The sequence below is a fragment of the Flavobacterium quisquiliarum genome (genome assembly GCF_019308285.1).
GTDB classification, from domain to species: domain Bacteria; phylum Bacteroidota; class Bacteroidia; order Flavobacteriales; family Flavobacteriaceae; genus Flavobacterium; species Flavobacterium quisquiliarum.
Genome location: NZ_WWEM01000038.1, coordinates 173,015 through 230,685 on the forward strand (window position 1 = coordinate 173,015; position 57,671 = coordinate 230,685).

Annotated in this window: 41 protein-coding genes (2 of these 41 running past the window's edge); 21 read left to right on the forward strand and 20 right to left on the reverse strand. The window is 34.5% G+C overall.

Features of this window, described 5'->3' with window-relative positions; translation table 11 throughout:
• The 11 genes from hemA to GSY47_RS21630 all read left to right on the forward strand — a co-directional run.
• A protein-coding gene (gene hemA / locus GSY47_RS21580) for a glutamyl-tRNA reductase (protein ID WP_179003822.1) crosses the window boundary here: on the forward strand, positions 1-888 show its 3' portion. 363 nt of this gene lie to the left of the window's left edge; the window shows 888 of its 1,251 coding nt (coding positions 364-1,251); its start codon lies off the left edge, out of view; its stop codon occupies positions 886-888.
• Between the two features lie 104 nt (positions 889-992).
• Positions 993-1,916, forward strand: coding sequence for a hydroxymethylbilane synthase (gene hemC, locus GSY47_RS21585; RefSeq protein WP_179003823.1), 924 nt, complete (start codon positions 993-995; stop codon positions 1,914-1,916).
• Complete coding sequence (locus tag GSY47_RS21590) at positions 1,916-2,581, forward strand: uroporphyrinogen-III synthase (protein ID WP_179003824.1); 666 nt, start codon at positions 1,916-1,918, stop codon at positions 2,579-2,581. Before hemC ends, GSY47_RS21590 begins: the two co-directional genes overlap by 1 nt.
• A gap of 51 nt (positions 2,582-2,632) precedes the next feature.
• The gene (gene hemE, locus GSY47_RS21595; protein ID WP_179003825.1) at positions 2,633-3,658 is read left to right on the forward strand and encodes a uroporphyrinogen decarboxylase; all 1,026 of its coding nucleotides are present in this window, start codon (positions 2,633-2,635) and stop codon (positions 3,656-3,658) included.
• A 111-nt stretch (positions 3,659-3,769) separates the two neighbouring features.
• Positions 3,770-4,321 carry a transposase gene (locus tag GSY47_RS21600; protein ID WP_179003826.1) on the forward strand — a complete coding sequence of 184 codons (552 nt, stop codon included), beginning with the start codon at positions 3,770-3,772 and terminating at the stop codon, positions 4,319-4,321.
• A gap of 119 nt (positions 4,322-4,440) precedes the next feature.
• On the forward strand, positions 4,441-5,127 hold the full coding sequence (locus GSY47_RS21605) for a hypothetical protein (RefSeq protein WP_179003827.1): 687 nt from the start codon (positions 4,441-4,443) through the stop codon (positions 5,125-5,127).
• 6 nt (positions 5,128-5,133) lie between these two features.
• A complete protein-coding gene (locus tag GSY47_RS21610) occupies positions 5,134-5,517 on the forward strand; it encodes a hypothetical protein (RefSeq protein ID WP_179003828.1) in 384 nt (127 codons plus the stop codon).
• Positions 5,514-6,059 carry a GNAT family N-acetyltransferase gene (locus GSY47_RS21615; protein WP_179003829.1) on the forward strand — a complete coding sequence of 182 codons (546 nt, stop codon included), beginning with the start codon at positions 5,514-5,516 and terminating at the stop codon, positions 6,057-6,059. Before GSY47_RS21610 ends, GSY47_RS21615 begins: the two co-directional genes overlap by 4 nt.
• Positions 6,056-6,958: an oxygen-dependent coproporphyrinogen oxidase gene (gene hemF, locus GSY47_RS21620; RefSeq protein WP_179003830.1), complete on the forward strand. Its 903-nt coding sequence runs from the start codon at positions 6,056-6,058 to the stop codon at positions 6,956-6,958. Before GSY47_RS21615 ends, hemF begins: the two co-directional genes overlap by 4 nt.
• 158 nt (positions 6,959-7,116) lie before the next feature.
• Complete coding sequence (locus GSY47_RS21625; RefSeq protein WP_179003831.1) at positions 7,117-8,055, forward strand: DUF4421 family protein; 939 nt, start codon at positions 7,117-7,119, stop codon at positions 8,053-8,055.
• A gap of 87 nt (positions 8,056-8,142) precedes the next feature.
• The gene (locus tag GSY47_RS21630) at positions 8,143-9,030 is read left to right on the forward strand and encodes a fructose bisphosphate aldolase (RefSeq protein WP_179003868.1); all 888 of its coding nucleotides are present in this window, start codon (positions 8,143-8,145) and stop codon (positions 9,028-9,030) included.
• Positions 9,031-9,289: 259 nt separating this feature from the next.
• Here GSY47_RS21630 and GSY47_RS21635 read toward each other — a convergent pair whose 3' ends face one another.
• On the reverse strand, positions 9,290-11,089 hold the full coding sequence (locus GSY47_RS21635) for a hypothetical protein (protein WP_179003832.1): 1,800 nt from the start codon (positions 11,087-11,089) through the stop codon (positions 9,290-9,292).
• A gap of 3 nt (positions 11,090-11,092) precedes the next feature.
• A complete protein-coding gene (locus GSY47_RS21640; RefSeq protein ID WP_179003833.1) occupies positions 11,093-11,725 on the reverse strand; it encodes a hypothetical protein in 633 nt (210 codons plus the stop codon).
• A gap of 241 nt (positions 11,726-11,966) precedes the next feature.
• Between GSY47_RS21640 and hemB the strand changes: the two genes are divergently transcribed.
• A complete protein-coding gene (hemB, locus tag GSY47_RS21645; RefSeq protein ID WP_109191138.1) occupies positions 11,967-12,962 on the forward strand; it encodes a porphobilinogen synthase in 996 nt (331 codons plus the stop codon).
• Between the two features lies 1 nt (position 12,963).
• Entirely contained in the window at positions 12,964-13,362 is a 399-nt protein-coding gene (locus GSY47_RS21650; protein ID WP_179003834.1) for a c-type cytochrome, read from the forward strand.
• 274 nt (positions 13,363-13,636) lie between these two features.
• On the opposite strand, the gene GSY47_RS21655 is transcribed toward GSY47_RS21650, so the two are convergent.
• Entirely contained in the window at positions 13,637-15,697 is a 2,061-nt protein-coding gene (locus tag GSY47_RS21655) for a M13 family metallopeptidase (RefSeq protein ID WP_179003835.1), read from the reverse strand.
• 167 nt (positions 15,698-15,864) lie between these two features.
• The gene (locus GSY47_RS21660) at positions 15,865-17,922 is read right to left on the reverse strand and encodes a M13 family metallopeptidase (RefSeq protein ID WP_179003836.1); all 2,058 of its coding nucleotides are present in this window, start codon (positions 17,920-17,922) and stop codon (positions 15,865-15,867) included.
• 228 nt (positions 17,923-18,150) lie between these two features.
• Between GSY47_RS21660 and GSY47_RS21665 the strand changes: the two genes are divergently transcribed.
• From GSY47_RS21665 to GSY47_RS21685, 5 genes are all read left to right on the forward strand, one after another.
• Positions 18,151-18,816 (forward strand): SCO family protein, encoded by a 666-nt coding sequence (locus tag GSY47_RS21665; RefSeq protein WP_179003837.1) that lies wholly within the window; start codon positions 18,151-18,153, stop codon positions 18,814-18,816.
• Between the two features lie 104 nt (positions 18,817-18,920).
• Positions 18,921-19,160, forward strand: coding sequence for a FeoA family protein (locus tag GSY47_RS21670; RefSeq protein WP_179003838.1), 240 nt, complete (start codon positions 18,921-18,923; stop codon positions 19,158-19,160).
• On the forward strand, positions 19,160-21,259 hold the full coding sequence (gene feoB / locus GSY47_RS21675) for a ferrous iron transport protein B (protein ID WP_179003839.1): 2,100 nt from the start codon (positions 19,160-19,162) through the stop codon (positions 21,257-21,259). Before GSY47_RS21670 ends, feoB begins: the two co-directional genes overlap by 1 nt.
• 6 nt (positions 21,260-21,265) lie before the next feature.
• Positions 21,266-21,391 (forward strand): FeoB-associated Cys-rich membrane protein, encoded by a 126-nt coding sequence (locus tag GSY47_RS21680; protein WP_179003840.1) that lies wholly within the window; start codon positions 21,266-21,268, stop codon positions 21,389-21,391.
• Between the two features lie 630 nt (positions 21,392-22,021).
• Positions 22,022-22,978 (forward strand): alpha/beta fold hydrolase, encoded by a 957-nt coding sequence (locus tag GSY47_RS21685; protein ID WP_179003841.1) that lies wholly within the window; start codon positions 22,022-22,024, stop codon positions 22,976-22,978.
• A 51-nt stretch (positions 22,979-23,029) separates the two neighbouring features.
• Here GSY47_RS21685 and GSY47_RS21690 read toward each other — a convergent pair whose 3' ends face one another.
• The 3 genes from GSY47_RS21690 to GSY47_RS21700 all read right to left on the reverse strand — a co-directional run bounded on the left by GSY47_RS21690 (position 23,030) and on the right by GSY47_RS21700 (position 25,625).
• Positions 23,030-23,683 carry an HD domain-containing protein gene (locus tag GSY47_RS21690; RefSeq protein ID WP_179003842.1) on the reverse strand — a complete coding sequence of 218 codons (654 nt, stop codon included), beginning with the start codon at positions 23,681-23,683 and terminating at the stop codon, positions 23,030-23,032.
• 158 nt (positions 23,684-23,841) lie between these two features.
• Positions 23,842-24,834 carry an acyl-ACP desaturase gene (locus GSY47_RS21695; protein ID WP_179003843.1) on the reverse strand — a complete coding sequence of 331 codons (993 nt, stop codon included), beginning with the start codon at positions 24,832-24,834 and terminating at the stop codon, positions 23,842-23,844.
• Positions 24,835-24,878: 44 nt separating this feature from the next.
• On the reverse strand, positions 24,879-25,625 hold the full coding sequence (locus tag GSY47_RS21700; protein ID WP_179003844.1) for a lysophospholipid acyltransferase family protein: 747 nt from the start codon (positions 25,623-25,625) through the stop codon (positions 24,879-24,881).
• 125 nt (positions 25,626-25,750) lie between these two features.
• Between GSY47_RS21700 and rnpA the strand changes: the two genes are divergently transcribed.
• The 3 genes from rnpA (at position 25,751) to GSY47_RS21715 (ending at position 28,708) form a co-directional block, all read left to right on the forward strand.
• Positions 25,751-26,155: a ribonuclease P protein component gene (rnpA, locus tag GSY47_RS21705; RefSeq protein WP_179003845.1), complete on the forward strand. Its 405-nt coding sequence runs from the start codon at positions 25,751-25,753 to the stop codon at positions 26,153-26,155.
• Between the two features lie 70 nt (positions 26,156-26,225).
• Positions 26,226-27,068 (forward strand): DUF4349 domain-containing protein, encoded by an 843-nt coding sequence (locus GSY47_RS21710; RefSeq protein ID WP_179003846.1) that lies wholly within the window; start codon positions 26,226-26,228, stop codon positions 27,066-27,068.
• Between the two features lie 2 nt (positions 27,069-27,070).
• Positions 27,071-28,708, forward strand: coding sequence for a S41 family peptidase (locus GSY47_RS21715; RefSeq protein WP_179003847.1), 1,638 nt, complete (start codon positions 27,071-27,073; stop codon positions 28,706-28,708).
• Between the two features lie 349 nt (positions 28,709-29,057).
• On the opposite strand, the gene GSY47_RS21720 is transcribed toward GSY47_RS21715, so the two are convergent.
• From GSY47_RS21720 to GSY47_RS21780, 13 genes are all read right to left on the reverse strand, one after another.
• Entirely contained in the window at positions 29,058-29,507 is a 450-nt protein-coding gene (locus GSY47_RS21720) for a GNAT family N-acetyltransferase (protein WP_179003848.1), read from the reverse strand.
• Between the two features lie 249 nt (positions 29,508-29,756).
• Positions 29,757-30,401 carry a DUF1579 domain-containing protein gene (locus GSY47_RS21725; protein WP_179003849.1) on the reverse strand — a complete coding sequence of 215 codons (645 nt, stop codon included), beginning with the start codon at positions 30,399-30,401 and terminating at the stop codon, positions 29,757-29,759.
• Positions 30,402-30,849: 448 nt separating this feature from the next.
• Positions 30,850-31,818, reverse strand: coding sequence for a DUF4837 family protein (locus GSY47_RS21730; RefSeq protein ID WP_179003850.1), 969 nt, complete (start codon positions 31,816-31,818; stop codon positions 30,850-30,852).
• A 47-nt stretch (positions 31,819-31,865) separates the two neighbouring features.
• Positions 31,866-33,671 (reverse strand): LysM peptidoglycan-binding domain-containing protein, encoded by a 1,806-nt coding sequence (locus GSY47_RS21735; protein ID WP_179003851.1) that lies wholly within the window; start codon positions 33,669-33,671, stop codon positions 31,866-31,868.
• 110 nt (positions 33,672-33,781) lie between these two features.
• Entirely contained in the window at positions 33,782-34,969 is a 1,188-nt protein-coding gene (locus tag GSY47_RS21740) for a phosphoglycerate kinase (RefSeq protein WP_179003852.1), read from the reverse strand.
• Positions 34,970-35,230: 261 nt separating this feature from the next.
• Positions 35,231-35,737, reverse strand: coding sequence for a hypothetical protein (locus tag GSY47_RS21745; RefSeq protein ID WP_179003853.1), 507 nt, complete (start codon positions 35,735-35,737; stop codon positions 35,231-35,233).
• Positions 35,734-36,438, reverse strand: a complete 705-nt coding sequence (locus tag GSY47_RS21750) for a pirin family protein (protein ID WP_179003854.1) — start codon at positions 36,436-36,438, stop codon at positions 35,734-35,736. The genes GSY47_RS21745 and GSY47_RS21750 overlap by 4 nt, the downstream gene beginning before the upstream one ends.
• A 19-nt stretch (positions 36,439-36,457) precedes the next feature.
• The gene (locus GSY47_RS21755) at positions 36,458-37,210 is read right to left on the reverse strand and encodes a dioxygenase family protein (protein ID WP_179003855.1); all 753 of its coding nucleotides are present in this window, start codon (positions 37,208-37,210) and stop codon (positions 36,458-36,460) included.
• 166 nt (positions 37,211-37,376) lie between these two features.
• Positions 37,377-38,066 (reverse strand): LytR/AlgR family response regulator transcription factor, encoded by a 690-nt coding sequence (locus tag GSY47_RS21760; RefSeq protein ID WP_219071532.1) that lies wholly within the window; start codon positions 38,064-38,066, stop codon positions 37,377-37,379.
• Positions 38,063-39,154 carry a sensor histidine kinase gene (locus GSY47_RS21765; protein ID WP_179003857.1) on the reverse strand — a complete coding sequence of 364 codons (1,092 nt, stop codon included), beginning with the start codon at positions 39,152-39,154 and terminating at the stop codon, positions 38,063-38,065. The genes GSY47_RS21760 and GSY47_RS21765 overlap by 4 nt, the downstream gene beginning before the upstream one ends.
• A gap of 164 nt (positions 39,155-39,318) precedes the next feature.
• Positions 39,319-40,299: a PorP/SprF family type IX secretion system membrane protein gene (locus GSY47_RS21770; RefSeq protein ID WP_246611374.1), complete on the reverse strand. Its 981-nt coding sequence runs from the start codon at positions 40,297-40,299 to the stop codon at positions 39,319-39,321.
• A gap of 43 nt (positions 40,300-40,342) precedes the next feature.
• Complete coding sequence (locus GSY47_RS21775; protein WP_179003859.1) at positions 40,343-55,120, reverse strand: T9SS type B sorting domain-containing protein; 14,778 nt, start codon at positions 55,118-55,120, stop codon at positions 40,343-40,345.
• A 132-nt stretch (positions 55,121-55,252) separates the two neighbouring features.
• On the reverse strand, positions 55,253-57,671 hold the 3' portion of the coding sequence (locus GSY47_RS21780) for a PorP/SprF family type IX secretion system membrane protein (RefSeq protein WP_219071533.1). It continues 2,207 nt past the right edge of the window; 2,419 of the gene's 4,626 nt are visible here — the last part of the coding sequence; its start codon lies off the right edge, out of view; it ends in the stop codon at positions 55,253-55,255.

Here is a 57,671-nt window from a genome sequence, read left to right on the forward strand (position 1 = left end):
ATCTCACAAATCAAAACTTCTTTTATTCATTCAAAATCAATGAATTTAGCCAATGCTTTTATGGAAAGATTGGTAAATGCAGTGATTCAGGCAAGTAAAAGAATTAAAACAGAAACTGAAATCAGTTCTGGTGCTACTTCGGTTTCTTTTGCTTCTGTACAATACATCCTTAAAAACGTTGAGGACATCAGTAATAAAAATATTCTACTTTTCGGAACTGGAAAAATCGGAAGAAATACATGTGAGAATTTAGTAAAACATACTAAAAACGAACATATCACTTTAATCAACCGTACTAAAGACAAAGCAGAGAAATTAGCAGGAAAATTAAATTTGATTGTTAAAGATTATTCTGAATTACATTTAGAACTTCAAAAAGCCGATGTTGTCGTTGTTGCAACGGGCGCACAAAACCCAACGGTTGACAAAGCAATTTTGAATCTTAAAAAACCTTTGTTGATTCTGGACTTGTCTATTCCTAAAAACGTGAATGAAAACGTAGAGGAATTAGAAGGTGTAACTTTAATCCACATGGATTATTTGTCTCAATTGACAGATGAAACTTTGGAAAACAGAAAATTACATATTCCAGCTGCCGAAGTGATTATCGAAGAAATCAAAGAAGAATTTGTTACTTGGATGAAAGGCCGAAAATTTGCGCCAACTATCAATGCGTTAAAAGACAAACTAAACGCAATCAAAGCTTCTGAACTAGATTTTCAAAGTAAAAAAATTGCCGATTTTAATGAAGAGCAGGCTGAAATCATTAGTAACCGAATCATTCAGAAAATCACTACTCATTTTGCCAATCATTTAAAAGACGACGATACCATGGTAGACGAAAGCATCGAATGGATCGAAAAAGTCTTCAAAATAAAAGCATCTTAAATAAAATTTAAACCATATAAGTTATATAAGTTCATTTAAAAACTGTGTTTTACTCAAACCTCTTAAATTTCCTTATATAACTTATATGGTTCAAAAAACAAAACATGGCTGAAAAAACAATCAGAATTGGAACACGCGATAGCGAATTAGCACTTTGGCAAGCACACACTGTAGAGAAAAAACTAAATGATTTAGGTTACAAAACCTCAATTGTTGCGGTTAAATCTCAAGGCGATATTATTCTGGATAAACCTCTTTACGAATTGGGAATTACTGGAATTTTTACCAAAACGCTTGATATTGCGATGATCAATGGTGATATTGACATTGCGGTGCATTCGATGAAAGACGTTCCAACAGCTTTGCCAAAAGGAATTGTTCAGGCGGCTGTTTTACCAAGAGCGAATGTTTTAGATATTTTAGTCCATAAAGGAAATCCTGATTTTACAAATCCAAGTACCATTGCAACCGGAAGTTTACGTCGTCAGGCGCAATGGTTTAACAAATACCCAAATCATACTGTTGTTGATTTACGTGGAAATGTAAATACTCGTATGCAAAAATTACAAGATAATGATTGGGACGGAGCTGTTTTTGCAGCTGCAGGTTTAGAGCGAATTAATTTAAAACCTGAGAATTACATCAATCTTGATTGGATGATTCCAGCACCGGCGCAAGGCGCAATGCTTGTGGTGGCAATGGAAAATGACAATTATACTTTGGATGCCCTTTCTCAATTAAATGATATCGAAACTGAAATTTGTACGTATATTGAACGTCAATTTTTGAGAACGCTTGAAGGCGGATGTACTGCCCCAATTGGAGCTTTGGTGACTTATAACGAAGATGAAGACACATTACATTTTCAAGGCGTTTTACTTTCTATCGACGGAAAACAAAAACTGGAAATTGACAAAACGGTAGATATTTCAGAATGGAAAAAACTAGGTTTCAACTCTGCTCAGGAGATTTTGAATAATGGAGGAAGGGAATTAATGCAGAAAATCAAAGAATCTCTGAAGAAATAATGGCAAACCAAGTTCAAATAGTATCTACAAAAATATTATCTCCTCTTCACAAACAAGAGTTAATGAAATATGGCGTTGAATTAATCGAAGCTGATTTCATTAAAACCGAAAACAAACCTTTCGAATTAAAAGACCTCAACGAAAGTTTGATTTTTACAAGTCAGAATGCTGTTCGTAGTGTTTTATCAGATCCAAAATCAGAAGAACTAAAAAAGAAAAACGTGTACTGTGTTGGACTTAAAACTAAAAGTCTTTTAGAAGAAAATGGTTTTAATGTTATTGCCTACGCTGGTTATGCTTCAGATTTAGCCGAAATTATCACTTTGATTTATGGAAATGAAAGTTATACTTTTTTTAGCGGAAATTTAAGAAGAGATACTTTGCCCGAAGCTTTAAAAGAAAACGAAATTAAATTCAATGAAATTCAGGTTTACGAAACTACGCTTCAACCTCAGAAAATAAAAGCAAATCCAGAAGCTATTTTGTTTTTTAGTCCGTCCGGAGTTAAAAGTTACCTGAAACATAATACTATCAATAAACAAATCTGTTTCTGCATCGGTGATACCACTGCAGAAGCTTTATCAAAGATTACAAAGAATATCATCGTCGCAGACCAACCCACAATTGAAGACATGATCGAAGATGTAATTCACGAATACAAATAAAAAACCTTTGCAACTTTGTCACTTTGCGACTTTGCATCTAAAATAAAAAACATGTTAAAAAACGACCTATTTTTAAAAGCATTAAAAGGAGAAACAGTACAGCGTCCACCAGTATGGATGATGCGTCAGGCAGGAAGATATTTACCAGAGTTTAGAGAACTTCGTGATAAATATGATTTTTTCACACGTTGTGAAACTCCAGAATTAGCTGCTGAAATCACAGTTCAACCTATCAGAAGAATTGCTCCCGATGCTGCGATTTTATTCTCGGATATTCTGGTTGTGCCTCGCGCAATGGGAATTCACGTAGAATTGAAAGATAATTTAGGGCCGATTATTCCAAATCCGATTCGTTCTTTAGCTGATGTTCACAAAGTTTATGTTCCAGATGTAAACGAAACTTTAGGCTACGTTTTTGATGCGGTGAAATTGACTAAAGAAATGCTGAATGATGAAGTGCCATTAATTGGTTTCGCAGGTTCGCCTTGGACAATCTTCTGTTATGCAGTTGAAGGAAAAGGTTCTAAAAGTTTTGATATTGCAAAAGGATTCTGTTTTTCTAATCCAGCTGCTGCGCACACTTTATTGCAAAAAATCACAGACACTACTATTTTATATTTAAAAGAAAAAGTAAAATCGGGTGTAAATGCGGTTCAGATTTTTGATTCTTGGGGAGGAATGCTTTCTCCTGTTGATTATCAAGAATTTTCATGGAAATACATCAACCAGATTGTTGATGCTTTAGCAGATATTACGCCAGTTATTGTTTTCGGAAAAGGATGCTGGTTTGCGCTTGGCGAAATGGGTAAAAGTAAAGCTTCTGCATTAGGAGTTGATTGGACTTGTTCGGCTAGAAATGCTCGTTATTTATCTGGTGGAAACATTACGTTACAAGGAAATTTCGATCCGTCAAGATTACTTTCTCCAATTCCAACTATCAAAAAGATGGTTCACGAAATGATTGACGAATTCGGAAAAGATAAATATATCGTAAATTTAGGTCACGGAATTTTACCAAATATTCCTGTAGATCATGCAAAAGCGTTTATTGACGCTGTGAAGGAATACGGGAATTAGTATTTCAGTGTTCAGTCTCATTTGATTTCCTGCAAGGTTTCCAAAACCTTGTAGGTATAAAAGTTCTTTTTTACATTTACAGTAAAAACTTACTTTTTTTAGCAAATAAAAATGAAATTGGAAACACTTGATAAGGATTGTTATTATCATATTTATAATAAAGGAATTAACGGAATAACCATTTTTGAAAATGACGCTAATAAACTTTATTTCTTAAAGCAATTAGCTAAATATACAGAACATAAAATTTCAGTTTTTGCATATTGCTTGATGAATAATCACTTTCATTTAGTTATTCGCCTAAATGTAGAAGAGAAAGAGGTTACACAAGCATTTTCAAACTTATTTAATTCTTATGCTAAGGCATTTAATAAACAAACCAACAGAACAGGAAGTTTATTCGAAAAGCATTTTAAAAGGATAAGGTTAAAAGATGAAAATTATTTAAGACGACTGATTCTTTATGTTCATTTAAATCCGAAACATCATTTCGATTTGGATTTTATGAATTTTAGATTTTCGTCCTATCAAGCTTTTTTATCAAATAAAGAAACCAAAATAGAACGAAATGAAGTTTTAAATTTGTTTGGAGATTTTGAAAATTTTATCTTTTGTCATAATCAAAAGAATGATTCTTTAAACGAAACGTATACTTTTGAGTAACTTAGATTTTTCCTGCAAGGTTTGCAAAACCTTGTAGGTTTATAACTTATTAAAAAACAAAAAGTATAACCTAAAGAAATACCTACAAGGTTTTGGAAACCTTGCAGGATGAAAAAAATATGCTAGCAAATCTAAACCTCAACAGAAACTCTCCCTTTTCATTTATTGAATATGGATTTCAGGCTTATTACGCCTATGTGTTTCTAATGGTTTGGATGCATCCGGAATTACATCCAGTAAGCCTTATAAACGATTTAGCCATTTTAATGGCTTTTGAATTTATAATGGTGCATTCGGGAGTCTTTATGGCAGTTATGCCTAGAAAATGGTCTCTTTTTGTGTTTTTTCCGCTGTATGGTTTGTTTGCTTATTCTTTTAATGAATCGGTCGTTAACACCAATATTTTATATATTTATCTGTTGACGGTTTTAAATAGAATGCGTTTTGCTTTTTCAAATGTAGCTCCGGAAGTCAGAATATATCAAATGGGAAAATCTGCGGCGAAAGCCGTTTTCTACTTTTTCTTAATTCTAGCGGTTTGCATTGGAAATAATATAGTGCCTCAGTTTGGATTGACACCAGAGTTTTTAGAAAAATCAGATTATTTCCAAACAGTAAAATCAAGCGGATTGTTTATAGAAAAACCCTATGTGCCGATCTGTATGGGTTTTATATATTATTCGTTGCCGGTTTTATATTTTGTTTATCGTGTGATCAAAAACTTAGGCAAAAGAAGCGAAACTTCTTTTACAAAAAAGCCCATAATGACATTTCAAAAAACAACTATAAGCAACAAAAAATTCTAAAACATTATGCTTAATAAAGGTTTACGAGACGAAGAAAAAATAAGAATTGATAATGTCCTCAAGACGTTACGAACTCTTATTTATGTGCCTTATCCTTTGAGCCAATTACAGAAATCAGATATTGAAAACCAGCTAAAAGAGTTTGGTCTTACCATAACTACTTTAATTGAGTATTCTAACGAAGAATTAATCACGTTGCTAACTCGTCTTCATTTTGACTGGGAACAATTAGAACAATTTGGCGATTTATTGATCGAATTTTCAAAAGAAGAAAACTATCATTTTGAAGAGAAAGCCTTGGCTGTTTATCAATATATCCAAACAGAAAGCAAGGTTTTTTCTTTTGGAATCAATACTAAAATCTCTTCCTTAAAAAGTAAATTGCAATGAGTTTTACAGATTGGAAAACAGACCGAATTGAAAATATTCTTCCTGAAGAGTTTTATAAACTAATTGATAAAAATAGAAATCATATCGGAAAAACTTTTCCTGTAACACTTGCTAATTCTGATTCACAAGAAAATGCCGAAAATTTTATAGCCGTTAGTAAAGACAAAGAAAGAAACAGCGAAGGATATTATTTTTATGCGAGGGAAAGTATAACCAATAATCTAATTGGTTATTTATGTGTAAAAACAATAGATTATCGCATTTCTAAATGCGAACTAGGTTATTTTATTGACGAAGATTACCAAGGAAAAGGAATTACATCCAAAATGGTTTCTGATGCACTTGAGTTTTGTTTTAACGAATTGTTGATGAATAAAGTTTTCATTTGTACATCAGAAGTTAATTTAGCAAGTCAGAGAATTGCATTAAAACACCATTTTAAACAAGAAGGAATTTTAAGAGACGAATTTAGAAACGGCGATGGCGAATTGCAAAACTCCGTTTACTTTGGACTTCTCAAATCAGAATATATTAAATCATGAAAGACAAATTTTACGCATACATACAAAATTTACAAGATCAAATCTGTGCCGGATTAGAAGCCGTTGACGGAACAACAAAATTCCGTGAAGATTTATGGAAACGTCCTGAAGGCGGAGGAGGAAGAACTCGTGTTATTGAAAACGGAGCTGTTTTCGAAAAAGGTGGTGTAAACATTTCTGCCGTTCATGGAAAATTGCCGGATACCATGCAAAAAATGTTTGGTGTTGGCGAAGCCGATTTCTTTGCCTGTGGATTAAGTCTGGTTTTACATCCCAAAAATCCAATGGTTCCAACCGTTCACGCGAATTGGCGTTATTTTGAAATGTATGACGAAACTGGAAAAGTAATCAATCAATGGTTTGGCGGCGGACAGGATTTAACGCCTTATTATTTGTTTGAAGAAGATGCAAAGCACTTTCATCAAACGTGTAAAACCGCTTGCGATAAACACAGTTCGGAGTTTTATCCAAAATATAAAAAACAATGCGATTCGTATTTCTGGAACGCACACCGAAATGAAGCCCGTGGACTTGGCGGTTTATTCTTTGATTATTGCAAAGCAAATGAACAAATGTCAATGGAAAACTGGTATGATTTTGTAACCGAAGTAGGTAACAGTTTCCTTGAAGCTTACGTTCCGATTGTGGAAAGAAGAAAAAATTTAGAATATTCTTCAGAACAAAGAACTTGGCAGGAAATCCGTCGTGGCCGTTATGTTGAGTTTAATCTGGTTCATGACAAAGGAACTTTATTCGGTTTAAAAACCAACGGAAGAATCGAGAGTATTTTAATGAGTTTGCCTCCACATGTGCAATGGGTGTATGATCATCATCCTGAAGCAGGAAGTGAGGAAGAAAAATTGATTAATGTATTGACGAATCCGATTGATTGGGTTTAATTTTATTCCACTAAAAAAATTTATTTAACACATAGAAACATAGATTTATTGACCTATCTTAGAGGTGTTTTTAGAAAATTACATTTTTTCCACATAGCGCTATGTGATTTATTTGGAATGAAATGTCTTTTTTAAAACAATCCAAAAACTATGTTTCTATGTGTTTAAAACTAATTTACACTACATTCTTTACCAGCATTTTTGGATGTTTCGCCCAAAGCGATTCCCTGCGAAATCCTTATTTTAAATCTTACAACGATAAAATCACGGCTAGTGTTTATTATTTAGATACTTCCAATAGTTTTCAGATTGCTTCAGATAATCCGGAAACCAAAATGTATGTCAATCTTATTCCCAATCGACGAGAGCAGATTGGTTTTAACTTAAACTACAAAATCATTGATGTCGGTTTTGGCTTTGCGCCGAAATTTTTGAGTCAGAATAAAGGCGATTCCCATTCCAAACATTTTAATTTCAATACCCGTTTTTATTTAAAAAAATGGATGCAGTCCTTTACCTATATCAACCAAAAAGGGTTTTATATTAAAGATGACAACATTACAGCGCAATTGCCTAGTATGAGGACTATGAAAATTGGCGGATCGACAGCTTATGTTTTCAATGATAAATTTTCGTTTAAAACCTTGGTAAGTCAAAACGAATGGCAGACTAAAAGTTCTGGAAGTTTCATTCCAACCTTCTCTTTTTATTACACCAATTTAGATTTAAATACGCCCGATTCATCACCAGGAGATATTTATGTTTTTACGCTCGCTCCTTCCTACTTCTACAATTTTGTGATTAGCGATCGGGTTTTAATTGGCGCGGGACTTGCTTTGGGTGCGGGACTGAATGTGATTGATAAAGATACCTCAGCTTTATATCAAGCCGATTTCAATTTAAAATTAGCCTACAATAAAGACCGTTTCTTTGCTTTTGCAACTCTAAACACCATCAGTTTTGCTCAGGACGATAAAATTGATCCGAGATTAAATGATAATATTGTGACCTTAAAACTTTCTGCAGGTTATCGATTTGATCCTCCCAAAAAAGTAAAAGAGGTTTATGATAAAGTGAATGAGAAAATTGGCCTTTAAAAAACCTACTTATTCATAATCAATAAGTTGTGAAAATTGCTTAAATTACATGGATTTACAAAACTTAAATTCATTATTATGGCAAATGTGAACCAGGAACAATTAAATCGGATGCATTTTGGAAAAGGATTTATCGCAGCATTAGATCAAAGCGGCGGAAGTACACCAAAAGCATTATCGCAATATGGCGTTCAAGAAAACAGCTATTCTAACGACGAAGAAATGTACACTCTTGTACATGAAATGAGAACTAGAATTATTAAAAGTCCCGCTTTTGACAGTGATTATATTCTAGGTGCTATTTTGTTTGAAAACACCATGGATCGTAAAATTGATGGTCTATGGACTGCCGATTATTTATGGGAAAAGAAAAATATTGTTCCTTTCCTGAAAGTAGACAAAGGACTAGCTGATTTGGCCAGCGGTGTTCAATTGATGAAACCCATTCCGAATCTGGATGAATTGCTGACCAGAGCTGTAGAACGAAATGTCTTTGGAACCAAAATGCGTTCTGTAATCAAAGAAGCAAATCCCGACGGAATTCGTGATATAGTAGAACAGCAATTCAGAGTTGGTTTACAAATTTTCAAAAAAGGATTAATTCCTATTATCGAACCTGAAGTTGACATTTACAGTCCTGACAAAGAAAAATCAGAAAAGATTTTAAAAGATGAAATCCTAAAACAATTGAATTCTCTAGACAAAGAAGTAAGAGTAATGCTGAAATTATCTATTCCAACCGTAAATAATTTCTACGGCGAATTGATAACAGATCCGCATGTGGTTCGTGTTGTGGCATTATCTGGCGGCTATTCCCGAGAGGAAGCCAATACAAAACTGGCTCAAAACCATGGCTTAATTGCCAGTTTCTCCAGAGCATTGTCCGAAGGTCTCAGCGCAGGTCAATCTGATGCTGATTTTAATGCTGTTCTTGGTGATACCATAAAAACCATTTACAACGCTTCCATTACTTAAAAGCTATTCTTAATCTGTGGGCATAATTATTTCAACACATAGAAACATAGTTTATTAAAGATGTAAAAAAGGCGCTTCACTTGCATTAATACACATAGTTTAGCTATGTGTGGAAACTAGTTTCTTCTACTCTCTTTTTTCAATATAAAAATCTATGTTTCTATGTGTTAAAATATTCTCCTTTTAGTTTCATCCAACAGATTCTCTTACAAACAAAAATCCCCGAAATCTAATGTTTAGGGGATTTTTGTTTTGAACTTTATTTTGAAGCCATCATATCATTGGCCAAATCTAATGTTTGTAAAATGATATTTTTATCGTTTTGCAAAGAATTTAATTTCAGAACAAACTTGAATTTATTATCAATCAGCTTTTTAGGCGATTCCATGGTAAAATCTGAAAACTGTGATGCGAATCTATTCATTTTATTTAATTCATCGTCTTTTGCATTTTTTCCGAAAGCTTTAATAGTCTGTGAAATATTTATTTTTCCGAAAATAGCATTCTTGCTCAAGTCTTTCTTTGTTTCTTTCACAAAAGAACCACTTCCTTTGCTAAAATAATCCAATGTATTACTTACCGCTACAACGTCTTTATCTTTTAGAATGTAAATATCGCCATATTCTTTAGTCCCTAAAATCTGGTAATAATTTCCGTTTTGAATCAGCATTTTTTTGCGAACGCCTAATTGCAATAATTTATCTCCAAAAGTCGGATGCGTTGATGTAAAAACTACCGAAAATAACGGAATTGTTTTCTTCACTTTCTCTTCCGTAATTTTTTCCTCGTAATTCTCATCATAATCATATTTTTTGGTCATTACCTCCACTTCTTTCACATCATATAAAAAAGCGCTTAAATCACCATCAAAAAGCTTCGCTGTGGCTTCTTCATCAACTATGGTAGAAATTAAATCTGTAATGATTGCAATATCTTCTTTAGTAAACTTTGGATTCTGAAACATATCAGTCATTAAAGACGGAAACTTTTCGAGAGCTGCTTTGGTGTTAATATGATAAGACATATATCCCAAAGGTTTTTCAGCAGGAAAATAATTAAAGATGTTTTTGTTGATTTTTCGATCTCCAATTTTGCTTACTGCCTCAGCAATTTCTTTAGAATATTCTACAATCTCTTCGATTCTCGCATTGTCATTATCAAAATAGAAATCAAGGTTTATTCCTTTTACAAAATTCCCGAAGTTCTTTTGCATTGGAAGATATTTATCATAACCTCCAAAAAGTCTCATCGGATAACTATACGCAGAATATAAAGTCGAAATCATACCGCCGTAATCTACCCAAGAAGAAATATCAGCTCCAATAGTAATCTTAGAAGAAGTTGGCGCCGTAAAACCATTTTCGAACAGACGTTTTATAATTTCACTTTGGTTTTCTGCCAACTTTCTATCAAATTCTGCTTGTTCTGCTGAGTATGCTTCATAAGGATTTTCGTCGTATTGGTCATCTTCCAAAATAATATCTGAAGCTTTTGGTTCAACATCAGATACAGCTGGCGCTTCTACAATAGTATCGTTTTCATAATAATCTATTGTCGCAGCAGAATCGACTGCTCTCATAGCAGCCTCTTCATTATAAAATTTCGTCGGAAGTCTTTTGGTTAATTCAAATATCACTAAATAATCATCATTCCATGCCAATGACTTTTTAGCTCCTTTTGATGTAAAAACAGCATATTTCCCAAAATCCTGAATAGTGTTATTCTCTGCTTTTAAATTCTCAACTAAATACTGCTTTACAGCTTCTTTGTTTTTTATCGGAATGGTAACCTGATAATAGGGAACGCTGTCTAGAAAACTTCCATGAATGGTAATCTTCTGATCTAATTTGATAATCGAAGTATATTTTCGAAGATCAAAATCAGGTTTTTTACTAGTGAATTTTGTAATAATGGGATGATTCAGCACTTGATTAACATCTACTTTTTTCGAAAGCTGATTTCCGTTAAACTGTACAAAATAATCGTATTTATCTAAATTGGCCTGACCAAAAGTCAGCATCGAGGTGAATAATAAAAATAAGGAATAAAACTGCTTCATAAATTAAGGCGTTAATTGAATTGTATTGTTCATTAGGGTTGATTTCTTAAAAACACTGTACATGCTTTGTTTTAAAAAAACCGTTTTTTTGTTTTTCGAAATTTTACTGTTTACATTATCAGCAGTTAAAATGTCCCGATCAAAAGTGTAAATAGAAGTAATAGAGGCTTCTTCCAAATCTTTCTTTTTCTTCGGATCGTTGACTACTTTTTCTGGAACCGGATAAGAAGCGATTCTTTCAAAAGTTTTCCCGCTTCCGCTAAAGTGAATCTGTTCACGCTGATTGTTTATCGTATTGACAACAGCATTTAATGCTTTCAAATTGGCATAATTGAGTTTGATAATGAAAACATAATTGCTAAAATCGGTTTTGGTCGTCACATTGGAAATACCGTCAATCTTCAATGCTTTTACTTTAAAATCATCTAACTTTTGGGTAATTTCTTGTTCATTCGGAATTTTGACGCCATCAACTTCTTCTAAAAAAATAGCCGATTTGGTTTTAAACCAAGATTTTGAGAAATCGATCATCAAAGTATATTCGCCACTTTGATCGTCGTGATGTTTGATTCTTTCTGTAATCTCAAAACAACTTGTTAAGAGCAGACAGCAAAATAAAGCGAGAATTTTCTTCATCTTACAAATTTAGATGGAATTTTTAAGAAATCATACTTTCCCCAAGAACAATAAAAAAGAACAAACTTTTAGATAATATTAACGGATTCTATAGCTAGCTAAACGCCTTATTCTGTTGATTTTTATTTAACTTTGCGCCACTTAAAAAGTAGAACAAACTTTAAAAAACAAAAAACACAACTTCATTTTTAGAAACAAAGATTAATCAATCTGAAATCTAAAATCTAAAATCTAAAATTATATGTTCCCATTACAACGAGGCAGACGATTAAGAGTAAATGAATCAATTCGTTCTTTAGTACGTGAAACCAGTTTAAGTCCGTCGGATTTTATGTTTCCAATGTTTATTGCTGAAGGAGAGAATGTAAAAGTAGAAATTCCATCAATGCCAGGAATTTTCAGAAGATCTATAGATTTAACAGTTGAAGAAGTAAAAGAACTTTATGATTTAGGAATTCGCGCGGTTAACATTTATGTAAAAGTGAGCGAAAACCTAAAAGACAATACTGGAAAAGAAGCTTGGAATCCAAACGGATTAATGCAGCAAGCTATTCGCGCCATAAAAGCCGCTTGTCCAGAAATGATCGTGATGCCAGATGTGGCTTTAGATCCTTATTCTATTTACGGTCATGACGGAATTATAACAAATGGCGATGTAGAAAATGACAGCACAGTCGATGCTTTAGTAAAAATGGCCGTTTCTCACGCAGAAGCCGGTGCCGATTTTGTTGCGCCAAGTGATATGATGGACGGACGCGTTTTGCGCCTGCGCGAAGGTTTAGATGCTGCCGGATTTCAGAATGTTGGAATTATGAGCTATTCTGCTAAATATGCCTCTGCTTTTTACGGTCCATTTAGAGATGCTTTAGATTCTGCTCCAAAAGAAGCTGATGTTGTTGTTCCAAAAGATAAAAAAACATACCAAATGGATTATGCCAACCGCATCGAAGCAATCAAAGAAGCTTTGTCAGATGTAGAAGAAGGTGCAGATATGGTTATGGTAAAACCGGGAATCGCTTATTTGGATATTGTTCGAGAAATAAAAAATACAGTACACGTTCCTGTAACCGTATATCAGGTTTCTGGAGAATATGCTATGATTAAAGCGGCATCTGAAAGAGGCTGGCTTGATCACGATAAAATTATGATGGAACAATTAATGTGCATCAAACGTTCTGGTGCCAATCTTATTTCAACATATTTTGCAAAAGAAGCGGCAATTTTATTAAACAAATAAAATGAAAAGAATTTTATTTTTATCTGCCGTTTTATCCTTTGCATCCTGTAAAAAAGAAGGTTCTGAAAACACAGACCATACAAAAGAAGCCTATTCTGAAGGAGAATCGGCAAAAGCCAAAACACCAGAAGCTTTAGGAAAAGAAATTTTTGAAGGACGAGGAAATTGTACCGCATGTCATCAGCCGGATCAAAAAGTAATTGGGCCAAGCATTCAAGAAATCGCTAAGATTTATAAAGACAAAAAAGGCGATATGACCACATTCTTAAAAGGAAACGCTGATCCAATTGTAGATCCAAGTCAGTTTTCGGTAATGCAGACCAATTTTGCCATTACAAAAGAAATGTCTGACGAAGAGTTAAAAGCTATTGAAACGTACATCTACAGTCATTTAAAATAATTACATGTTCCGTAGGAACATCTCATCGGTAGAAAAATTATGTTGTAATCATTATTTCACGTTCCGTAGGAACGTTTGATTGGCATCATTTTTTAACAATCCAAAATATAAAACGCTCCTACGGAACGTGAAAAAACGGGGTGGATAATATTGTTTTTCTACCGATGAGACATTCCTACGGAATGATAACAGATATGAAGTTTTAGACACAATAATATAGCAAAATGGCTGTCTCGAAAATCGAGACAGCCATTTTTATATCATTAAAATACTATTACCAGATTTTAACTCGTTTTTCTGGTTCCAAATACATTGGATCTCCTTTTTTGATTCCAAATGCCTCATAAAAAGAATCTAGGTTTTTAATTGGCACAACCGCTCTGTACATTCCCGGAGAATGCGGATCTGTCTTTACCTGACTTTTAATCGCTTCATCACGAGATTTAGTTCTCCAAACTGTAGCCCAAGAAATAAAGAAACGCTGTTCTGGCGTAAATCCGTCAATTAAACCTGGATTACCGTGTTTTTTCAAGTACAATTGCAATCCATCATAAGCAGCGTTGGTTCCTCCTAAATCTCCAATATTTTCGCCTAAAGTAAATTTACCATCTACAAAAATTCCAGGAAGAGGTTCCAATGCGCTATATTGTGCTGCAAGGTCTCCGCCAAGAGCTGTAAATTGTTTTAAATCATCAGCAGTCCACCAATCTACTAAATTTCCTTCAGCATTGTAGCGTGCTCCCGAATCGTCAAAACCATGAGAAATTTCGTGGCCAATTACTGCACCAATTCCGCCATAATTTACTGCTTCATCAGCCTGATAATTATAGAAAGGAGGTTGCAAAATTGCTGCTGGGAATACAATTTCGTTATAAGAAGGATTGAAATATGCGTTAACTGTTTGCGGCGACATCCCCCACTCTGTTTTATCAACTGGTTTACCTAGTTTTGCTAAGTTTTCAGCATAAGCCCATTTCGATAAGTTTTTCATATTATCAAAATAAGTACCGCCTTCGTTTACATTTTTAAGCTCTAGCTTTGAATAATCTTTCCATTTATCTGGATATCCAATCTTAACCGTTAATTTCTTTAACTTCTCAATTGCCTTTACTTTAGTTTCTCGCGACATCCAAGGCAACGCATTGATTCTATTTTCGTAAGCCTGCATTACATTGGCAATCATGTCTTTTGCTTTTGCTTTTGCTTCAGCAGGAAATAATTTTTCAACATATAATTTACCTAAAGCTTCTCCAGTTGCTCCGTTGATTACTTGCAACGCAACTTCTTCACGTGGACGCTGTTTTAAAGCTCCTGTTAATGTTTTTCCGTAGAAATCAAAGTTGGCATTTTCTATTTCTGTAGTTAAAGTTGATGCAGATCTGTTTAATAGCGACCATTTCAAGTACTCTTTCCAAGCTTCTACTTTCTTTTCTGTAAAAGTCTTTTCCAAAGCAATCATATAACGTGGTTGTGCGACAATTACAGTGTCTAATTTTGTCATTCCAATTCCTGTGAAATATTTCTCCCATTGAATAGATGGTGTATTCTTTTTCAAATCAGCAACCGCAGTTGGATTGTATTGTTTTCTTCTGTCTCTTCTCTCTACACGATCTAATCTTGGTGCGGACATTTCAACTTCTAAAGCCAGAATTTGTTTGGCACTTTCTTTTGCTTTTGCTGGAGATTCTCCAATGTATTGCAACATTCTTGCAACGTGAACTTCGTATTTTTCACGTTTTTCTTTAGAATCTTTATCATCAGAGTTGTAGTAATCTTTATCAGACAATCCTAAATTACCAGGTCCTAATGTCACCGAATTTTTATTACTGTTTTTAGCATCAGCACCAACATAAACTCCAAAAAAACCTGATCCGCCTGCAAGCTGCATTTCAGTAATATAGTTTTGAAGATCTGCAACATTTTTAATGGCATCAATTTTTTTCAAATAAGGCTGAAGCGGTGTAATTCCTCTTTTGTTTCTGCCAACAGTATCCAAAATAGTATTGAACAAAGCAATTGCTTTACCTTGATCTGTATTGGATTTATACTTTGGATCTTTTGAAGCTGCTTTTAAAATAGCAAGTGCATCATCATCCGTTTTCTGACGCAGTTCATTAAAACTTCCCCAAGAATTACGATCACTTGGAATTTCTGTATTATCTAACCACGCACCATTTACGTAACGGAAAAAATCCTGGCTTGCAGTAACTTTAGGATCCATATTGGCAATATTAATTCCAGGTTCCTTTGGTTTGTTATTTTGTGCTTGCACTGCTGTTAATGAAAACATTGCAGAAACCACACAAAACATTGGTTTGGAAAGCTTTTTAATCATTTTTGTTTAGTTTTTAAGTGTATTTACAAACATATTGTTATTATTTTTAATTCTGTGTTAAAATTTTAGAATATATCATTGTAAGAAATATATTTCTTTATTTGACTGGAAAATTATAAAAAAAACGGCGCTGAAACAGCGCCGTTTTTAAAATTTTATTTATTTCATTACCAGATTTTAACTCGTTTTTCTGGTTCAACATACATTTTGTCGCCTTTCTTAATATCAAAAGCTTTGTAGAAAGCATCAACATTTTGAATTGGCACATAAGCTCTATACATTCCTGGAGAGTGTGGATCTGTTTTCACTTGGTTTTTGATAGCCTCATCCCTAGATTTTGTTCTCCAAACGGTAGCCCAAGAAATAAAGAAACGCTGTTCTGGAGTAAATCCGTCGATTAAACCTGGATTCCCATTTTCTTTTAAATACAATTGTAAACCGTCAAAAGCAGCATTAATTCCACCTAAATCTCCAATGTTTTCTCCTAAAGTAAAATGACCATCCACATGAACTCCTGGCAAAGGCTCAAGCGCACTGTATTGATTTGCCAAGTCAGTTCCTAAAGCAGTAAATTGTTTTAAATCGTTTTCTGTCCACCAGTCAACCAAATTTCCTTCAGCGTTGTAACGCGCGCCTGAATCATCAAATCCGTGAGAGATCTCATGTCCAATTACAGCGCCAATTCCTCCATAATTAACTGCTTCATCCGCTTGGTAATTGTAGAAAGGCGGTTGTAAAATCGCAGCTGGGAATACAATTTCGTTGTAAGATGGATTATAATAAGCGTTTACTGTTTGCGGCGACATTCCCCATTCTGTTTTGTCAACCGGTTTTTTCAATTTATCAATACTTTCCTGGAATCCCCATTTTGATAAATTTCTCATGTTATCAAAATAAGTTCCGCCTTCACCAACACTTTTCATTGTTAAAGCCGAATAATCCTTCCATTTATCAGGATATCCAATTTTAATTGTGATTTTGTTTAATTTTTCAATCGCTTTTACTTTTGTTTCAGGTGACATCCAAGTCAAAGAATTGATTCTATTTTTGTAAGCTAAAATCACGTTCTGAATCATTTTCTGTGCTTTCTCTTTTGCTTCGGCAGGGAATAATTTTTCTACATATAATTTCCCAAGAGCTTCTCCAACAGTTCCATTAACTATATCTAGTGCTCTTTCTTCAGCAGGAAGCTGTTTAATTGCTCCTCTTAATGTTTTGCTGTAAAAATCAAAACGTGCATCATTAAGTGCTGTAGATAATTGACCAGAAGCTCCGTTTAGTAAATCCCATTTCAGGTATTCTTTCCATGCTTCTACTTTGTTTTCAGTAAAAACCTTTTGCAACGCTGTCATATACTTAGGTTCAGAAACAATTACAGTTTCTAATTTTGTAATTCCTAAACCAGCAAAGTAGTCATTCCATTTAATCGCTGGAGTTAATTTCTGAATTTCAGCCACCGTCATTGGATTGTATTGTAAACGGCTGTCTCTTCTTTCTACTCTATTTAATCTTGGTTGAGACAATTCTGTTTCTAAAGCAAGAATCTGTGACGCACTTTGTTTTGCTTTTTCAGCAGATTCTCCAATAAACTGAAGCATTCTTGCGATATGCAATTCATATTTCGCACGTTTTTCTTTAGAGTCCTTATCATCAGAAGTATAGTAATCTTTGTCTGGAAGTCCGAGTCCACTTGGCGCAAGATTTACAGAATTTTTAGAACTGTCTTTATCATCAGCTCCAATATAAATTCCGAAGAAACCAGAACCACCTTCTTTTTCCATTTCTATTAAATATTTCTGAACATCAGCAACATTTTTAATGGCATCGATTTTTTTCAAATACGGTTTTAATGGTTCAATTCCTCTTTTATCTCTTCCTATTGTATCTAAATAGGTATTGAATAAATTAACGGCTTTCCCTTGATCGGTATTCGATTTGTATTTCGGATTTTTTGCGGCATCTTTTAAAACCGTCATTACGTCTTTGTCTGTTCTTTTGATCAGCTCATTAAAGCTTCCCCAAGTTGTACGGTCACTTGGAATTTCTGTTTTATCCAACCAAGTTCCATTTACATATTTAAAAAAATCTTGACTCGGGCTGACTTTGGTATCCATAAAAGATACATTAATTCCTGGTTCTTTTGGTGTGTTTTGAGCTTGAACTGCTGTTAGCGAAAACATTGCAGATATTACACCAAACACAGGTTTAGCTAATTGCTTTTTCATAAAAATTTATAGTTTAAGGGAAAATACAAACATATTGTTATTATTTCAAAATTTGTGTTAAAATTCTAACTGCAAAATCAAAAAGAAGAATAAATTTCACAAATAGACATTCTAACCTTATTTTACTTAGTTGCAGATTCATTATAAAAGTTACAAAAGCCTGTTAAAAAAATAACGCAGTAAAGTTTTTAGAATCTGCTTTTTGTATTTTTGCACCAAATTTTTTTTATGAAATCGATTTTATATAAATACCGCAAATTCTTTATTGTTTTAATAGTGTTTTCGGTGATTACGATATCTTTATTTTATTCTGCCTTAAAGCCTAAAAAAACACTTCCAATTTATAATCCTGCCGATGTAAATCCAGAATTAGTCGACAGTACCGTTCAATATAAAAGCAAATATCATACTATTGCCGATTTTTCTTTTGTGAATCAAAATGGCGATACGATTACCCAGAAAAACTACGAAGGCAAAATCTATGTTGCCGATTTCTTCTTTACAACTTGCGGTTCTATTTGTCCAAAAATGACAACCAATCTTGAAGAAGTTCAAAAGGCCGTTATCAATAATCCAAAAGTAATGTTGCTCTCTCATACGGTTTTTCCTGAAGTTGACAGTATTCCTGTTTTAAAAGCTTATGCCATTAAACATGGCGTTGTAGACAGTAAATGGAATTTGGTTACGGGCGATAAAAAAGAAATTTACACGATGGCTAGAAAATCTTATCTGGCTGTAAAATTAGGAAGACCAGATCAGCTTTATGATATGGTGCATACAGAGAATTTTGTTTTAGTCGATCAAAAAAGACGTGTTCGTGGTTTTTATGATGGAACAAACAAAGAAGACATGAAACGTCTTTTAGAAGACATCGAATTCTTATCAAAAGAGTAAAAACCCCTTATTTTTAGAAACATTTAGCATTTGTCGAAGGGTTAAATGCCTTGCCTTAAATAATAATTGCCTACTTTTGCAATCTAAATTCAATCTAAATAAGCTTGCAAAATACAATCCACACTCTGAAAAAAGGCGAGAAAGCCATTATCAAAGATTTTGATATCGATCTTATTCCACTGAAATTATTAGAAATGGGTTGCCTCCCTGGCAGCGTAGTTGAATTACTGCAGATTGCTCCTTTTGGAGATCCATTATATTTGGATATTAACGGTTCGCATGTGGCGATTCGTATTGAAACGGCTCGTGAAATTGAAGTTGAACTTATTCAAAACAATTTATAATGAGTGTTCAGAATATCAATGTTGCCCTTATTGGGAATCCAAATACTGGAAAAACTTCTGTCTTCAATCAGCTTACAGGTTTAAATCAGCAAGTTGGAAATTATCCTGGAATTACGGTAGAGAAAAAAATGGGTTTTTGCAAATTGCCTCATAATATCAAAGCCAATATTCTAGACTTACCTGGAACGTACAGCTTGAATGCAAGTTCGATGGACGAAAGTGTGGTTATTGAACTTTTATTAAACAAAAATGACAAACTATACCCAGACGTTGCTGTTGTGGTAACGGATGTTGAAAATCTGAAAAGAAACTTACTGATTTATACTCAAATCAAAGACCTTGAAATTCCGACGATTTTGGTGATCAATATGTCTGATCGTATGGAAAGAAAAGGGATTTCCTTAGATATTCCATACTTAGAAGAAAAATTAAAAACCAAAATTGCCTTAGTAAGTTCAAGAAAAGGTTTAGGAATTGAGGAATTAAAAGAATTGATTGTCTCTTATAAAACCATTCCAAACGAACCTTGTTTGAATGCTTCAGTAATTGATCCTGAATACTTTCAAAAGTTACAACACGCTTTTCCAAACCAATTGATGTACAAATTGTGGCTTGTCATTACACAGGATGTAAACTTCTCTAATTTAGACCGAAACGAAATCCGCAATACTTTCACGAAATCACATTCAGAATTAAAGCGTTTACAGCAAAAAGAAACCATCAAAAGATATCAATTTATAAATGATGTTTTAAAAGAAGGCTTAAAAATTGACGTATCAATTGCAACAGATATTCGTGCCAAATTAGACCGCATTTTAACGCATAAAGTTTGGGGTTACGTTATTTTCTTTGCGATTTTATTCCTAATTTTTCAATCCATTTTCAGCTGGTCCACTATCCCAATGGATTTCATTGACAGCACTTTTGCTTCCTTAAGCAGCTGGGTGGCCGCAGAATTGCCAAGTGGTATCTTAACCGATTTACTTTCGCAGGGAATTATTCCAGGAATTGGCGGTGTTATTATTTTTATACCACAAATTGCCTTTTTATTTCTTTTTATTTCGCTTCTAGAAGAAAGTGGTTATATGAGCCGTGTGGTTTTCTTAATGGACAAAATAATGCGCAGATTCGGACTTTCAGGAAAAAGTGTCGTTCCGTTGATTTCAGGAACGGCTTGCGCAATTCCAGCGATTATGGCTACTCGAAATATTGAAAACTGGAAAGAACGTTTGATTACGATCTTAGTAACGCCATTCACGACTTGCTCTGCAAGATTACCGGTTTATGCGATTATTATTTCATTGGTTATCCCTAGTAAACGTGTTTTTGGAGTTTTAAATGTTCAGGGATTAACTTTAATGCTGCTTTATGTTTTAGGATTTTTTATGGCTATTTTATCTTCTTATATTTTAAATAAAGTTTTAAAATTAGACTCTAAAACGTATTTCGTTGTCGAAATGCCAAGCTATAAAATGCCTCTTTTGAAAAACGTTGGAATCAATGTTGTCGAAAAAACGAAAGCGTTTATTGTTGGCGCAGGTAAAATTATCTTAGCAATATCTGTTATTTTATGGTTCTTGGCTTCTTATGGACCTGGAAAAGAATTCAATGATGCTGAGAATATTGTAAAAGAAAGATTTGCCAACACTACTTTAGACGAAACTCAATTTGAAAACGAAGTAAACTCCCAAAAATTAGAAAACTCCTATATCGGATTAATGGGAAGAGCAATCGAACCAGCGATTCAACCTTTGGGTTACGATTGGAAAATCGGAATTGCTTTGATTAGTTCGTTTGCTGCTCGTGAGGTTTTCGTTGGAACATTGGCAACTATTTACAGCGTTGGAGATACTGACAACGAATCGACCATAAAAAGTAAAATGCAGGCAGAAGTCCGTCCAGATACAGGAAAAAAAGTATTTGACTTTGCAACGGGAATTTCTTTACTGTTGTTTTATGCTTTTGCAATGCAGTGCGCCAGTACACTGGCCATTACCAAAAAAGAAACCAACTCATGGAAATGGCCTGCAATGCAGTTAGGCTTCATGAGTGCGTTAGCTTACTTTAGCGCATTAATTGCGTACCAACTTTTAAAATAAAAAGTTATGATTCAGGAAATAATAGCCTTTGCCATACTTGGATTAGCAGTCGCTTTTTTGATTAAGAAATATTTTTTTAAATCGAAAAAGAAAAAAGACTGCGGAGGCGGAACAGATTGCGGATGTAGTTAATTGTTTATACTGAAGAGATTCACAAAATGCAGTACAAAGCTTCACAGAGATTTTAATTCTTTGTGAAGCTTTTTCTTTTATAATCCATTACATACTAAATAATTACCCTTTTTTATTACTTTAAAAACTTCTGAGGGATAATTAGCTTTCAGCTGTCAAGTATTTTTGAAAAATTAAAATACAATAAAAATGACAAAGTTTGAAAAAAATGAAATCATAAGAGACAATCGAGTTACAAGATTACTTTGGTTTTCGTTCGGATTTTTATTCGCTTTTATAATCATGTGCCTTTTAAAATCCAAATTTTAAGTATACAAATTATTATATTTTTTTTTTAAAACAACTGAGCAATCTTGTACCTTTTTTAATCGGCAAAGTAATTATATTTTGGTTAAACACTGATTTATAAACTATTTGTACTTTGACATTCTATGCAAAAATGGGAGATGATAGAATTACTAAATTTCTATGATTTTATTTATACCCTTTTACTATTCATAATAAAAACTTCTCTTCTTGCATTCTAAATTATTGTGGTTCAAAATATAGTATTTAATTTTTAGTCTGCTGTTTTAATTTTAATTTAGCAAAGACTAACATGTTTTTGATTATATAAAAACCACTTTTAAAATGAAACCAAAAACAATCTTATTTGCTTTTTTAATCTTTTGTATGGGATATAACGGATTCTCTCAACAAAACGCAGAAATCAAAAAGACAAACGACAGCACTATTGTAAGCTCAGATGGAGTGCCATTATTTCTAAAAGTTTCAAGAAAAGGAGAAGTTTGTATTTTTGTACATGGTGGTCCTGGAGCATGGAGCAAATCTTTTGAGGAGCTTGGCGGCAATGTTCTCGAAGATAAATTAAAAATGTGTTACTATGATCAAAGAGGATGCGGACGATCTCAATCCTCAAAAAATAATAATTATAGTCTCGATCGCATGATTGATGATATTGAAGATATTCGTTTGTATCTTAATGTTCCCAAAGTTTTTGTGATGGGACATTCCTTTGGCGGTATCTTGGCAACTAAATATGCAGAAAAGTATCCGGAACATGTAAAAGGCTTAATACTTCTGAATGCTACTCTGGATATTAATTATTCTTTACGCAATCAAATTTCTTTTATCAGCAAAACAATTGACGAAGACATTCCTTTTCAAAACAGTGATTCTGTAATAGATACTTTTTTTGAAGCTAAAAAGCGTCTCAGTAAAACAGACCTGAATTATAAAATACTGTCTGACAATAAAACAAACGTTGAAAAACTGGACAAGCTTGATAACAGCCAAAAAAGAAACTCTGCTTTTGCACAACATGCTTTAATTAGTCCTGTTTATTTTAGTGATTTTACAAAAGAAACCGCTCTCATTAAAGTTCCAACACTTATCATAACCGGCACAAAAGACAACAATATTGGTCCAGAGCATTATAAATCATTCCTCTTTCCAAATCAGGAAGTAAAAATAATTGATGGTGGACATATTTTGTATTTTGAAAAAAACAAAGAGTTTAAAAATACTGTTCAAGCATTTGTTAAGAAAATAGAGTTAAAAGATAAAAGAAACAAGAAGAAAAACTAAATCAAGTCTGAACACTGAGACTGAGACTGAAAACTAAATCCTGAACACTTTTTACTTAATTCCTTCCCATTCTGCATAAAACTGCGCTAGAAAAGATTCCATAAAACGATGTCTTTCTGCAGCAATTTCTTTTCCTTTTTCGGTATTCATTTTATCTTTTAAGAGTAAAAGCTTTTCGTAGAAATGATTTATAGTTGGAGCATTATTCTTTTTGTACTCCTCTTTTGTCATATTGGTTACTGGAGCAATTTCTGGATTGTACAACGCTCTGTTCTTAAATCCGCCGTAATTAAAAGCTCTTGCTACTCCAATTGCACCAATAGCATCCAATCGATCAGCATCTTGTACAATATCCAATTCGACAGAAGAGAACTTTCTTTCGAAATTTCCACCTTTATAGGAGATATTTTCAATGATATTGACAACATGAGCAATTATCTCCTCCGAAACATTTTCTGCTTCTAAAAACACTCTTGCTGTTTTTGGTCCAATAGTTTCGTCTCCGTTATGAAACTTACTATCGGCAATGTCGTGTAATAAAGCTCCTAATTGAACCACTGTAAGATCACATGCTGTATCTTTTGCAATCAGAAGAGCATTTTTGTATACACGTTCAATATGAAACCAATCGTGTCCGCCTTCAGCATCATTTAGTTTTTCTTTTACAAAAGCAATGGTTTTAATAATCAATTCTGAAGTACTCATACAGAAGTTTTTACAGTTTAAAAAAAAGTTGATTGTTAAAGATTATAAAACCTTCAACAATCAACAAATATATCATAAAGCAACAATGTTGCGTTTTAAGTTCCAAGTTCTAAAATCCCAAATTCTAATCTAAAATCTAAGATCAGAAATCTAAAATTTTAAAGTCTAGCAGGTTCTACCCATTTAAAGATGTGCGATTCTTTTGGAATCACAATTCTCTCAGAGATTTTAGCCATACGTGCAGGTAATTTCATTAAATAATCACGTGCTTTTTCTGCTTCATCAGTCAAATTAGAAATTTTATCAATCTCCCATTTGTTCATTAATTTCTGCATGATATCTACATAATCTGTTGCTGTATAAACACCAATACGCTGTGCAGAATCTGAAAACTGCTCAAAAGCAGTGCTGATTTTTTGTCCAGATTCTCTTAAAAAGTGAGCTGGCATAACGATTTTTTGCTTCATCATGTATTGAAAAGCCAACATCATTTCGCTAGGATCAACCTGGAAAATTCTGGTAACAAATTCACTATATGCATGATGATGACGCATTTCGTCACCTGCAATCATTTTACACATTTTAGACAATTTATTATCTCCAAATTTCTTTGCAATCTGCGATACTCTATTGTGAGATACATAAGTGGCTAATTCCTGAAAACTAGTGTATACAAAGTTTTTGTACGGGTCAGTTCCAGTTCCAATATCAAAACCGTCGTTGATCAAATGCTGTGTCGTCATTTCGATTTCACGCATGTTTACACGACCAGACAAATACAAGTATTTATTTAAAAGATCTCCGTGGCGGTTTTCTTCTCCGGTCCATTGACGGATCCATTTAGACCAACCATTACCACCATTTTCTACCTGATCTACTCCTTCTACATCCATTAACCAAGACTCATATGTAGGCAAAGCTTCTTCGGTGATTGTATCACCCACAAGCGTAACCCAGAAATCGTATGGTAATTCTTTAGCAATTTCGCGTAATTCTTTTACCTCCTCAAAGAAATTTTCTCCTTCAGAATTTGGTAAAAAATCCGACGGTTGCCAAATTTTTTCCACTGGAATTAAATACTGTTCAACGAAGCTATCCACGTTTTTTTCCAAAAACTGCATTACTTCTAATCTAATGTTTTTTATAGACATTACTTATTTTAAATTTGAGTTTACGTTGTAGCTCGGACTAAAACCTAAACCTGTTTATACTCATTTATTCCTTCTTTAACTGCTTTCTCAGTAATTTCCATCAACTCTTCAAACTTATAGTCTTTTACAGCCAAAGCCTGGTGCGCCGTAAATGTCAAATGGTTTCCTAAACCAACTGGAAACATTCCATACTTTACTATTTTCCAGGAATTATTAATACTTACTGGTACAACATACGCAGATGGTGCGTATTTGCATAAAATTTTTAAACCGCTTTGAGCGAATTCTTTTGGTTTACCCGTTTTGCTTCTTGTTCCTTCTGGAAAAATAACGGCAGATCTTGTGTGTTTTTCGATATATTCAGACAAGCCTTTGATAACTGGTATCGCTTGTTTAGGGTCTTTACGGTCAATTAAGACAGATCCTCCGTGTTTCAGATTATAAGAAACACTCGGAATTCCGCTTCCTAATTCCTTCTTACTTACAAATTTACAATGAAAACGTCTAAAGTACCAAATCATTGCCACGATATCGTACATACTTTGATGATTTGCCACAAAAATAATCGGAGCACCTTTCGGAATTGTGTCTACACCTTTCACTGTATATCTTGTCCCTACTAAATTTGTACATTTTAGAAGACAGAAATTCAGATAATCTACACTTTTCTTGTGTGCCTGATATCCGAATAAATTTAAGCAAATCCACTGAATTGGGTGAAAAACAACCAAACATAAACCAAATAATAAATAATAAATTACCGATATTGGATAAGAAATAATTTTTTCCATGCTTCAAAAATTAATGCGCAAAAGTAGTAAATATATTTTTAGACTTATTAAAATTGAAAACAATAACCGATTTTCTGGTTTAATTGTACCTTTGTCGCAGAATTTGCAAATCTTTTCTGAATTAAATGAACTTCAAATACCCTAAAAACGAGCGTTTAAAAAGCAAAACCACTATTGGATTACTGTTTTCTGAAGGAAAATCGGTTTCCAAATACCCGCTTCGTTTGGTTTACCGTCAAGCGGAAGAAAATTCAGAAGAACAGACTAAAATTGGTGTTTCGGTTTCCAAGAAATATTTCAAGAAAGCTGTTGACCGCAATTATTTCAAAAGAGTTTTAAGAGAAACCTATCGTTTGAACAAACATTTGCTTTTGGATAATCTAAATGAAAAATATTCGATTATGCTTTTTTATCAGACCAAAGACCGATTATCTTACGATGAAATCAACACCAAAACGATTCAGTTATTTGAGAAGTTTACTGCTCAGATAAACAAAACACAGGATTCTGAACAGAAAACCGAATCGTAAATCCCAAAACGTAAGATTAATAATCAAATTAGACAAAAAAATCGTAGTTTTAGCTCTAAATTGAAATTTTATGCGTCGACTTTTCTTTTTATTGGTTTTGGTTTTAATTCTTTTAGGTTGTAGTAAATCTTCGGCTTCAGCAGAAGAAAATTATGCTATCGCAACAGTCCAGCTTCCTCCAAAAAGCAGTTCGGATTCTTATGAAAAAAGTGCAGATCCAAAAGCTCCGCCAGTTCCAAAAGAGAAAGAACAAATCGAGCAAAAAATCATAAAAGAAGCGACTTTAAAATTCGAAACTGATAATTTAGAAAATTCATTCAGTCAAATTCAAAAAGCCGTTTCGAATAGTAAAGCAAGAATTATAAACGATTCTGAAGGAAAAGATTTTGCCACACTTTTTAGAAATCTTACTATAAAAGTACCAAGCCAGAATTTTGACCGTTTTATAAATGATGTCTCCAAAGGTGTTTCTTATTTTGAGGTTAAAAATATTTCTGCTCAAGATGTTACAGAACAATTTATTGATCTGACTTCAAGGCTAAAGACCAAGAAAAAACTAGAAGAACGTTATCTTGAAATTTTAAAGAAAGCAAACAAAGTCAGCGAAATTTTAGAAATTGAAGAACAGATTTCAACCATTCGTGAAGAAATTGAAGCCAAGGAAGGTCAGCTGAAATATTTAGAAAGCCGTGTTTCTGAAAGCACGATCACCATAGAATTTTATAAAACAATTGCCGAAAAAGAAGGCGTTAAAATATCATACGGTTCCAAAATTTGGAACGCAGTTAAATCAGGATTCTATACTTTATCCGATTTATTGCTTTCTTTATTAAGTGCCTGGCCGTTTGTAATTTTAATTGTAGTATTTGCCTATTTTATTAGAAGAAGATTAAAAAGAAGAAAAAAAGAATAATCATGTATCCGTATTTCAAAAAGAAATTTATTATACCAGTCGCTGCGGCGGGAATGTTGTTTGTGGGAACCAGTTTTAAAGAAGATTTCTTTGAAATTGCCAAACAGATTGAGATTTTCACAACCTTATTCAAGGCCGTAAATACGAATTATGTAGACGATACCAATCCAGGGGATTTGATGGATAAAGCCATTAAAAGCATGCTGGCAAGTCTTGATCCGTACACGGTTTATTTTAACGAACAGGATGTTGTCAACTTCAAAATCAATAATACAGGAGAATACACAGGAATCGGTGCTTTGATTTCCAGAAAAAAAGACCGTTTGGTTGTTCGCGAACCTTACAAAAATTATCCTGCTGACAAAGCCGGATTAAAAGCGGGCGACGAAATTATCCAGATTGGCGATGTTTTGATTGCCGATTTTAAAGACGATGCTTCTCAATTATTAAAAGGAACAAAAAACACTAAAATCAATATCAAATACCTGCGTCAGGGAAAACCTAATACTACTGTTTTAGTTTTGGATGAAGTCGATATTAAATCGGTTCCTTTTTACGGAAAAATTGATGATAAAACCGGATATATAGTTTTGGCACATTTTAGCAGAAAAGCTTCAAACGAAGTAAAAGAAGCTTTAGAGAAATTAAAAGCAGACGGCGCAACACAAATCGTTTTAGATTTAAGAGGAAACCCTGGAGGATTACTAAACGAAGCCATTGATATCTGTAATTTATTTGTTCCAAAGAATGAAGTTATTGTAACGACAAAATCCCGAATCGAAAAACACAACAACACTTATAAAACACAAAAAGAACCAGTCGACACTCAAATTCCGTTAGCGATTTTAGTAAACGGAAGAAGTGCTTCGGCATCTGAAATTGTTTCCGGTGCTTTACAGGATTTGGATCGCGCCGTGGTTTTAGGCAGCAGAAGTTTCGGAAAAGGTTTGGTACAACGTTCTGTTGATCTGACTTATGGAACGCAATTAAAAGTGACTATTTCGAGATATTATACGCCTTCGGGCAGATGTATTCAAGCTTTGGATTATGCACATAAAGACAAAAACGGAGTTGCAACAAAAACGGATGCTAAAAACTTTAACGCTTTTAAAACTCGAAAAGGAAGAACGGTTTATGACGGTGGCGGCGTTTTACCAGATATCGAATTGGAAGAAACTAAAACTAGTGCAATCGCAACAGCTTTGATTAAAAATGATGGCGTTTTTGATTATGCAACAACGTATTATTATAAAAACCCAAATCTTGGAGATAAAATTCCAACCATCACAGATACAGATTATGCTGCTTTCAAGCAATATTTGAAAACCAACAAAATCACATTTGATACAGAAACCGAAGTGGCTTTGAAAAATACATTAGCCGCAGCAAAAAATGAAAAAATTGACGAAACTATTGCTCCCGAATATCAGCAATTATTAGCGGCTTTAGAAAAAAGCGAAACGACTTTATTGGATAAAAACCAAAAAGAAATCAAAAACATGATTCAGGAAGAACTAATTAAGAGATACCAATATCAGGAAGGTTTGTATCAGTTTTACATCAAAAACAATTCAGAAATTAAAAGAGCTGTAAGTGTATTAAATAACCAGACAGAATATAAAACGATTTTAAAAATGTAGAGAATGGTTGCCGCGAAGGCACTAAGACGCAAAGGGTATTCTTTCTCATTTTAGGATTAATTAAACTTTGCGACTAATGCCTTCGCGACAAAAGCAATAAAAAAGCCACTAAGAAATACTTTCCAAGCGGCTTTCAAAAAACAATGGTTTTGGTATAGTTAGCTTATGTTAAAAAAAATTATAGCTTTTACTAAAATAATCTAACATCAAAAATACCAACCTATTAGTTTTAATACATCCAATAAAAGTTATTAAAATATCAGATTAGGGTAAATTTTTTCAATGTGATGTTTTTCTCTTTTATATTTTATATGATTTCAAAAAATAAAAGAATATTCTGCTTATTTTTTTAGCATAGCTCCCGTATCATCTCAATGTGCGGAATATCATCTTCTAAATACATTTCGCTTGTCTGTACAAAACCGTGGCTTTCGTAAAACTTCTTTAGATATAATTGTGCTCCAATCGTTATTTTGTCTTTTCCAAAGTTGGATTTAATACCTGCAATAGCTTCTCGCATTAATTCGTGTCCCCATTTTCTGTCTCTGTAATTGGCATCAACAACTACCCTTCCGATTGAAGCATTATCAAATGAAATACCAGCATCGAATAAACGGGAATAGGCCACAATTTTGCCTTCATATTCTCCAATTAAATGTAAAGCTTTCTTGTCTTTGCCGTCAAGATCCAAATAAACGCAGTTTTGCTCTACTACAAAGATTTCACTTCGCAATCTGAGCACATCGTATAGTTCGTTTACATTTAATGCCTCAAAAGGCTTTATTTTCCATTTTAACATTTCGCTGTTTTTTTGCCACGAAGGCGCTAAGGCACAAAGTTATTCTTAAGATTGCGTTTGAATCTTGCAAAATCACAAAGTCGCTAAGTTTTTTTCTACTAAGGCACAAATCTGCCACAAAGGCACTAAGACGCAAAGTTAAGTTTTATTTTCAACTGAAAATATAAAAGGCGCTAAGACACAAATACAAGTTTCGTTAAGAACTGAAACAAAACCTTTATGCCTTAGCGCCTTTGTGGCTGAAAAAAATTACTTCTTCTTCATTAGAATTTCCATGCTTTTATATTCTGTACCATTTTTTGTATCGTACATTTCCATTTTTCGTGTTTTTGGATCTACAATGGTATAAACTTCCCGGTAAGATGATTTTTTTGCGGTGGCTGGATCTACAAATTCTCCTTTGAATTCGACACTTTTTGTACTTTCGTCATATTTACCAATTCCAACCATCATTCCGGTTCCCATGTTATCAATAAAAATAGAGGTGTATTCTTTACTTGCATTATTGAAAGCCAATGTACTTTTACCTTCAAACGGAGCGCCCATTATTTTTCCGACATAATTTGCTTCTTGATAACGTCCGCCTAAAATCATTTTGATGGTCGCCACTGAGGATGCTTTTTCGGGTTTTCCATTTGGTTCATACCAAAAGGTCATTTCACAATTCCATGTTCCTACTTCATCAGCCATTAATTTATGAGGTTCGCCCGGAGTTGCAAAATCTTGCCATGCTTTGGCTACTGCTGCAGAGTCTGCTGGTTTTTCGACTACTGACTCTTCTGTTTTAATGCTGTCTGAAACTTTTGGTTCGGTTACTGTTTCGGTTTTTACTTCTTTTTTACAAGAAATAAAACACATTACAAACAATACTACTGTTGCGGTTAATTTTTTCATAACTATTTGTTTTTATGTTTGTTACAAAAACAAAAGTAAGAAATATATTAAAATGTTTTGTTTTTGGTTTCAGCTTTGATGTTTTACGTTTATGCGAATGTTTGTTTAACCGCAAAGAGCGCTAGGGTTTTACGCAAAGCACGCTAAGTTATTTGTCATTATATAAAAGTAAAGTTCGCAAAGTTTTTTAAGCTTTGCGAACTTTGTGTATATCTTAGCTCCCGATAGCTATCGGGATTGCGGTTAAAATTAATCGCAAAGAGCGCGGTGGTTTTTCACACAGATTAAAGGGATTTTCTCTTTTTGCTTTTGCCACAAATTACACAAATTAGCACAAATTTTTTTTATAATTTAAAACTATGAATTGGCGTAATTAGTGAAATTAGTGGTAAAAAATATCTTTGAGTTCTTTGCGTAAAACCTTGCGAACTTTACGGATAAGAAAAAACTACCTCTTCTCCACTTTAACCGATTTGATAATGGCTTCTAGCTCCAGCATTAAATCTCGTTCTTGATTGGATGGTGAATAACAAAAACCTTCAATAACCAAAAGACGGTTATACATTTTATCTACAATAGCATAATTGATAAAAGGACCTGCCATAAAATCGTTCTTTAATTCCCAAGTTCCTTTGGTTTCAAAAGCTTCTTTGCCATCTAAAGTTACTTTTGAAAAATAAGGTGCATAAGCTTCGCTCGTAATCATAGGCGTATTGGGTTCACGACCTTTTATGTAGCGTCCGACAGAATCGCGCATGCGTACTATGGAATTGACGATATCTTTCCTTTTTTCAAAATTATGCAATGGTATTTGATAAACCAGTAAACTTGTATTACCACTAATAATCTCTTTTTTCAGCCAGATAAAATTCTTTTTGTGCAACATATATTCATATCCTGTTGGAATCTGAATATTCATGTGGAATTTATTCTTGATAATTGCTGGATTCAAAAGTGACTTGCGGTTATCTTCCTGCACTTTTTCAATTTCGGCATTGCGAATCTGCCTAATTATTTCCGCAGAGTTTTGTTCGATGCTACAGATAAGATCATCGATTGATTTTTCGTATATACGGAAAGTATTGTGGGGTAATGTTTTACTGTGAATGATTTCGAATTTTTCGGCCGTTGTTTTTTTAACCACGATAATACTTCGGCTGTCAGTCACAAATCCTTCCAGCAGACGCGCTGGATATTGGTTGATGGTAAAAAGTGGTTCTTCTTGTGTAAGTCCTAGAACCGGTGAAGCAAATTTATTTCGAATACTATCACCTACTTCTCCATACCATAATTGATCATCAATAATAATTGAAATAGTATTGGGTTTTCCAGAAACAGATTCATCTTGTTTTCCTCCTTTAAGACAAGAAATCAATAAAAACGGAAGTAATAGCAATAAAAAATGGGTTTTATTCATTTTCTTAATTTATGAAATAAAACCCAAATTTAAATAAGATTTTTCTTTTATCCGTTTATTTTAAGTTTCATTCCCGGTTTAATATCTTCATCTTTAATGTCATTCCATTTTTTTATATCTGAAATGGTTACTCCAGGATATTTTTTAGAAATGCTGTATAAAGAATCTCCTTTTTTAACGTAATAATCTTCACTAACGTTTTTAGAAGTTGCTTTTTTCTTGAATGTATCAACCGAGTTTGATGCAATTGCTGTTGAAGCCGGCTCTTCTATCACTATTGCTGCTTTAGAAATAATTAATGTTTTTCCTAAACCAATGTTATTTGAAGTTAAATTGTTAAGTTCTTTTAACTCCGCAATAGTCGTACCGAATTTCTTTGCAATGCTGCCTAAATTATCTCCAGCTACCACAACATAGTCCATATCTACAGCTGTTTTCTCTTTATTTTCTGCAGATGCAACAGCTTGTTCTCTATCTACAGCAGGAATTGTCTTAACAGGAGCTTCCTCTTCAGATTTAATTTTTAAGCTTCTTCCAATTGCTACTGCATTAGTTTTCAAGTTATTCCATTTTTTAATTTCTGAAATACTCACATCATATTTAGCTGCAATTGCTCCTAAATTATCTCCTTTTCTAACTTTATAAAATTCGAAATCCCCTTTCTCAACTGCTGCTGGTTTTGTCGCAGCTGGTTTTGCTTTTGGAGCATATTTCACAGCCAGTCTTGAAGAAGTCGATCGAAACTCTGTATCATGTTTCACATAAGCATAAATCTGTTCTTCATTGGAAACAAAAGTTGCGATTTTATCTTTTGGAAGTCTGATAAAATGCTGTTCTCCTTGATAATAAGGAACCACATTCATTTTATAAGATGGATTTAAAAGCTGAATCTGAGATTGTGGCATGTCTAACAAATCGGCAATCTGTTTGAAAGACATTTGATTTTTGATTGCTATCGTATCGGTTTCAAAGTTTTTAACGACAGCTCTTTCTGGGTTAATTCCGTGTTCTTTATGATATTCAAAAAGATACATTGTTGCTAAGAAAGCGGGAACATAACCTTGAGTTTCTTTTGGAAGGTAATTACGGATGTCCCAGTATTTGGTTTTTCCGCCAGAACGACGAATTGCTTTAGTAACATTTCCTGGTCCTGAGTTGTAAGATGCTAAAACCAGTTCCCAGTCACCAAAAATATTGAACATCTTGGTCATGTATTCAGAACAGGCAGCAGTAGCTTTAAGAGGGTCGCTTCTCTCGTCAATATACGAATCGATTTTTAAAGCGTATTGTTTTCCGGTTCCATACATAAACTGCCAAAGTCCCGTGGCGCCCATTTTAGAAACTGCTTTAGGATTTAAAGCAGATTCTACAACGGCTAAATATTTTATTTCCAAAGGAACATTGCTTTTTGCAAAAGACTCCTCAAAGATTGGGAAATAATATTCTGATAAAGCCATTAATCGAGAAAACGATTTTTTACGGTTCTTAAGAAATGACTTTATTATATTTTCTAAACCTTGATTGTATTCAATCTCAAAAGGTGATTTCTCATTCATCGCTGCCAAACGCTGTTTTAGCAATTCGGTCGGCAGTTCTTGATCAACAGTAACGTCTTTGTTGATGGTTTGAATGTCTTTGGTCAGGTCGTCATAAATATCCAAACTTACTAATTCGTTCATCCATAAACTATCTACTTTTGAAGCTAGATCGTTTCTTTTGAATGTACTTTTAATAGAATCTAAATATGTTAACTTAACTTCTGGTTTACTTTCTAAAGTTGATGCTGTTTCTTGTGAAAAGGCAGCCATCGTAAAGAAAGCAGAAACCACTATTGATATTTTCCTTACAATCATATAACATTATTTTAAAATTCTGTAATTCAAATAATTACGAGAAGTGTACTTTTGCAAAAATAAACCCTTTATCGAAGAAAACTAATTAAAAAAATGTTAATTGTGATATTTTAGTCTAGAATCGCAGCGATACCAGGTAAAATTCTTCCCTCTAACATTTCAAGCATAGCCCCGCCACCAGTAGAAACGTAGCTCATTTTATCTTCAAATCCGAACTGTTTTACAGCAGCAACAGAATCTCCTCCTCCTACTAATGAAAATGCTCCGTTTGCAGTAGCTTCTGCAATATAATCTCCTAATGCGATTGTTCCTTTAGAGAAAGTTTCCATTTCAAAAACGCCTAATGGACCATTCCAAAGAATTGTTTTAGACTCTAAAATTACTTTTTTGAAGTTCTCCAAAGATTTTGGACCTGCATCCAAACCTTGCCATCCGTCAGGAATTGCAGTTACATCTACAATCTGAGTGTTTGCTGTGTTTGAGAAATCATCTGCAGCAACAACATCAACCGGAATATGAACTTGAACATTTTTCTCTTTTGCTAATCTTAAGATTTCTAAAGCTAAATCTAGTTTGTCATCTTCGCAGATTGATTCACCAATTTTTCCACCTTGTGCTTTAATGAAAGTAAATGTCATACCTCCACCAATAATCATGTGATCTACTTTATCTAAGATATTTTCTATAACCGTGATTTTAGACGAAACCTTAGAACCACCAAGAACAGCTGTTACAGGTTTTTCACTGTTTTTAAGAACTTTGTTTAAACTGTCTATTTCTTTAGCCAATAATGTTCCGAAACATTTTTTGTTTTCGAAAAACTGTGCAATGATTGTAGTCGATGCGTGCGCTCTATGAGCTGTACCAAATGCATCGTTTACATAAATATCTCCAAGAGAAGCTAATTCTTTAGCAAAAACAACATTTCCTTCTTCTTCTTCAGCGTGGAAACGTAAATTTTCTAATAAAAGAACTTCACCTGGCTGTAAGTTTTTAGCAGCTGTCTGAGCTGGCTCTCCAATACAGTTTTCAGCAAACTTAACTTCAACTCCTAAAATTTCAGAAGCTGTTTTTAAAATATGTTTTAAAGAGTATTTTTCCTCTGCACCTTTTGGTCTTCCTAAATGCGACATTAAGATTACACTTCCGCCTTGTGCTAAAATAGCATCAATAGTTGGTTTTGCTGCTTCAATACGTGTAGTATCCGTTACATTAAAATTCTCATCCAACGGCACATTAAAGTCTACACGGATAATTGCTTTTTTATTTTTAAAATCGAAATCGTTTAAAGTTTTCATCTTGATAATTTTTAGTTTTTTTTAGAAAGAAAAACAAATATAGGACTTTTAGACTTGTAATAAATTCGAATAAACTAAAAAAGAAGCAAGAAAAAGAACGAAAACGTTATAAATTTACAAAAAAAATGGTTTATTTAAGAATAAAAACAATTTTAGACCACAATTCAATACTGCCTTTTATAAAAAAACCTTTCCTGTCAACAGAAAAACAGGAAAGGCAAAAAATGAATTAGGATTTATTTTTTGTTTTTGGACGATGAATTAGTCTTCTGTCTGAATAAAACAAATAGACAAATTGTTCTGAACTGGAAACATGATGGTTTCATATTCGTTTTGACTTTCAACGTTTTTAGAAACCAAATAATTTCCTTCAATAATTCCGAAATAATTTAATAAAGGCGTGTAAAAAGTAATTCCAATTTTGTGTTTGGATATATCGGTTATATCTGTATTTATAATGTCCAACTGATAATTGAGAAAAGGAAAATAGTTGTTACCTAAAACATCTGTAACACGATGAAAATTTCCTTTTAATTGTTCCACATAACCGCTCGCCGCGATTCCTGTTAAGAAATGCAGCTGTTTTGCTTTTTCGTTTTCACTCAGTAATTCTCGAAAGGTATTCTTCGGACTTGTTCTTGAATTGAACTGCTGGCTCTGCATCTGGTATTCTTTGAATGTATCTTCAAAAACATATTTATCCCACAAAGAAGAGGACGAATTATCTATAATAATACGATAAGCCAATTTTATTCTGGTGATTTTCATGAATTAAGTGCTTTTAATGGAACTTCTATCACCATTATAATGGCATTTTCTGAAAGAGCTTCCCATTCAATTTTACTAGTTTCCCTTAAAGCTAATCCGTCTTTGGCTTCCAAAAGTCGGTCTTCTACTTCAAAAGCACCGTTGAGTACAAAAACAAAAACACCATTTTTGGAATTTCTCAAAGTAAACGATCCGTGTTTTCTTCCATCGTATATTCCGATAAATCCAAGTGCTCTTTCCACTTCAAACAAAGAATAAAGTTTGTTATGTAAACTAAAATCAAATTTATACTGTTGGAAATAGTTCTTGAAATACTGTTTTCCCATATCAAATTCGATTTCGAGATAACTCACATTTTCATTATCATAAGGATTAAAGATTTCAACATTTAATTCGTCATCAGCGGCGAGAACCCGAATTTGATCTACACGCAAAAACTCAGCATTGCCAATACTATCTTTATATTCGATTCCGCCAAACAGAGGCAGAATAATGACATTTGTTTTTGATTTTATAAGTCGGGTAATGCGTTGCTGTGGTGCCAATATTACCTCATTCAAAATTTTTAACGATCCAAATGCATTTCTAGATAAATCCTGATATTGTTCAAAATTAAAAGTCGCAAAACAATTGTGTTTTCCTGAATTGAAAACGCCTCTTAAATCGGACTTATAAATTTGGGCTTGAATCTGCGCTATCATGGTAAACTATTTTAAAAAACTAACTTGCAACGTTGATCGTATGCGTTAGAACATACCCTTCACTGATACTTCCTGTAACTGTTCCTAATTCATTTGCCACTGAATCAGAGAACACATTGTCAGACGCATTATAAGTGTAACCAGACAATCCTTTGGTATAACCATTTGCCGTTGATGCGTTTACTGTAGCCACTGCACTATTGGTTCCTTCTGGAAATGCAATTTGTGTTACCAATAAAGAAGTACCGCTTGCATTGTAAATATGAACGTGAATATGAGTGGCACGACCTGAATACCATCCTGGAAAAATAGACGTAAAAGTTACCAAGCCATTTTCGTCTGTAGTTTGTCTTCCTCTTAAAAAGTGATAAGAAGTATAATTGACAGACTGCATTGATGTTCCTCCGTATTCTGAATAATATCCATCTTTATCGCAATGCCAAATATCGACAATCGCGTCTTTTAGTACAGCACAACTTGCTTTGGTATTTTTGATTGTGATTTTAATAGTAAAAGCCACTCCAGTTCTATCCATCACAATATTTGATTTTACCAAAGATGATGGTGTAATGGTTGGAAATGGACCTGCGGTTTCTGATGGTGTTACCGAACAGCTGCTTGAAGATGATCCAGACCCTGAACTTGAACCTGAATCTGTTCCAGTTGATGCCTCTGATGAGTCACCATCTTTACTGCATGCGTTTATAATTGGAATGGCCAAAGTACCAATTCCTACTAAACCCAAGCCTCTTAAAAATTCTTTTCTTTCCATTTTTTTGTCTTTTTAAATGTTATTCAATGAAATGATTAACAGTTATTTTGAAGTAAAATTATTGGAAATTGAGACGTTGTAAAAAGTTTGAGGTAAACGTTATAATTTATGAGGTAAACAGATGAAATATATTTTTTTGTAATAAAATTCTCTTTCAAAAATTTAATCATTTCCCTTCGAAAAGAGTAAAAAAAGCTTCTTCGTAACTTGCACTAATTGGAATTTCGACCTGATCAATGTAAATGATTTTGTTTCTTATTTTAGAAACTTTGGAAATGGGAATAATAAAGGAACGATGTACACGCACAAATTCAGTCTCAGGCAATTTTTGAATGATTGCTTTTAAGGTCATACGTGCAACAACCGTTTTTTGATCTTTGATATGAATCTTTACATAATCATCCAAACCTTCAATATACAAGATATCCGAAAATAAGATTTTAATAAGACTGTAATCGGCACGAATGAAAAGATACTGTTGCTCGATGTTTTGGTTTTGCAGTTTCCATTGCGAATACGCTTTTTCGGCTGCGAGTTGAAATCTTGAAAGGGAAATTGGTTTTAATAAATAATCGGTTGCGCTTAATGTAAAACCTTCAACAGCAAATTCAGAATAAGATGTTGTAAAAATGACCATGGTTTTGTGCGGTAGTTTTTTATAAAAATCTAATCCAGAAATCGATGGCATGTTGATATCCAGAAAGAGCAGATCGACAGGGTATTTTTTTAGATATTTAAATGCTTCATCCGATTTTGTAAAAGTCCGTTCCAAATCTATGTAATCAATAGTATCACATAAACTCTGAAGGATTTCTAATGCTAATGGCTCGTCATCTAAGGCTATTGCTTTTATCATCGTATTTTAACGCTCAAATTTACGACATACTTTTCTGCTGTATCTTCAATCATTAAAGCATGTTTGTTAGGATATACCAACTTTAATCTTTCCACTGTATTCTGAAGTCCAATACCAGAATCAGATTGAACTGAGAATGTCTTTTTATTAGAAACGTATAAAGTTAGTATTTCTTCTTCAATATCAATTTTAATATAAATTTCGGAAGTCTGATCGGGATTCACACCATATTTGAAAGCATTTTCTATAAAAGAAATTAAAATAAGCGGTGTTATTACTTTTCCGTGTGTGCTTCCTACTACTGAATAATTGATATTTACTGTATTTCCTAAACGTGTTTTTTGAAGAGAAATAAAATTGCTGATGTAATTGATTTCTTTGGTTAAATCGATAACCTCATCATTAGAATTGACCATAATGTAACGCATTAGCTCGGACAATTGCACCACAGCATCTGGTGTTTTGTCATCTTTTTTTAAGGCAAGCGCATAAATACTATTCAATGTATTAAACAAGAAATGCGGATTAATTTGTGCTTTTAAAAAGGCTAATTCAGATTTTACTTTTTCTTTCTCCACACTCTGCAGTCTTCCAGAAATAGCAAAAAGCAGACTGGTAGCTACGCCAATTAGATATACAAGTGTCGTATGCCCGTATTGAGTTGGTGGTCCTCCCTTAAATCCAAAAGACATGGGGTAATTCCCATGCGGAGGTGGTGGAAATCTTCCATCAAATGGTTTAGGATGACCGGCAAACTTTCCTGAATGGTATTCGAAATCTAAAAAGTTTCGGCTTGGATGATCCAAAACAGTTGAAATCCAAAGAAAGAATAAAAGAAAAACGATTACGATTAAATAGTACAGAAGCTTTTTATCTGAAAAGTAAAGTTTCGGAATTAAATAATAATAGTTGAAGTAAAAAAAACAAAGAAGCGTGAAATAGATAAAGAAGTAAATCCTGTCATGCGCATCGGTGTACAAATGCGGTAATGAAAAAACGGTATTGGTTGACGTAAATGCGTACGGCAAAAATAAAAAAGCGAGGCACAATACTATGTGTTTCGCATAAAATGAAAATTTTGCTTTCATGGTTCAAATTTGGTTTATACCTTTTTGAAAAACAAAACGATAAAACTCAAATTTAATGTTATTGCAGCTTTATTTCAAATTATTGCGGTAAAAACACCTAATGTTGCGACTCGCTTTAAAATGATAGCCTTTTTCGGGCTTACAATATAATCGTTATTTGACGATTAATCGTGAACTGGACTCTGCGTACAAGGACAGTTACTGATAGATTGTAAGAAATCAAATCCAATTGTAATTGAATGTGTTCCTGAATTGTAAGTACCAAGACCGTTAAACATTAACTGGTAAGAGTAAGCAAAATAGAATTTTGATTTCATAAAACCAGCCATTGGTCCCATTGCTAATGGCTTTGGAAACTGGTCATTTAAGAAACGGTATGAAACTCCGATCCAATAATAATCTTCGTAACGATTGTAACGTCTGTATTTAAAGTTAAAATCGGTTGTAGAACGTTGGTCACTTGCAAAATACTGCAAGAAAACGGATGGTTCATATTCTATACGTCTATTTTCTCCGTCTCTAAAAGTAAATCCAGAATATACCTGAAAGTTTGAAAGCAAATCTGGCTCTACTCCTCTGTACTTATCTGTATTTTTCTTCAAAACGTTGTTGGCATTAAAACTAAGATAAAATCCTTTATGACGATACAAAGCACTAATGTCAAAGTTATTATTTGAATTGTAACGATTGTCGGTAATCGAAGGATCTAAAGGTACTGGAACACCATTCACATCTCCAGTAAAGTTTCCTGTTTCTAAACGAAAACTATTGAAGTTATATGAAATACCAAATGATAGATATTTTTCAGAATAATAATCTAAAATAAGGTGGTGAGCAAACGAAACTTTAGCTCCGGTTTGTCTTGTATTACCATTGCTATCGTTATACAACGAAATACCAACCCCAGAACGATCTAGGACACGAAAATCTGCATACAATGATTGGTTATCTGGCGCATCTTTAATTCCGACCCACTGCGTTAAACCATTGGCTCTAATTCGGAGGTTGTCTCCAATACCCGCATAAGCAGGCGAAAGAATAAAAGGGTTATCAGCTAAATACTGCGTAAACACTGGTAGGTTTAACTCTTGGCTGTAACTTGTTGTTACAGCCATGAGTACTAAGGATAAAATAAACTTTTTCATTGTAATAATTTTTTTAGATAACATCATTGGGGCTATAATTTTGTTATCTGTATAATGTGAAATGTCCAACAAACTCTCTATTATCTTTTGGATCATTTAGTTTAAGAACATACCAGTAATCTCCTGTTGGTAATTCGTTTCCATGATATCTACCATCCCATTTTCCTCCAACTCTATATTTACCAACTACTCTACCGTATCTGTCGTAAACATCGAATGTTAGATCTTTGTAAGCCAATGCACCACAATCAGGACCAATAGTATTATTAGAACCGATACCATCTGGTGTAAAGTAGTTTGGCATACAGAAATCATAGAATTTACCTTCAACGTCTATTGTAGCCTCACAACCGTTTTTGTCTCTTACAATCACTTTATAAATGCCTGATTTATAGATTCTATAAGTGTTTGATGAAGAGAATGGTTCTCCATTAAAACTGTATTCATAAGGCGCAACACCTCCAGAAGCTTTCACCGTAATCGTGTTAATTTCTGTAGTCTGCTTCGTTACATCTATTAGACTTAATGGATCAACTGCATTTACATCAAACAATTCTGTTGATACTTCACATCCGTTAGTATGTCTTACTGTAACATAATGTGGTCCTGCAGGAACATCTATAAAGATATTACTTGGCTGGAATGCTCCAGTATCTAATGCATAACTGATTTGCGTTGGATCTGTATTAGACTTATCTATCGAAATAACAACCATATTAGACTGTGCATTGTTCACACAATCGTAAGTTACTTCATACGTAGGATTAAGTGTAACTGGCAATGCCAAATCGATTGTAATTTCTTGAGAACATTGGTTAGCATCTACGATATAAACAACATGCGTTCCACCTGCAAGGTTAGAGAATACAAATTTAGTTTGTGTAGTATCACCTGGAGTAAACGGTCCATTTTGATTGTCTAAACTATAACTGTATGGCATTGTTCCTCCAATTATATCAATTGCAAATTGAGCATCATGTTCACCTGAACAATGTTCTTCTTCTCTTAAAGTAAGATCCTCTGTAATTTCAATTGGATCTGGTTGTGTGATTGTCTCTTCGTAATCTTGGTAACAACCATTTTCATCCTGAACTCTTACGATGTAAGTACCTGGTCTTAAGTTTTCAAAAATATTAGAATCAAAGAACTGTCTTAAATTTGGTGAAATTGCATAAACATATCTTCCTGTTCCTCCTACAGCATTAACTGTTATCTTACCGTTGTTGAATCCTGAACAAGTAACATTAACAACATCTAATGTCGCTGTTAAAGCTTGTGCCGGTTCTGTAATCTCAATTATCTCAGATGGCTGAGTACAATCTAAACTTACTGCTCTAACTCTGTAGAATCCTACAGGTAAATCTGTAAATTCACCAGGATACGCTTGCGCTGGAGCTGGCGTAATTGGATTTCCGTTTACATCTGTTAAAATGTAAGTGAAATTACCTAACCCTCCTTTTGCAATAGCCGTAATTGTTCCTTTTACATCTCCAGTACATTGAATATCTGTATGGCTTAATGTTTCGAATACAATTGCAGGAACTGGATCAAAAGTAACTCCGTTAGATACTACGCTTAAACATCCGTTTGTATCTCTTACATAGTATGTATAAGTTACCTTAGCTGTAGTTCTTGGTAAATCAATTGGAACAGAACTAGTAAATGATGTTGGATTATATGTAATTCCATCAACACTATAATAGTAAGGAGCAGTTCCTCCTGTTGCAGTAAGGACAACTCTTGGCGTAATTTGACAAGTTTCTGTTCTATCAATAGCTAAAGAAGCTTTAACAACATTTGGCTGTCTAATAGTAATTGTATTTGATACATTACTACAAGTCCAATCATCGGAAGCTGTTACTTGATAAGTTCCTGCACCTAATCCAGCAAATGTTCTGCTTGGCTGCGCTGCTCTAACGATTTGTGTTCCATCTGCTAATGTTCCACGTAAAGTAAATGTATAGTTACCAGAACCTCCAGTTACTGTATTTACCGTTATTGTAGCATCTTTATCTTCAAAACAAAGCAGTAATGTTTTATCTGTTGCGATAACAACACTAATAGGTGTTGGATTTACCAATGGAACACTAAATGATGCTTCACATTTACCGTCTGTTACATAAACAGTATAGTTACCTTCTACTAAATTCGCAAAAATAGGAGAATCTTGATATGGAGTGATAATATTAGTACCAATTCTTAACTCGTACTTGTATCCTCCTGGCCATCCACCTGTTGCAGACGCTATAATTCTACCATCATTATTACCTGCAATACAAGTAATATCTTTCTTAGTTGCCGTTACAGCTAAAGCTGCAGCTGGCTGTGTAATAGTAAAGTTTTTAGTTGCTTCACAGAAAGGTGTATCTAATAGAATACCTGTAATACTGTAAACTCCATATGACAATCCAGAAATTGTAGTTGGACCAGCTGTTGCAGATGAACCACTTCTTACAATTGTGTTTGAAGCGTCACGGATCACGTAATCAAATCTACCTGCACTATTAGGATTGTTTGCATTGATTAACAAGTCTACGATAGTAACATCTATACTACCATTGCTTCCATTATAACAATTTACATTTTGAACATTCTCAATTTTAAGATCGAATGTATTTGGCTCATTTACATAATGAATGTATTCAACACTACAATTTGTATCTAAGTTAGTTACTGTTATTAAATAGTTTGCAACTGGTAAACCTGTAAACCTACCATCATTATTCCTTTGCAATGGATATAAAGTTCCAAGCGCTCCTGTAGAAGCATCGATATCTACTACAGTATATTCTAAATTAGTTGGTGTTCCTCCGATTGAGCTAATTGAAACTGTAATGTCCTCTAGATTATTACATGTAATAGCACGATCAACATTTACTGTGATTTTGTCTAAAGCAATGTATGGATTGATCACAATTTGTGCAGGAGCAGTTCCAACACAACCTTTATCATCATAAACATTAACAATATAAGTTCCACCTTCCAAATCGTAAATTGTATACGTTGGTTTATCTGAAAATTGTTTAACCTCGTTTGGAGTACCTACTTTTATAAATTCATAATTCGCATATTTATTAGAACCTCCCGTTACACCAGAAACTGTAATAGTAGCAAAGTTGTTTGAATTACTTCCCGCATTACAATTGAACTGTGAAACTGCTGGTGCAGGAACACTGATTAGTAATGGTGTATCAACATCGATCTCATCTCTTGCTGGACAACCTCTACCAGAAATAACATCGATTACGTAATGACCAGCAGCTAAACCAGTAAAAATATTAGATTCTTGATAGGTAACTCCTCCATCTATACTGTACATATATTTCGGATTATCATTAACCCCTGCTGAAGGTGTTGTCATAGTCGCTGTTATAGTACCATCAGAGAATGTAGCACATGTTACTGGTGTTGATGTCAATGCAAATCCTGTAATTGTTGTAGCTCTCTCAATAGTTTCTTCAACTTGTGCAGGACAACCCGTTGTTGTATCTCTAACATAGAACGTGTATGTTGCTGGTGCTAAATTTGGAAATATTGGATCTGATCCAAAGTTTGTACCATCAATACTATACTCATAATTTCCGCTTCCTCCTACTGGATGTAATGTAATTTCTCCATTAGCGTCATTACATGTTGGAATTACTGAAATACTTGTACTTACAGACAATTTTTCTAAAATTTCAACTCTGAAAGGAACTGCATTTGTACATCCGTTTTTATCTCTTACAGTTACAAAATATTCTCCAGGCTGATCAACAGTAAATGTTCCTGTTGGCTGGAAACCATTTCCAATGCTGTATTCAGCACCACCTGCAGTTGTTGCAGTAACTGTAAATGTATAAGTTCCTGTTGGACTTGGACATTGGCTGAATGCATTTACTGAAAGATTAGATGGACTTAAATCTTCTGCAATTGTAACATCTAATTTAATAGCACAATCGTTTTTATCTTTCACCCAAACATCCCATTCTGTGTTTGTTGCTGGATCAAGAATTGCAAAACTATCTGGACCGTATACTGGCGTTCCATTATCTTGAACGAATGCATAACTTAAACCTCCGCTTCCTCCAGAAATAGTAGTCAAGTCGATTGTAACTTTTGAACCTGTGTTAAAACAGTTTTTATTTTCATTTATTACAGAGAATCCTGTCAATGGATCTGGTTCTGTAATAACTACAGGAATTGTAGTTGTAAAGTCACAACTTGGATAAGCTGTTTCTACAACATGAACCGTATAGTCATTTCCAGCCGCTAATCCATGAGGAAGTACGAATGAACTTGACGTTGTACTGTCGCCTGTTCCTGTAAGTGGCGGTGTTAAAGGATTTCCTCCTCTAAGGATCTCATAGGTATAAGGTCCTGCGTAACCTGTAACATTGATTTCGATTGCTCCGGTTGAGTTACCGTTACAATCAACATTTGCAGCAGCTGTAGCAAAAACTTCTAGAGTATCAAATACTGGTACTTCTATAGTATTAGACAAAATACTGCACTCTGTATTATTATCAAAAATTTCAAAATGATAATTACTTCCAGGTGTTGTTGCACCATAAGTAAATCTGTCATTCGTAACAGGAACTAATCCTCCCTCAGCAGCACCATCACGGTATGCTTGGTAAGTAAATCCTAATGGAGTATTTGTTCCACCAGTAATAATCACTTGAATATCTTGTTGATTGTTAATACAATCCATTGGTGGATTCAATTTAGCCGCAACAGCAGAAACCAATTTAGGGAACGGCTGAATTGTGATTTGATCGCTCACTATACATCCTTTTGCATCTTTTACATAGTATGTAAGTGTTTTTGCGAATCCATTATCAGATACTCTAAACTCATGTTCATCTCTCCAGTTTGTGCCGTCTAAACTATATTTATAATCAGCAAAATCTAAAGGTATCTTACCTGCTCCTCCTCCTGGAGTGATTGTAACTGTTTTCTCATTGAAAGTTGTACCTGTACATTTAAACTCGTCTTGCTCTAATAGAATTGTAACTGGAGTTGGCGCAAAAATTTCTGTTTGATGTGTTATTGGACATCCTTTTGCAGAACGAACAGTTACGTCATAAACACCAACCGTTAATCCTGTAAATACTTTGCCATTTTGAGTAACTGGGCTTCCTAGAGGAGCCGGCGAAACTTTAGTCAATGTATATTGATAAGGACCTTCAACATTCGTTGTTGGCAATGTAACTGTAATCGTTCCATTATTAAGAGTTCCTTGAGAACCAGTACAATTTGGTGCTGTATTAGACAACGTAAAATCTGGATCTGCTGGAATAGCCAAGTCAATTGTTACTGGTTTAGTACAACCTGTATTAACGTCTCTAACTGTAACGGTATAATTACCTGGAGCTTGGTTAATAAATACAGGGTTATTAAACTGTACTGGACTTGTAACTCCTGTTGTGTTATTTACTAATGTATATTCAAAATTAGTTGTTGGAATTCTAAATCCTCCGGTAACGCTAACTGTAATAGTACCATCTGCCGTTCTACAAGTTGGAATAGTCGTAAACGAACCTTCTATTTGTAATGGTTCATAAATTTCAATACCTGTAACTGTGTTACCACAACCGTTAGAATCTTTTACTCTTACAGTATGTGTTCCTGATGATACATTTGGAATTGTAAATGTCGTTGCCGTTTCTCTTTCCCAATCACCACCATCTAAACTATAATCATAAGGACCAACACCTGGACTTGTTAACGTAACTGTGATACCGAATTTTCCTTCCACAGCTGTACATTGAAGTGCAGAAACTGCTGTAATTACTGGTTCTGGATCTCTATTAACAGTTACTGTACCAGCTTGGATACAGCCATAAGCATCACGTACATATACTAAGTAATTTCCATCTTCAACATAGAACGTATTTGTATTATGAGTACCAACTATGAAAGAAGAAGCCAATGGACGAACGTCTGATGCGTCTTCTCCTATTGCCCCATTATCTGGGAAAATTTGATATAAATACGGAACTGCAGTAATACCATTTGCAGGATCAGCAGCTATTGTTGTACCTCCTTGTCCTGAAGCCGTAACTACACCTTTATTAGGATTACAATTAGCATTTTTACTTGTACTAACGTTAATTTTCAAATCGGTTGATGACTCTCTAATCACAAATGTTGTAGTAGCTACACTACAACCTGCATTTGTAGAAGTTCCTGTTTCTTTTACTAATACATAATAATTACCAAAATTCAGTGCTGGAGTTGTTATCACTACACTACCATTTGCTGGTACCGTAGCTGTTCCTGTCGAACCTGCTATTGGTGTACGAGTAAATGCATCAAAAACCTCATAATCTACTGTAGTTGGTGTTCCATAAATACTTGTTACAGTAAATGTAACATTCCCGTCAGCCGCTGTCTTACAAGTTACATTACTTGGTACTAAAGCATCAGTAGTTAATGTAGAGTTAGTTGGAATTGGTGATGCTTTAGTTTCAAAATAATAACATTTTGTCGCATCATCATATACAACAAAAGTATATGTTACCCCTGGTGTTAAATCGTAGAATGTAGCATCTTTACTACCTGGTGTACTTGGCGGACCAACTGTACCAGGAGCATTTTCTGGAATCCAATCAGCTGATGGGTAAGGTACTACTGTACCTTTATAAATACTAAAGTAGAATGGTCCATTTCCTGAAAATGCAGAACCTACCGCTACAGTAGCAGTACCACCAGTTGTACAATTAGCTGGAGGGTAAGTAACAGTAATATCTAATTGATTTGGAGGTGATGCCACTAAAACATCTTTATATTCTACTAAACATCCGTTAGCATCAGTAATTTTAACTTGATATAATCCAAAATCTACAATGTCAAATTCAACAGAAGTAGTTCCAGGGCTTACTTCAGTTTTATCATAATTATAACCTGTTACATGGTAAGTATAATTAGGAGTTCCTCCTGTTACACTGTTAATAATAATCGATCCTTTAGAAACTCCTCCCAATGGATCACATGTAATTGGTACAATCGTCTTTGTTACAACAATTGGCTCTGGACCGCTAATTGTACCAGGCATAGAATCTGTACATCCATTTCCATCAGTAACAGTAATCATATAACTTCCTCTTGGAAGCCCAGTAGTTTGTGTTCCAAAATTAACGTTAGGTGTTACATCAGTTTTAACGACACTATAAACAAATGGACTTACTCCTTTAGTTAGATCTAAAGTAATATTGAAAGATCCAGTTTCATCAGCACTACAATATACTTGATCAACCTGAACAACAGCTGTTATATCAGGATCTGTTTTAGGCTGTAATGTTCTTGTTGCAGTTGTGGTACATCCTGCAGCATCTGTAAATGTAAATACATATATTGTAGGTGTAGTTTTTCCTGCTGGAATACCACTTGCATCAACATAACTAAATGTTCCATCAGTAGCAGTTACATTATGTGTAGTTGCAGGAGATTCTGGATTTCCGTCAATTGTAACAGTATACGTATATAACGGATTACCTGTTGCTCCTTGTGTTCCACCAGAAACTTTACCTCTAATTTCAATATTTGGCGTATTACATTTTGGACCAGCAAATAAGCTAGTACTTGCTGATAATTCAGTCGCAACAGTTTGTTCTGGCAAATCTATAAAACAACCCGTTGAAGTATCTCTAACCGTGATAACATATTTACCAGGCTCTAAATTTTCGAAAGTTCCATTATTTTGAGTCGTTCCTCCATTTAAGGCGTATGTATAATTTGCTTGTGTATTTGGTGTTACATAAATAGCTGCTTTTCCAGCATTTGTGTAACAAAGATTTGTTGTTGCAGCAATAGTTGCAGTTACATCAGGTCCAAGTATAATAGTAAATGTTCCATTTTGTTCACAACCTTTTAAATCTTTAACAGTATAGTTGTAAACACCATTTTCTAAGCCTTCAAAATAGTTATTGTTTTCTTGTACAATTGCAGGACCTGTTGGAGGTGTTATAGTATAAGTGTAATTTGTATTCCATCCTCCAGTTACATTAATTGTAGCCGTTCCTAAATCAGCACAAGTTTTTGGCGTAACTGTTGCTGGAGTTAAAGCCAATGGATCTACCGGCTCAGCTACGTGCTGAGTTCTTTCAACATAACAATTTGTTGTTCCATTGGTTACTCTAATAGAGTGATTTCCTGCATTTAAATTCGAAACAGTAATATCAAAAGTTGTTCCTGTTCCAGGAGTTGTTCCTGTTTGAACATTTGCTGTGACACCATCAACTACATATGAATAAGGTGTATTATTACCAAAACCACTAATTGTAAATGTAACAGTACCAGTAGATGCGCCTTTACAAATTACAGTATTATCTACATTACTAGAAATAGATATTTCTGGTAATTTATCAATTGTGTGAGATACTTGTTTCTTACAATTATTTTCGTCCATTACCTCAAACATATAGGTTCCTGGCGCAAGACCCACAAATGTAGGGCTTGATTGGAATATTGTTTGAGAAGCCGTTGGTGAAACGATACGGTATTGGAATGTTGCCATTGTACCTTTTCCACCAGTAACTGTCTGGATTGTAACATCTACTGTATTAGCTGGACATCTTAATGCTGTATTAGAGAATGTCATAGCAGTTGGAGGCGTTAGAGCATCAATACGTCCCGCTGTAACTGTTAATGGACATCCTTTACCATCTGTAATATCTACAGTATAATTTCCTGCAACTGTTAAGCCTGAAAATATACCATCAGTTCTTGTCGCTACAATTGTTGTTCCTCTTTTTAAAACAAAAGTATATGAACCATTACCATTTGTTGCTGTTGCGGTAATAGTAGCACCGTGATCACAATTATATTGAGGGTCTATTGTTGCAGAACCTCCTAAAGCAAGCGGAGCAGTAATTGTAACATCGATTTGTCCTTGACAACCTTTATTGTCTCTTACATAGAAAGTATGTACTCCTGCTGATAAGCCAGAGAAAATTCCAGTTGTATTCGTAAATGTAATATTGTCAGAACTGTATCTGTAACCGCCTGAACCATTCTGTGCTCTTAATACAACAGATCCATCTGATAATCCGTTACAAGAAACTGGTACTTTACTAACTTCTGAAAGTGATGGATTTGTAATAGGATCAACAACTGCTGTCATTCTTTTTGTACATCCTTTTGAATCTGTAACCTCAAAAATATATGTATCTGCAATTCCTGTTGAATACGTAAATGTAGTTCCATTTGGTGTTGTTGGCTGTACAAGTGTACCTGTAGCATTACCAGAAACTAAACTTACCGTATATGGAGGATATCCGTATGAAATTGTTCCTGTAACTACAGCGTTTCCTGTTGTTGGAGAACAATCTAATGTTTTGATATCTTTATCAACGCTTAATTCTCTTTCAATTCTAAAGTCAATAGGATCTATTGGAGAACAACCTACAGCATCAGTAACGATAATTCTGTGATCTCCTGGCTCGATATTGTTAAATACGTTAGAAGGTGTTTGAGCTGGTTTTCCATCAATGCTATAACTGAATGGACCAGTTCCTCCTGTAACGATAACGGTTACTGAAGCTTTGTTTGTAGCATCATAACAGAAATCTGAATTAATATCTAATGCTGCACTTATTGCAGGTGGCGCAACTACTTGTACAGGAGCCCCTATTGCGCTGACACATTTATTAGCATCTCTTACAAATACTTCATAGTCCCCTACTGGAACGTTAGTAAAGTCTGTACTAGATTGAAATGGTCTATATGAAGTTCCATTAGCATATCTTAATTCATATTCGTAAGCTGGTGTTCCTTCTGAAGCTGAAGCTCTAATTGTAGCCCCTACAGAACATTTTGCAGCAACAAGTACCACACCTCCAGCTAAAAGAGCATTTGGGGCTGTAATTGTTGGTGTAAAGGTTTTTGTACATGTTGCTTCTGTCGTAGCATTGTAACGAACTCTTACATCATACGTTTTAGCCTCTAAGTTTGTTACAACATAAGGGCTTACTTTTACATTGATCCAATTTGCTCCTCCGTCTACAGTATAATCATATCCGTAAGTTGTATCGAAATTAGTTGCTGTAATTGTAATTTCACCATCATTTGGCGCACCAGTTCCAGCACAAGAAACATTTTTAGTGACATCAGCAGTTCCTGTAAATGCTTTTCCTGTTGGAACAATAATCGTTAAGTTTTTTTCTTTGATACATGATTTTGGCAATTGATACACTTTAATATCATCAATAGCACCATCATTACCATTATATTCTGTACTTCCAGATCTTACTCTAAAGATTAAGGTTGTATTATTTCCTGGATTTAAAGTTACTTCCCTTTTTTCCCATTTATTCGATCTTAAAATTGTTGGAATAGACGGAATTCCTGTTGGATTTGGCGTTGGAGGAATTGCTGGTGCCTGTGCAATAACATTTCCGTTAGTATCAACCAATTCGAAAGCGAAACTTGGATCTACACCACCACTAAAATCAGCTCTAAATAAGTTTGCTAAATAGGCTTCTACAATTACTGGCTGACCTGGAATAACATCATTAATTTGTTTACTGTATAAAACTCCATTTGGACCTGCTGCACCACCAATATTAACAGCTAAGAAACGTCCAAAAGGATGTGTTCCATTTGAAGTATGATCTCTAAAAGGATACCAAGCTGAGTTGTTTGGTTCAATTTGTCTTGTTACTACATATTGATTATCTTCTAATGTTCCTCTTTTATCATCACAATTAGAAGGTAAATCTAAATCATGATAACAATAAGCAGCAGCAATACCAGGAGATCTTGTATTATAACCAATACCAAAATCTTCATTTAATAAATTACTAAAAGTTGGTACCGTTACAAGATTATATTCTACACGAATACTATGCGATCCTGGAGCAACATTTAAGAATACGTTTGGCGGAACATTTGTATTTGGCGTTGTACTGCCATCAATATAATACTTGTAATTATAATTTTCTGCTCCCGGATTATCAACAATTACTGTACTAGTAGCCGAACCGTCACAATTAAAATTAACTGGAGTTTCCACTGAAATTGATGGTTCTGCAGGTTCGCTGTCCAAAACAATACCTTCCATTAAGAAAGTACATCCATTCGAATCTTTAATATAAAGATTATAAGTTCCTGGCGCTACATATTTCTCATTCTCTGGCTGCCAGCTAGCTCCTCCATCAAAACTATAAGAATAATTTGGCACTCCTCCTTGTGGATTTGTAATACGTAATTTACCAAATCCATTTCCTGATGGATCACAACCTGCTAATTCAGAAACCCCAGCTGATGCTGTTAAGGCAGTTCCCGGTTCATCGACAATAACGCGTACTGCTGGTTCTATACACTCTACACCATCGTAAATGTATTTTACAATGATATCATAATTTCCTTTAGCTAAATTGGTAATTGGAGCAACAGAACTATAATTTGTTCCTCCGTCAATACTATATTCAATAGTATATCCAGAATTTGCAGGAGATATTGCTACATCTATTGAACCGTTACTTTCTCCGTAACATTTTGCATCGTGAGGTGTAAACGTCACGGTAGGTTTTGGAACATCTTCAGCTTTTACTGTTACTGTTACAGAACAAGAGTTATAATCTGTTACTATAATAGTAAATTCTCCATTAGGTGGCAATGGTCTAGTAAATGGAATAATAGGATTTGTGCCATAATCTACCCCATTTACTGTATAGTAATATCTAGCTGGAGTATTGGCTGGTGCACCTGGAGGTAACGGAACTGGAGTTCCTCCAGAAGCCTGTATTGTAATTTCACCATCTCCACAAGCAAGTGTTTTTGTAACATCTGCTGTAGCAGTTAATTTTTTATCGTTTATTGTAACTCTCTTTGTTTCTGAACATCCATCAGATGTAGAAACTGTTACATCATAATCTCCCGCAGCAAGATCGAAAAACTCATGATAGTTTGGAGTCGTTTTTTGTCCAGAATCTCCCACTATATTTCCTGCAAGATCTTTGGCAACAAAATGGTAATCACCATTAACGTTATCTGCAGATGCATAAATAGATCCCTTTCCTTCACAAAGTGCATCTTTTGGTGTTACTGTAGTTTTGAAAACTGCATTTAAAATAGTAACATCAATTGAAAATGGACAAGAAGATGTTTCTGTCGTTGCCGCATTCTGCTTAACATGTACAGTATAATCATTGGTAACCAAATTATCAAATACATTTGAAGTTTGATAATCGGTTCCATTTATACTATAAGTATAACCCGTTCCTGGCTGCGGATTTGTAACTGTAATTCTACCTGGAGTATTACAAACTACATCTTTTTTATCAACCGCAATTTTTAATGGGTTTTTGAAAACACTAAAATAGAATATGTTCTGACAGTTATTTCCATAAGATACAACTACTCTATAAGATCCCGATTTATTGGCAGTAAAAGTTGGTCCATCTGGCGCTGCTTGTGTCCAATTGGTCGCATCTTCATAGGCACAACTTGCAGGGAATCCTGTTGGAGGTACATCTGTAGTAACCTGCCATTTTACAGTAGTATCGGCTGCAGTAATTTTAGTATCAATAAATTTTGAATCGTTTTCACCACATAAGAAAATCTTTGGGAACTCTTTTCTATCATTGGTACATAGGTAAGGTCTTCCTGTAGCTGGATCAATATTATCTGCATAAGGACTAACAGGATTATCATTAGCACCTACAGCATAATCTGTTACAGTATAAGTCTGCAAAATACCTTTACAATCTGGATTCCCTCCAGTTTGAACAGTATATTCTCCAGCTTTTGTAACCGTAATTTGTTGAGTTGTGCCGACAGTATTTCCTGCCTTATCTTTCCAAAGATAAGTTGTATATCCATTAGCTGCTTTTAATATTGCGCTACCGCAAAGTGATACTGCTCTATGAAATAAACAATCTTCAATACCAACCAAAAAGTTAGTTGAAGTTGGATCTCCCACAATACATCCTGTATTGAAAGAATAACTTCCATCTCCATAAGGTTGTCCATTATTCGTTGGATTTATTGTTCCAAAATATTTGGAAGTTGCAGTATTTTTAATAATGTTAGAACAAGCATCTACTAGTTCGTTACAATCACTAACAACTCTAACTCTAAATTTTAAAGTATAAGTAGAACCTCCTTGTTTAACGATAGCATCTGGCACTGAAAAAACAAGTGTTCTAGTAGCGGCATCGTATGAGATATCTTGTACTCCATTATCTTTTTTAATGATATCAACAGCTCGGTCAAAAATTACATTTTGCGGCAATACATCTGTAATAGTAAAATTTTTAGCATCATCATTTCCTTCATTTCTAAATCCAATTTCATAAATCATTTCCTGACCCAATGTTACTGGCTGACCTGCTAAATCGTATTCTTCACGAACACCAGCTGCATTTGTACGAACACCTTTTACAACTTTCGTTAATACAATTTTAGGTTCAATAACATCAACCGCAAAAGTTGTTACAAAGGCACCATATCCATCACCATCAGTTGTCAATCTTAAAGTAGCGCCCGTTTCTCCATTTGGTATAACCGCATTTTTAACTCCATTAACATCGTTTTGAAGAGTAATATGGTCAATATCAAATCCCATATTGTTTATACTCTTAGGATTTCGATCTAAAATAGTAACTCCACCACTACTTATCGATGCATTAAAGAAATTATTCTCTTCATTTACAGCATCTTTTAATTTAGTCCAGGTTGTTTTAGAATTTGCTTTAATACTAAAACTATCTCCATCAATATGTTTGTCTCCTTCTAATGCGGCTACTCCAATTTTTGCTTTTACTGGAAAACCAACAGGCAAAGTTTGAAAACCATTAATAGTATAAGAAACATCCTTGTCTTGTGCTCTTCCCGGATCCACCCCAGCGTAACCATCAAAAACAGAAATAAATTTACTTGGAAGACTTGGACTTTCATAAATTACAACCAAAGTCCATCCTCCAGCTCCACCACCATTTCTCTTACCTCTTGCTGCTCTAACATTAGCAACATAATATTCACCGTTCGCATCAGGTAAATCTTGTAGCAATTTTGTTACATCACTAAAACAAACGTATGGTGAATCTTTAAATGAGTCTTCTACTCTATTACCATTCTTTTTATAACCATCAAAAATTACTTCTCTAGTATTGGTTTTGCTCGCTGTTATAGTTTTATAAAGTCCATCACTATTAGGAAGTTTAAATTTAACTGTATTCCAGTCCTCTTCCCTTAAAGAACCTGTATATTTTTGATTTACATCTGTACTTCTTTCATAAGGATAAATTGCTGACCAATACAAACCAGCAAATACAATGCTTTTACAAGAATTGTCTATGGTCAATTTCGCCATTGTAGAGTTAAAAGTATCAGGGTCATTATCTACATCTGAGTACTCTACATAGAAGTCATTATTATTTCCTGTACCATTAAAATCAAGATTAGCTTCTGCAGTTAAAGCGGCTAAATTGGTTACTGTTCCAGTATAACGAACACCATTAACAGGACTTGCAGGGCTAAAATCTGCAGGATTTTCACCTTTTCCTGTAGGATAAGGCCTTGCTCTATTATTTACTTTATTAATAACTGTATTACCAATTAAAATAATGTCTCCTTTTACTTTTACATTTCCACCTGTAAGTCTAGGAGAGAAAGGAGTTCCTACCTGAGCATTAACATATCCGAAACATAAGAATAGTAGAAATCCAAAAATAGCTCTCCGGTTTTCTTTTACTTTAACAAATAGTGGCTGAAGCATTTGTTTTTTATCAAATGATTCCACTAGTTTTTCAAACTGTTTTTGAGTATCAGAAACAATGTTTTTGATAGAACTAAAAACAGTTTTAACTGATTTAAAAATAGTAGGTTTTTCCATAGTCCTTTTTATTTACCCTGTAAATTATTCTCTAAGGGGCTTTAAAGAATAATACAATTAGTACTCTAAAATATTTATAATCTTAGTTCTTCTTGAGTTTCAAGAAGAACCGTTCCTCAATCTTTTTTAATATTAATTCTCCACTTTTACGATGGCCATTTTGCCATTGTATGGTTTATTTCCTTTTGCTTCTAATGCTTTTGTTGCATCCTGTAAACCATCAAATTTTTCATAATAGATGTAATATTTACTTGTTGCCACATTGTAAAAGAAATTAATATCTGTACGCCCTGCTGCAACCGCTTTAGTCAAGAACTCATCTCTTTTCTCTACACTACTGTGGACAGCGACAATTAAATAATAACCGTTTTCAGAATTTTTAATATTCTTGATAATCTGCATGTTTGACTGTTCTTCTCCAAAATCAAAATCATTAGCAGTCATTGGTGCATTACTTAATTTCGTTGTTTCCTTAATACGTTTAAGAGCAGCAACATCCTGTGCATATCTTCCTTGATCATTTTCATAAGCCGCACGTTTAATTCTACGTTTACGCTCAATTTCAGTCTCTGTTTTAATACGTTCTAAATCGGCTATTAAAGCAGCACCTTCTCTCTCCATTTGCAATTGAGCCGCTTTCAACTCGTTTATCTTATCCAGATATGCTTTATTCAACGGATCGTTTTTAGGGAACTTTTTAAGTCGGTCGTTATACAGAGCCGTTAATCTGTCAATCTCATTCTTCATGCTCTTGTTAGCATCAGCAATCTGAAGTTTTAATGCTTCTATTTGACTGTTTTCTGCTGCAACACTCTTGAATGGTTTTGGCTCTCTGTAAATTCCTCTTTCACTTAAATCATTCTCTTCTTTTAAATCATTTAAATCTTTTTGCTTATTAGCAACCGTAGCTTTAAACTGACTTAATAAATCGCTTTGAACCTTGCTTGTATTTTCAACAGACTGCGTTAAACTTTCAATTGCTTTTCCTGTATCATCTTTCGCTTTTGCTGCAAGCGCTGCCGCTTCAGCATCGGCTTTTGCTTTTTCAGCTGCTAGCCTTGTCTGGCGTTCTTCCTCTTCTCTTAAGCGTCTTGTTTCTTCCTCTGCTTTTAACTTTTCAGTTGCTTCTGCATCTGCTTTTGCTTTTGCTGCTGCTAAAAGTCTTGCTTGCTCCGCTTGCATGTCAGCTTTCGCTTTAGCATCGGCAGCTAATTTTGCTTGAAGTGCTTCAGCATCTGCTTTCGCTTTCGCATCAGCGGCCAATTTAGCTTGGCGAGCTTCTTCATCAGCTTTTGCCTTTGCATCGGCAGCTTGTTTTGCTTTTAATGCTTCTGCATCCACTTTAGCTTTCGCATCTGCTGCCAATTTAGCCTGACGGGCTTCTTCCTCAACTCTTGCTTTCTCTTCAGCAGCTTGTTTTGCTAGTAATGCTTCTGCGTCTGCTTTCGCTTTTGCCTCTGCCGCTAATCTTGCTTTTTCTGCTTCCGCATCGGCCTTAGCTTTCGCATCGGCTGCTTGTTTCGCTTTTAGTGCTTCTGCATCTGCCTTGGCTTTTGCATCTGCAGCCAATTTAGCTTGACGTGCCTCTTCTTCCTCTTGTAATTTTTTCGCTTCTGCTTCCGCTTTTGCTTTTGCAGTTGCTTCTGCATCGGCCTTAACTTTTGCGTCTGCTAATAATTTTGCTTGTAAAGCAACCATATCAGCTTTTGCTTTTGCCTCTTCTGCAAGTTTAGCTTCAGCATCTGCTTTTGCTTTCGCATCAGCGGCTAATTTAGCCTGACGAGCTTCTTCTTCTACCCTTGCTTTTTCGTCAGCAGCCTGTTTAATTCTCAATGCTTCTGCATCGGCTTTCGCTTTTGCTTCGGCTGCTAATCTTGCTTTTTCTGCTTCAGCATCTGCTTTTACTTTCGCATCCGCGGCTAATTTTGCCTGACGAGCTTCTTCTTCAACTCTTGCTTTTTCGTCAGCCGCTTGTTTTATTCTCAACGCTTCTGCATCGGCTTTTGCTTTTGCTTCAGCCGCTAATCTCGCTTTTTCAGCTTCTGCATCGGCCTTAGCTTTGGCTTCTGTAGCTTGTTTCACTTTTAATGCTTCTGCATCCGCCTTAGCCTTCGCATCAGCATTCAATTTCGCTTGACGTGCCTCTTCTTCTTCTTGTAATTTTTTCGCTTCTGCTTCCGCTTTTGCTTTTGCAGTTGCTTCTGCATCGGCTTTAACTCTAGCATCTGCTATTAACTTAGCCTGTAAAGCTTCCATGTCCGCTTTTGCTTTAGCATCTGCGGCTAATCTTGCCTTTTCTGCTTCTGCATCCGCTTTTGCTTTTGCGTCAGCCGCTAATCTTGCTTTCTCAGCTTCTGCGTCTGCTTTAGCTTTATTTTCTGCCTCTAATTTGGCTTTAGCTGCAGCTTCCGCATCGGCTTTAGCCTTAGCATCTGCAACTAATTTAGCTTGAAGTGCCTCTGCATCTGCTTTAGCTTTGGCTTCTGCTGCTAATTGTGCCTGACGAGCTTCTTCAGCTTGTTTTACCTTTAATGCTTCAGCATCAGATTTT

Bases quoted from the DNA above. Each gene is read 5' to 3' on its own strand.
- feoB (WP_179003839.1), top strand. From the start codon at position 19,160: ATGAGTGTTCAGAATATCAATGTTGCCCTTATTGGGAATCCAAATACT.
- GSY47_RS21640 (WP_179003833.1), bottom strand. From the start codon at position 11,725: ATGAAGAAAATTCTCGCTTTATTTTGCTGTCTGCTCTTAACAAGTTGT.
- GSY47_RS21650 (WP_179003834.1), top strand. From the start codon at position 12,964: ATGAAAAGAATTTTATTTTTATCTGCCGTTTTATCCTTTGCATCCTGT.
- GSY47_RS21625 (WP_179003831.1), top strand. From the start codon at position 7,117: ATGTGTTTAAAACTAATTTACACTACATTCTTTACCAGCATTTTTGGA.
- hemB (WP_109191138.1), top strand. From the start codon at position 11,967: ATGTTCCCATTACAACGAGGCAGACGATTAAGAGTAAATGAATCAATT.
- GSY47_RS21735 (WP_179003851.1), bottom strand. From the start codon at position 33,671: ATGATTGTAAGGAAAATATCAATAGTGGTTTCTGCTTTCTTTACGATG.
- GSY47_RS21615 (WP_179003829.1), top strand. From the start codon at position 5,514: ATGAGTTTTACAGATTGGAAAACAGACCGAATTGAAAATATTCTTCCT.
- GSY47_RS21665 (WP_179003837.1), top strand. From the start codon at position 18,151: ATGAAATCGATTTTATATAAATACCGCAAATTCTTTATTGTTTTAATA.
- GSY47_RS21600 (WP_179003826.1), top strand. From the start codon at position 3,770: ATGAAATTGGAAACACTTGATAAGGATTGTTATTATCATATTTATAAT.
- GSY47_RS21590 (WP_179003824.1), top strand. From the start codon at position 1,916: ATGGCAAACCAAGTTCAAATAGTATCTACAAAAATATTATCTCCTCTT.
- rnpA (WP_179003845.1), top strand. From the start codon at position 25,751: ATGAACTTCAAATACCCTAAAAACGAGCGTTTAAAAAGCAAAACCACT.
- GSY47_RS21700 (WP_179003844.1), bottom strand. From the start codon at position 25,625: ATGGAAAAAATTATTTCTTATCCAATATCGGTAATTTATTATTTATTA.
- GSY47_RS21775 (WP_179003859.1), bottom strand. From the start codon at position 55,120: ATGGAAAAACCTACTATTTTTAAATCAGTTAAAACTGTTTTTAGTTCT.
- GSY47_RS21715 (WP_179003847.1), top strand. From the start codon at position 27,071: ATGTATCCGTATTTCAAAAAGAAATTTATTATACCAGTCGCTGCGGCG.
- GSY47_RS21745 (WP_179003853.1), bottom strand. From the start codon at position 35,737: ATGAAAATCACCAGAATAAAATTGGCTTATCGTATTATTATAGATAAT.
- GSY47_RS21695 (WP_179003843.1), bottom strand. From the start codon at position 24,834: ATGTCTATAAAAAACATTAGATTAGAAGTAATGCAGTTTTTGGAAAAA.
- GSY47_RS21760 (WP_219071532.1), bottom strand. From the start codon at position 38,066: ATGATAAAAGCAATAGCCTTAGATGACGAGCCATTAGCATTAGAAATC.
- GSY47_RS21730 (WP_179003850.1), bottom strand. From the start codon at position 31,818: ATGAATAAAACCCATTTTTTATTGCTATTACTTCCGTTTTTATTGATT.
- GSY47_RS21690 (WP_179003842.1), bottom strand. From the start codon at position 23,683: ATGAGTACTTCAGAATTGATTATTAAAACCATTGCTTTTGTAAAAGAA.
- GSY47_RS21610 (WP_179003828.1), top strand. From the start codon at position 5,134: ATGCTTAATAAAGGTTTACGAGACGAAGAAAAAATAAGAATTGATAAT.
- GSY47_RS21685 (WP_179003841.1), top strand. From the start codon at position 22,022: ATGAAACCAAAAACAATCTTATTTGCTTTTTTAATCTTTTGTATGGGA.
- GSY47_RS21655 (WP_179003835.1), bottom strand. From the start codon at position 15,697: ATGATTAAAAAGCTTTCCAAACCAATGTTTTGTGTGGTTTCTGCAATG.
- GSY47_RS21725 (WP_179003849.1), bottom strand. From the start codon at position 30,401: ATGAAAAAATTAACCGCAACAGTAGTATTGTTTGTAATGTGTTTTATT.
- GSY47_RS21605 (WP_179003827.1), top strand. From the start codon at position 4,441: ATGCTAGCAAATCTAAACCTCAACAGAAACTCTCCCTTTTCATTTATT.
- GSY47_RS21740 (WP_179003852.1), bottom strand. From the start codon at position 34,969: ATGAAAACTTTAAACGATTTCGATTTTAAAAATAAAAAAGCAATTATC.
- GSY47_RS21660 (WP_179003836.1), bottom strand. From the start codon at position 17,922: ATGAAAAAGCAATTAGCTAAACCTGTGTTTGGTGTAATATCTGCAATG.
- GSY47_RS21680 (WP_179003840.1), top strand. From the start codon at position 21,266: ATGATTCAGGAAATAATAGCCTTTGCCATACTTGGATTAGCAGTCGCT.
- GSY47_RS21755 (WP_179003855.1), bottom strand. From the start codon at position 37,210: ATGGAAAGAAAAGAATTTTTAAGAGGCTTGGGTTTAGTAGGAATTGGT.
- GSY47_RS21765 (WP_179003857.1), bottom strand. From the start codon at position 39,154: ATGAAAGCAAAATTTTCATTTTATGCGAAACACATAGTATTGTGCCTC.
- GSY47_RS21710 (WP_179003846.1), top strand. From the start codon at position 26,226: ATGCGTCGACTTTTCTTTTTATTGGTTTTGGTTTTAATTCTTTTAGGT.
- GSY47_RS21770 (WP_246611374.1), bottom strand. From the start codon at position 40,299: ATGAAAAAGTTTATTTTATCCTTAGTACTCATGGCTGTAACAACAAGT.
- hemC (WP_179003823.1), top strand. From the start codon at position 993: ATGGCTGAAAAAACAATCAGAATTGGAACACGCGATAGCGAATTAGCA.
- hemE (WP_179003825.1), top strand. From the start codon at position 2,633: ATGTTAAAAAACGACCTATTTTTAAAAGCATTAAAAGGAGAAACAGTA.
- GSY47_RS21750 (WP_179003854.1), bottom strand. From the start codon at position 36,438: ATGATAGCGCAGATTCAAGCCCAAATTTATAAGTCCGATTTAAGAGGC.
- GSY47_RS21720 (WP_179003848.1), bottom strand. From the start codon at position 29,507: ATGTTAAAATGGAAAATAAAGCCTTTTGAGGCATTAAATGTAAACGAA.
- GSY47_RS21635 (WP_179003832.1), bottom strand. From the start codon at position 11,089: ATGAAGCAGTTTTATTCCTTATTTTTATTATTCACCTCGATGCTGACT.
- hemF (WP_179003830.1), top strand. From the start codon at position 6,056: ATGAAAGACAAATTTTACGCATACATACAAAATTTACAAGATCAAATC.